53 protein-coding genes, 1 tRNA gene, 1 pseudogene and 1 riboswitch (2 of these 56 running past the window's edge) are annotated in these 53,850 nt (G+C 70.8%); of the genes and pseudogenes, 32 read left to right on the forward strand and 23 right to left on the reverse strand.

Annotated features, from left to right (window positions below):
* The 7 genes from ACZ6ZP_RS25835 to ACZ6ZP_RS25865 form a co-directional block, all read left to right on the forward strand.
* Positions 1-71, forward strand: partial view of a VOC family protein gene (locus tag ACZ6ZP_RS25835; protein WP_469408678.1) — the end only. 319 nt of this gene lie to the left of the window's left edge; 71 of the gene's 390 nt are visible here — the last part of the coding sequence; its start codon lies beyond the left edge, outside the window; its stop codon occupies positions 69-71.
* An 81-nt stretch (positions 72-152) separates the two neighbouring features.
* Entirely contained in the window at positions 153-722 is a 570-nt protein-coding gene (locus ACZ6ZP_RS25840) for a DinB family protein (RefSeq protein WP_351165954.1), read from the forward strand.
* Between the two features lie 376 nt (positions 723-1,098).
* Entirely contained in the window at positions 1,099-2,382 is a 1,284-nt protein-coding gene (locus ACZ6ZP_RS25845; RefSeq protein ID WP_351165956.1) for a PP2C family protein-serine/threonine phosphatase, read from the forward strand.
* Between the two features lie 70 nt (positions 2,383-2,452).
* Complete coding sequence (locus ACZ6ZP_RS25850) at positions 2,453-4,009, forward strand: sensor histidine kinase (protein WP_351166266.1); 1,557 nt, start codon at positions 2,453-2,455, stop codon at positions 4,007-4,009.
* Positions 4,006-4,455 (forward strand): response regulator, encoded by a 450-nt coding sequence (locus ACZ6ZP_RS25855; RefSeq protein ID WP_351165958.1) that lies wholly within the window; start codon positions 4,006-4,008, stop codon positions 4,453-4,455. The genes ACZ6ZP_RS25850 and ACZ6ZP_RS25855 overlap by 4 nt, the downstream gene beginning before the upstream one ends.
* Positions 4,456-4,569: 114 nt before the next feature.
* On the forward strand, positions 4,570-5,121 hold the full coding sequence (locus ACZ6ZP_RS25860) for a SigE family RNA polymerase sigma factor (protein WP_469408563.1): 552 nt from the start codon (positions 4,570-4,572) through the stop codon (positions 5,119-5,121).
* Positions 5,118-6,470, forward strand: a complete 1,353-nt coding sequence (locus ACZ6ZP_RS25865) for a PQQ-binding-like beta-propeller repeat protein (protein ID WP_469408564.1) — start codon at positions 5,118-5,120, stop codon at positions 6,468-6,470. Before ACZ6ZP_RS25860 ends, ACZ6ZP_RS25865 begins: the two co-directional genes overlap by 4 nt.
* 69 nt (positions 6,471-6,539) lie before the next feature.
* On the opposite strand, the gene ACZ6ZP_RS25870 is transcribed toward ACZ6ZP_RS25865, so the two are convergent.
* Positions 6,540-7,157, reverse strand: coding sequence for a GNAT family N-acetyltransferase (locus tag ACZ6ZP_RS25870; RefSeq protein WP_351165964.1), 618 nt, complete (start codon positions 7,155-7,157; stop codon positions 6,540-6,542).
* Positions 7,158-7,262: 105 nt separating this feature from the next.
* Positions 7,263-7,898 carry a TetR/AcrR family transcriptional regulator gene (locus ACZ6ZP_RS25875; RefSeq protein WP_399978839.1) on the reverse strand — a complete coding sequence of 212 codons (636 nt, stop codon included), beginning with the start codon at positions 7,896-7,898 and terminating at the stop codon, positions 7,263-7,265.
* Positions 7,899-7,966: 68 nt separating this feature from the next.
* Here ACZ6ZP_RS25875 and ACZ6ZP_RS25880 point away from each other — a divergent pair, with 68 nt between their 5' ends.
* From ACZ6ZP_RS25880 to ACZ6ZP_RS25890, 3 genes are all read left to right on the forward strand, one after another.
* Complete coding sequence (locus tag ACZ6ZP_RS25880) at positions 7,967-8,731, forward strand: SDR family oxidoreductase (RefSeq protein WP_351165968.1); 765 nt, start codon at positions 7,967-7,969, stop codon at positions 8,729-8,731.
* 118 nt (positions 8,732-8,849) lie between these two features.
* Positions 8,850-8,969 (forward strand) — tRNA-OTHER (locus ACZ6ZP_RS25885).
* Between the two features lie 65 nt (positions 8,970-9,034).
* Positions 9,035-9,520, forward strand: coding sequence for a cupin domain-containing protein (locus ACZ6ZP_RS25890; RefSeq protein WP_351165970.1), 486 nt, complete (start codon positions 9,035-9,037; stop codon positions 9,518-9,520).
* Between the two features lie 22 nt (positions 9,521-9,542).
* Here ACZ6ZP_RS25890 and ACZ6ZP_RS25895 read toward each other — a convergent pair whose 3' ends face one another.
* Positions 9,543-10,253 carry a hypothetical protein gene (locus tag ACZ6ZP_RS25895; protein WP_366461793.1) on the reverse strand — a complete coding sequence of 237 codons (711 nt, stop codon included), beginning with the start codon at positions 10,251-10,253 and terminating at the stop codon, positions 9,543-9,545.
* Positions 10,254-10,559: 306 nt separating this feature from the next.
* Here ACZ6ZP_RS25895 and ACZ6ZP_RS25900 point away from each other — a divergent pair, with 306 nt between their 5' ends.
* Positions 10,560-13,052: an alpha-L-fucosidase gene (locus ACZ6ZP_RS25900; protein ID WP_469408566.1), complete on the forward strand. Its 2,493-nt coding sequence runs from the start codon at positions 10,560-10,562 to the stop codon at positions 13,050-13,052.
* 21 nt (positions 13,053-13,073) lie between these two features.
* Here the strand turns inward: ACZ6ZP_RS25900 and ACZ6ZP_RS25905 are convergent, their stop codons facing one another.
* The 4 genes from ACZ6ZP_RS25905 to tsaD all read right to left on the reverse strand — a co-directional run bounded on the left by ACZ6ZP_RS25905 (position 13,074) and on the right by tsaD (position 15,971).
* Positions 13,074-13,730, reverse strand: a complete 657-nt coding sequence (locus ACZ6ZP_RS25905) for a maleylpyruvate isomerase N-terminal domain-containing protein (RefSeq protein WP_361465919.1) — start codon at positions 13,728-13,730, stop codon at positions 13,074-13,076.
* An 86-nt stretch (positions 13,731-13,816) separates the two neighbouring features.
* Positions 13,817-14,197: a hypothetical protein gene (locus tag ACZ6ZP_RS25910; protein WP_361465916.1), complete on the reverse strand. Its 381-nt coding sequence runs from the start codon at positions 14,195-14,197 to the stop codon at positions 13,817-13,819.
* Positions 14,194-14,781, reverse strand: coding sequence for a TetR/AcrR family transcriptional regulator (locus ACZ6ZP_RS25915; protein WP_351165980.1), 588 nt, complete (start codon positions 14,779-14,781; stop codon positions 14,194-14,196). The genes ACZ6ZP_RS25910 and ACZ6ZP_RS25915 overlap by 4 nt, the downstream gene beginning before the upstream one ends.
* A gap of 134 nt (positions 14,782-14,915) precedes the next feature.
* Positions 14,916-15,971: a tRNA (adenosine(37)-N6)-threonylcarbamoyltransferase complex transferase subunit TsaD gene (gene tsaD, locus ACZ6ZP_RS25920; protein WP_361466067.1), complete on the reverse strand. Its 1,056-nt coding sequence runs from the start codon at positions 15,969-15,971 to the stop codon at positions 14,916-14,918.
* A 152-nt stretch (positions 15,972-16,123) separates the two neighbouring features.
* Between tsaD and cbiE the strand changes: the two genes are divergently transcribed.
* Both cbiE and cobM read left to right on the forward strand, forming a co-directional pair.
* Positions 16,124-17,425 carry a precorrin-6y C5,15-methyltransferase (decarboxylating) subunit CbiE gene (gene cbiE, locus ACZ6ZP_RS25925; protein WP_469408568.1) on the forward strand — a complete coding sequence of 434 codons (1,302 nt, stop codon included), beginning with the start codon at positions 16,124-16,126 and terminating at the stop codon, positions 17,423-17,425.
* Positions 17,422-18,171 carry a precorrin-4 C(11)-methyltransferase gene (gene cobM, locus ACZ6ZP_RS25930; protein WP_351165984.1) on the forward strand — a complete coding sequence of 250 codons (750 nt, stop codon included), beginning with the start codon at positions 17,422-17,424 and terminating at the stop codon, positions 18,169-18,171. Before cbiE ends, cobM begins: the two co-directional genes overlap by 4 nt.
* Before the next feature lie 21 nt (positions 18,172-18,192).
* On the opposite strand, the gene ACZ6ZP_RS25935 is transcribed toward cobM, so the two are convergent.
* The gene (locus ACZ6ZP_RS25935; RefSeq protein WP_351165986.1) at positions 18,193-19,308 is read right to left on the reverse strand and encodes a cobalt-precorrin-5B (C(1))-methyltransferase; all 1,116 of its coding nucleotides are present in this window, start codon (positions 19,306-19,308) and stop codon (positions 18,193-18,195) included.
* 11 nt (positions 19,309-19,319) lie between these two features.
* Between ACZ6ZP_RS25935 and ACZ6ZP_RS25940 the strand changes: the two genes are divergently transcribed.
* On the forward strand, positions 19,320-20,075 hold the full coding sequence (locus tag ACZ6ZP_RS25940; protein ID WP_383821834.1) for a cobalt-precorrin-6A reductase: 756 nt from the start codon (positions 19,320-19,322) through the stop codon (positions 20,073-20,075).
* A 13-nt stretch (positions 20,076-20,088) separates the two neighbouring features.
* Here the strand turns inward: ACZ6ZP_RS25940 and ACZ6ZP_RS25945 are convergent, their stop codons facing one another.
* The 3 genes from ACZ6ZP_RS25945 to cobG form a co-directional block, all read right to left on the reverse strand.
* Entirely contained in the window at positions 20,089-21,624 is a 1,536-nt protein-coding gene (locus tag ACZ6ZP_RS25945) for a precorrin-2 C(20)-methyltransferase (protein WP_383821837.1), read from the reverse strand.
* Positions 21,621-22,247, reverse strand: coding sequence for a precorrin-8X methylmutase (locus ACZ6ZP_RS25950; protein WP_351166272.1), 627 nt, complete (start codon positions 22,245-22,247; stop codon positions 21,621-21,623). The genes ACZ6ZP_RS25945 and ACZ6ZP_RS25950 overlap by 4 nt, the downstream gene beginning before the upstream one ends.
* A 73-nt stretch (positions 22,248-22,320) precedes the next feature.
* Positions 22,321-23,628 (reverse strand): precorrin-3B synthase, encoded by a 1,308-nt coding sequence (gene cobG, locus ACZ6ZP_RS25955; RefSeq protein WP_383821840.1) that lies wholly within the window; start codon positions 23,626-23,628, stop codon positions 22,321-22,323.
* A gap of 83 nt (positions 23,629-23,711) precedes the next feature.
* Positions 23,712-23,809, forward strand: a riboswitch (cobalamin riboswitch).
* 88 nt (positions 23,810-23,897) lie between these two features.
* Here cobG and cobN point away from each other — a divergent pair.
* Positions 23,898-27,494 carry a cobaltochelatase subunit CobN gene (gene cobN, locus ACZ6ZP_RS25960; protein ID WP_351166274.1) on the forward strand — a complete coding sequence of 1,199 codons (3,597 nt, stop codon included), beginning with the start codon at positions 23,898-23,900 and terminating at the stop codon, positions 27,492-27,494.
* 89 nt (positions 27,495-27,583) lie between these two features.
* Here cobN and ACZ6ZP_RS25965 read toward each other — a convergent pair whose 3' ends face one another.
* Entirely contained in the window at positions 27,584-28,234 is a 651-nt protein-coding gene (locus ACZ6ZP_RS25965; protein WP_383821843.1) for a YceI family protein, read from the reverse strand.
* A 292-nt stretch (positions 28,235-28,526) separates the two neighbouring features.
* On the opposite strand from ACZ6ZP_RS25965, the gene ACZ6ZP_RS25970 reads away from it, so the two are divergent.
* Together ACZ6ZP_RS25970 and ACZ6ZP_RS25975 are read left to right on the forward strand one after the other, a co-directional pair.
* Positions 28,527-28,682, forward strand: coding sequence for a DUF6131 family protein (locus tag ACZ6ZP_RS25970; protein WP_351165994.1), 156 nt, complete (start codon positions 28,527-28,529; stop codon positions 28,680-28,682).
* A 176-nt stretch (positions 28,683-28,858) separates the two neighbouring features.
* Positions 28,859-30,070 (forward strand): FUSC family protein, encoded by a 1,212-nt coding sequence (locus tag ACZ6ZP_RS25975; RefSeq protein ID WP_383821846.1) that lies wholly within the window; start codon positions 28,859-28,861, stop codon positions 30,068-30,070.
* A gap of 44 nt (positions 30,071-30,114) precedes the next feature.
* Here ACZ6ZP_RS25975 and ACZ6ZP_RS25980 read toward each other — a convergent pair whose 3' ends face one another.
* Positions 30,115-30,243 carry an LPFR motif small protein gene (locus tag ACZ6ZP_RS25980; RefSeq protein ID WP_351165998.1) on the reverse strand — a complete coding sequence of 43 codons (129 nt, stop codon included), beginning with the start codon at positions 30,241-30,243 and terminating at the stop codon, positions 30,115-30,117.
* A 225-nt stretch (positions 30,244-30,468) separates the two neighbouring features.
* Between ACZ6ZP_RS25980 and ACZ6ZP_RS25985 the strand changes: the two genes are divergently transcribed.
* Positions 30,469-31,080, forward strand: coding sequence for a flavodoxin family protein (locus ACZ6ZP_RS25985; RefSeq protein ID WP_351166000.1), 612 nt, complete (start codon positions 30,469-30,471; stop codon positions 31,078-31,080).
* 37 nt (positions 31,081-31,117) lie between these two features.
* Positions 31,118-32,371 (forward strand): cation:proton antiporter, encoded by a 1,254-nt coding sequence (locus ACZ6ZP_RS25990; RefSeq protein ID WP_351166002.1) that lies wholly within the window; start codon positions 31,118-31,120, stop codon positions 32,369-32,371.
* 48 nt (positions 32,372-32,419) lie between these two features.
* On the opposite strand, the gene ACZ6ZP_RS25995 is transcribed toward ACZ6ZP_RS25990, so the two are convergent.
* Both ACZ6ZP_RS25995 and ACZ6ZP_RS26000 read right to left on the reverse strand, forming a co-directional pair.
* A complete protein-coding gene (locus ACZ6ZP_RS25995) occupies positions 32,420-33,250 on the reverse strand; it encodes a restriction endonuclease (protein ID WP_351166004.1) in 831 nt (276 codons plus the stop codon).
* 109 nt (positions 33,251-33,359) lie between these two features.
* Complete coding sequence (locus tag ACZ6ZP_RS26000) at positions 33,360-33,854, reverse strand: hypothetical protein (RefSeq protein WP_383821851.1); 495 nt, start codon at positions 33,852-33,854, stop codon at positions 33,360-33,362.
* Between the two features lie 261 nt (positions 33,855-34,115).
* On the opposite strand from ACZ6ZP_RS26000, the gene ku reads away from it, so the two are divergent.
* Positions 34,116-35,066, forward strand: a complete 951-nt coding sequence (gene ku / locus ACZ6ZP_RS26005) for a non-homologous end joining protein Ku (RefSeq protein ID WP_383821854.1) — start codon at positions 34,116-34,118, stop codon at positions 35,064-35,066.
* Positions 35,067-35,171: 105 nt separating this feature from the next.
* Here ku and ACZ6ZP_RS26010 read toward each other — a convergent pair whose 3' ends face one another.
* Positions 35,172-36,488 carry a phosphatase PAP2 family protein gene (locus ACZ6ZP_RS26010; protein ID WP_469408681.1) on the reverse strand — a complete coding sequence of 439 codons (1,317 nt, stop codon included), beginning with the start codon at positions 36,486-36,488 and terminating at the stop codon, positions 35,172-35,174.
* Between the two features lie 357 nt (positions 36,489-36,845).
* On the opposite strand from ACZ6ZP_RS26010, the gene ACZ6ZP_RS26015 reads away from it, so the two are divergent.
* Positions 36,846-37,367: a DUF3592 domain-containing protein gene (locus ACZ6ZP_RS26015; protein WP_383821857.1), complete on the forward strand. Its 522-nt coding sequence runs from the start codon at positions 36,846-36,848 to the stop codon at positions 37,365-37,367.
* Between the two features lie 72 nt (positions 37,368-37,439).
* Here ACZ6ZP_RS26015 and ACZ6ZP_RS26020 read toward each other — a convergent pair whose 3' ends face one another.
* The gene (locus tag ACZ6ZP_RS26020) at positions 37,440-38,117 is read right to left on the reverse strand and encodes a GntR family transcriptional regulator (protein ID WP_383821860.1); all 678 of its coding nucleotides are present in this window, start codon (positions 38,115-38,117) and stop codon (positions 37,440-37,442) included.
* 99 nt (positions 38,118-38,216) lie between these two features.
* On the opposite strand from ACZ6ZP_RS26020, the gene ACZ6ZP_RS26025 reads away from it, so the two are divergent.
* From ACZ6ZP_RS26025 to ACZ6ZP_RS26035, 3 genes are all read left to right on the forward strand, one after another.
* Complete coding sequence (locus tag ACZ6ZP_RS26025; protein ID WP_351166014.1) at positions 38,217-38,648, forward strand: VOC family protein; 432 nt, start codon at positions 38,217-38,219, stop codon at positions 38,646-38,648.
* Between the two features lie 146 nt (positions 38,649-38,794).
* Positions 38,795-39,808, forward strand: coding sequence for an NADPH:quinone reductase (locus tag ACZ6ZP_RS26030; protein WP_383821863.1), 1,014 nt, complete (start codon positions 38,795-38,797; stop codon positions 39,806-39,808).
* A 124-nt stretch (positions 39,809-39,932) separates the two neighbouring features.
* Positions 39,933-40,601, forward strand: coding sequence for a histidine phosphatase family protein (locus tag ACZ6ZP_RS26035; protein ID WP_361465873.1), 669 nt, complete (start codon positions 39,933-39,935; stop codon positions 40,599-40,601).
* Positions 40,602-40,712: 111 nt separating this feature from the next.
* On the opposite strand, the gene ACZ6ZP_RS26040 is transcribed toward ACZ6ZP_RS26035, so the two are convergent.
* The gene (locus ACZ6ZP_RS26040) at positions 40,713-41,327 is read right to left on the reverse strand and encodes a TetR/AcrR family transcriptional regulator (protein WP_383821866.1); all 615 of its coding nucleotides are present in this window, start codon (positions 41,325-41,327) and stop codon (positions 40,713-40,715) included.
* Between the two features lie 207 nt (positions 41,328-41,534).
* On the opposite strand from ACZ6ZP_RS26040, the gene ACZ6ZP_RS26045 reads away from it, so the two are divergent.
* From ACZ6ZP_RS26045 to ACZ6ZP_RS26055, 3 genes are all read left to right on the forward strand, one after another.
* On the forward strand, positions 41,535-42,722 hold the full coding sequence (locus tag ACZ6ZP_RS26045) for an FAD-dependent oxidoreductase (RefSeq protein ID WP_383821869.1): 1,188 nt from the start codon (positions 41,535-41,537) through the stop codon (positions 42,720-42,722).
* Positions 42,723-42,963: 241 nt separating this feature from the next.
* Positions 42,964-44,235 (forward strand): lipase family protein, encoded by a 1,272-nt coding sequence (locus tag ACZ6ZP_RS26050; protein ID WP_469408574.1) that lies wholly within the window; start codon positions 42,964-42,966, stop codon positions 44,233-44,235.
* 174 nt (positions 44,236-44,409) lie between these two features.
* Positions 44,410-45,030, forward strand: coding sequence for a DJ-1/PfpI family protein (locus ACZ6ZP_RS26055; RefSeq protein WP_469408576.1), 621 nt, complete (start codon positions 44,410-44,412; stop codon positions 45,028-45,030).
* 42 nt (positions 45,031-45,072) lie between these two features.
* Here ACZ6ZP_RS26055 and ACZ6ZP_RS26060 read toward each other — a convergent pair whose 3' ends face one another.
* Positions 45,073-45,567, reverse strand: a complete 495-nt coding sequence (locus ACZ6ZP_RS26060) for a hypothetical protein (protein WP_469408578.1) — start codon at positions 45,565-45,567, stop codon at positions 45,073-45,075.
* Between the two features lie 205 nt (positions 45,568-45,772).
* Complete coding sequence (locus ACZ6ZP_RS26065) at positions 45,773-46,105, reverse strand: hypothetical protein (protein ID WP_383821875.1); 333 nt, start codon at positions 46,103-46,105, stop codon at positions 45,773-45,775.
* 533 nt (positions 46,106-46,638) lie between these two features.
* Here ACZ6ZP_RS26065 and ACZ6ZP_RS26070 point away from each other — a divergent pair.
* Entirely contained in the window at positions 46,639-47,373 is a 735-nt protein-coding gene (locus tag ACZ6ZP_RS26070; protein WP_469408579.1) for a hypothetical protein, read from the forward strand.
* A gap of 212 nt (positions 47,374-47,585) precedes the next feature.
* Here ACZ6ZP_RS26070 and ACZ6ZP_RS26075 read toward each other — a convergent pair whose 3' ends face one another.
* Positions 47,586-48,770 (reverse strand): serine hydrolase domain-containing protein, encoded by a 1,185-nt coding sequence (locus tag ACZ6ZP_RS26075; RefSeq protein ID WP_469408580.1) that lies wholly within the window; start codon positions 48,768-48,770, stop codon positions 47,586-47,588.
* A gap of 306 nt (positions 48,771-49,076) precedes the next feature.
* Between ACZ6ZP_RS26075 and ACZ6ZP_RS26080 the strand changes: the two are divergent.
* The 3 genes and pseudogenes from ACZ6ZP_RS26080 to ACZ6ZP_RS26090 all read left to right on the forward strand — a co-directional run.
* A pseudogene (locus ACZ6ZP_RS26080) lies at positions 49,077-49,955 on the forward strand (ThuA domain-containing protein); the annotation flags it as partial.
* A 118-nt stretch (positions 49,956-50,073) separates the two neighbouring features.
* Positions 50,074-50,739 carry an alpha/beta hydrolase gene (locus tag ACZ6ZP_RS26085; RefSeq protein WP_468615636.1) on the forward strand — a complete coding sequence of 222 codons (666 nt, stop codon included), beginning with the start codon at positions 50,074-50,076 and terminating at the stop codon, positions 50,737-50,739.
* A 145-nt stretch (positions 50,740-50,884) separates the two neighbouring features.
* Positions 50,885-51,280, forward strand: a complete 396-nt coding sequence (locus tag ACZ6ZP_RS26090; protein WP_469408581.1) for a hypothetical protein — start codon at positions 50,885-50,887, stop codon at positions 51,278-51,280.
* Positions 51,281-51,396: 116 nt separating this feature from the next.
* Here the strand turns inward: ACZ6ZP_RS26090 and ACZ6ZP_RS26095 are convergent, their stop codons facing one another.
* Positions 51,397-52,569: an epoxide hydrolase family protein gene (locus ACZ6ZP_RS26095; RefSeq protein WP_469408583.1), complete on the reverse strand. Its 1,173-nt coding sequence runs from the start codon at positions 52,567-52,569 to the stop codon at positions 51,397-51,399.
* A gap of 103 nt (positions 52,570-52,672) precedes the next feature.
* On the opposite strand from ACZ6ZP_RS26095, the gene ACZ6ZP_RS26100 reads away from it, so the two are divergent.
* Positions 52,673-53,248: a CGNR zinc finger domain-containing protein gene (locus ACZ6ZP_RS26100; RefSeq protein WP_469408584.1), complete on the forward strand. Its 576-nt coding sequence runs from the start codon at positions 52,673-52,675 to the stop codon at positions 53,246-53,248.
* 154 nt (positions 53,249-53,402) lie between these two features.
* On the opposite strand, the gene ligA is transcribed toward ACZ6ZP_RS26100, so the two are convergent.
* Positions 53,403-53,850: the 3' end of an NAD-dependent DNA ligase LigA gene (gene ligA / locus ACZ6ZP_RS26105; RefSeq protein ID WP_469408586.1), read on the reverse strand. The gene runs 1,655 nt beyond the window's last position; the window shows 448 of its 2,103 coding nt (coding positions 1,656-2,103); the start codon falls outside the window, past its right edge; its stop codon occupies positions 53,403-53,405.

Here is a 53,850-nt window from a genome sequence, read left to right on the forward strand (position 1 = left end):
TGGGCCCGGTCACCACCGCGGTGCTGGACGACACCTGCGGCAACCTGATCCAGATCGTGCACAGCGAGTAACGACCCGGCGCGAGTACGCAGCGGTCTTCGGCGGGGCCCGATCGCATAAGTCAGTGGCGGACCGGGCCCGCACGGACGACTATGACCGGCATGAGCGAGCACCCCGAACGCTGGAGCGAGGCAACCACCTACCCCGACATGTGGGCGGACCCGGACGACGACCCCCGCAACAGCGACGGAGTCAGTCCGGACGGCGAACTGGCGACGCTGCTGGACTTCCTGACCAGCTACCGCATGACCCTGCGGATGAAGTGTGAGGGCCTGAACCCGGAGCAACTGGCCCGCCGGTCGGTCCCGCCGTCGACGCTGTCCCTGCTCGGCCTGGTGCGGCACCTCGCCGAGGTGGAGCGGGACTGGCGCAACTGGCTCCGCGAGGACGACCCGCTGCCCAAGCTGTACGGCGAGCGCGACGCGGACTTCGACGAAGCGGTCGGCGAACAGTCCCAGGTCGATGCCGCCTACGCCGACCTGGCACGCGAACAGGCCGCGACGGACGCCGTACTGGCCGAACACCCGGACCTGGGCGAACGCCTCGGCAAGGACGGTTTCGCGGTCCGCGAACTGATGGTGCACCGGATCGAGGAGTACGCCCGCCACTGCGGACAGGCCGACCTGCTGCGCGAGTGCGTCGACGGCAGGGTGGGCCAGTAAAGAAGCCTTCTCCGCTGGATCCCCCCCCGCCGCGATCGGTGATCGAAGCGAACGCGCTTGCGGGCCGTGCCGTGATGTGATCCACATCTCGACGCCGATGGTTTGGAGACGCTCCACCCGGAGCACAAGGATGGCCGGCTCAGGGCGGCATGATTCCTGCCGGCGGCCCGGTGGCGGCAGGGGCCTGTTGGCCTCAACCGTCCGCTACCGGGCGCTGTGCGCGTTGTGCGAAGATCCGGAGACCATTCGATGGTTGCGGCGGGCGGGCCCGTCGCGGTAGGGGCCGTCGGCAACGGCTGTTCGGTCAGGCGGACTTACTGGGTGGGGAAGGCGGAGCATAGCGGTGGCTTCACAGCCATGGACTTCCGGTGTGCGTATGGCAGCCGAGAGTGATACCGCAGCGGCCCGGCAGGTGTCGCAGCCCTCGGTGCTGCTGATCGAGGACGACGCCGGTGACGCGCTCCTGGTCGAGGAACTCGTCGCCGACAGCGCCTTGAAGATGCGTCTGCAGTGGGTGCGTTCCATGTCCGAGGCGCGGGTGGCGCTGGCCTTCGAGGTGCCGGACTGCGTGCTGCTCGACCTCCATCTGCCGGACGCCCAGGGGCTGGAGGCCGTGTCCATGGTCCAGTCCCATGCCGAGCAGGTCGCGGTCGTCGTGCTCACGGGCCTGGCCGAGGAGGAGACCGGGCTCGCCGCCGTGGCCGCGGGGGCCCAGGACTACCTCGTCAAGGGCCGCGTCGAACCGGAGCTGTTCGGCCGGGCCGTGCGCTACGCGATCCAGCGCAAGCAGGCCGAACAGTCGGCCGTCGCCCTGCAGGCCAGCCAGATGCAGGCACAGGAGAACGCCCGCCTCGAGCGGGGACTGCTGCCCAGGCCGCTCCTGAACAGCGCGGGCGTGGACGTCGTGGCCCGCTACCGGCCCGGCCGCGCCCAGGCCCTGCTGGGCGGCGACTTCTACGACATCGTCCAGAGCGCGGACGGCACCGTGCACGCGCTCATAGGAGACGTCTCCGGGCACGGCCCCGACGAGGCGGCCCTCGGCGTGGCCCTGCGCATCGCCTGGCGCACGCTGGTGCTCAGCGGCGTCACCGGCCCCGAACAGGTGGGCCGACTCGAGGAGATCATGCTGGCGGAGCGGGTGAAGCCGTACGTCTTCGCCACGTTGACCAGTCTCTCCGTCTCCGCGGAGGCGCGGCACGTGCGGCTGACGCGCGCCGGACACCCCGGGATGCTGCTGCGCACCGCGGAGGGCGGTGTCGAGTGGGTGGAGGTGGCCGGCGGTCCTGCCCTGGGCGTCGCGCCCGGCGTTCGGCTCTGGCCGGTCGAGGAGGTGCCCCTCCCCGAGGGCGCGGCACTGGTGCTGTTCACCGACGGCCTGTTCGAGGGACATATCGGCAACGGCCGCGAGCGTCTTGGCGAAGAGGGACTGCTGGGCCTCGCGCGGGAGTTGGCCGCGCTGGCGCCGGAGGCATTCGTCGACACGCTGATCCAGCGGGCCGAGGGCCTCGCCGAGGAGCAGGGCGGCCTGGCCGACGACGTGGCCGTGGTGCACCTGCACTGGCGGGGGGACGACGAGCGTGACAGAGACGGCGACGGGCCGGCGAGAGCGGTGGCCGAGGGTCGCTACCGGAGCAGCATCGGAGAGCAGCGCCGTGGTTGAGACGACGAACAGAGCGTGGATCGGCCGTCGATTGACGGTCCAGGGCTGGTTCCAGCTGGTGCTGGCGCTGATGGTGCTCCTGGTGGTGATCGGCACCGTGGTCGGCGCCCGGCTGCTGGGGCAGACCGCGGACGTGACCGACCGGTTGACCGATCGCCTCCAGCCGGCCCGGACGCAGGCCTACCGTCTGCAGGCCGCTCTGGTGAACCAGGAGACCGGCGTCCGGGGCTATGCCATCACCGCCGACGGCCAGTTCCTGGACCCCTATACCCAGGGCAAGCGCGACGAGGTCCGCGCCGCCGCTCAGCTGCGCGACCTCATCGGTGACGAGCCCCGGCTCGTCGCCGACCTCAAGGCCGTCCAGCGGGAGTCGGCGGACTGGCGGCGCGTGTACGCCGACCCGCTGGTGGCCGAGGTCACGCCCGGTGAGCCGAGCTCCGTCGCCGAGACGAACGCCGGGCGCGGCAAGGACGCCTTCGACCAGGTCCGCAAGACCTGGGCAGCGCAGAACGCCGACCTCACCCGGGCCGTCGAAGACGGCAAGGACGAGCTGGACAGCGCCCGCACGGTGCGCACCGTGATCCTCGGCGCCATGGTGGCGGTGTTCCTGCTGGCCGGGATCGCCCTCGCGTTCCTGGTGCGCATGCTGGTGGCCCGCCCCCTGGAGGCGCTGCGGGTCTCCTCCCGGCAGGTGGCACGCGGCGATTTCGACCACGTCATCACGGTCGACGGCCCTGCGGACCTCCGGGCGGTGGCAGTGGACGTAGAGGGCATGCGGCAGCAGATAGTGGAGGAACTGGGCGCCTCGCGCCGCCAGCGGGACGCGCTGACCCAGCAGGCCGCCGAACTGGACGTCCAGGCCGTGGAACTGCGGCGCTCCAACACCGAACTGGAGCAGTTCGCCTACGTCGCCTCCCACGATCTCCAGGAGCCCCTGCGCAAGGTCGCCTCCTTCTGCCAGCTCCTGGAGAAGCGGTACGGGGACACGCTCGACGACCGCGCCAAGCAGTACATCGACTTCGCGGTCGACGGCGCCAAGCGCATGCAGGTCCTCATCAACGACCTGCTCACCTTCTCCCGTGTCGGGCGCCTGAACGACGCCCGCGTCCCCGTCGACCTGGACCAGGCCCTGACCAAGGCGCTGGGCAACCTGGACACCTCCGTGCGGGACACCGGCGCGCTCGTCGAACATCCGCAGAAGCTGCCCGAGATCGTCGGCGACCCGACGCTGCTGACGATGCTCTGGCAGAACCTCGTCGGCAACGCCGTCAAGTTCCACCACCCCGAACGCACCCCGCGGATCCAGATCACCTGCGAGGAGGACGAGGGTGGCGGCGTCTGGAACTTCAGCGTCACCGACAACGGCATCGGCATCCCCGAGGAGTTCGCGGAGAAGGTCTTCGTGATCTTCCAGCGGCTGCACGGCCGCGATGCCTACGGGGGCACCGGCATCGGCCTGGCCCTGTGCAAGAAGATCGTCGAGCATCACGGCGGCCACATCTGGCTCGACAGCGGCCACACCGGCGGAACCCGCATCTGCTTCACCCTGCCGTCCGACACGGACACAGACACCACCGACACCGCGCAGGACACCGCAGCCCGCGCCGAGGAAGAGGCCCTGACATGACCACCCCATCTGCCGCGCCGGTCGACGTGCTCCTCGTGGAGGACGACCCGGGCGACGAGCTGATGACGCGCGAGGCGTTCGAGGACAGCAAGATCCGCAACAAGCTGCACGTGGTCCGGGACGGCGAGGAAGCGCTCGACTTCCTCTACCAGCGCGGTGAGCACACGGGGGTGCCGCGTCCCGGTCTCATCCTGCTGGACCTCAACCTGCCCAAGTACGACGGGCGCCAGGTCCTGGAGAGGATCAAGTCGGACCCGGACCTGAAGGACATCCCGGTGGTGGTCCTCACCACGTCGGCAGCGGAGGAGGACATCCTGCGCAGCTACAAACTGCACGCGAACGCCTACGTCACCAAACCGGTCGACCTGGACCAGTTCATCGCCGCCGTACGCCAGATCGACGACTTCTTCGTCCAGGTGGTACGCCTGCCGCGACGCCACGGCTGAGGCGGCGCGAGACCGCGGACACCGCCCCTTGGTGTGATCAAACAATCTCGTGCGTGGAGGGATAGCCGCGGGCGTCCCATCGCGTCGTGATGGTTGCCAAGAAGGGGAGGGTCGATGGAGGCCTCAAGTCACGACGAGTTCCGGGAGTTCGTAGCGATGCGCTCCACCGCGCTGCTGCGGCTCGCGGTGCTGCTCACCGGCGGGGACCGGCACGCAGCGGAGGACCTGCTGCAGATTGCGCTGATGAAGGCGTACGGACGCTGGGCGCGCATCGAGCAGCCCGAGGCGTACGTCCGCCAGATCCTGTACCGCCAGCAGGTCAACCGCTGGCGGCTGCGCAGACACCGTGCCGAGACCACGGTGTCCGTCCTGCCCGATTCGGGCACGGAGGCCGGCACCGAGTCGGACTCCGAGCTGCGGATCGCGCTGTGGGCGGCGCTCGGTCGTCTGTCGAAGCGGCAGCGGGCCGTGGTCGTCCTGCGCTACTTCGAGGATCTGCCGGAGGCCGAGGTCGCGGCACTGCTGCGGTGCCCGGTCGGCACGGTGCGCAGTACGGCGCACCGGTCGCTCGCCAAGCTCCGGGAGCTGGTGCCGGAGCTGGGGCCCGAAAGGTCCGCGGAACAGGTGCAGCCGCTCAGCTACAGGCCGAAGGAGATGCAGGGATGACGACGGAGCAGGTGGAGGAGAAGGTCCGGGAGACTCTGCACGCCATCACCCTGGACCGGGTGCGGGCATCCGGAGACCTGGCCGAGCAGGTGGTGCGGCGGCGCGGCAGGCGCCGCTTCTCGCAGGCCGCGGGCGCGGCGGTGGCCGTAGCGGCGATCACCGTGGGGGCGGTGTTCGGCTTCGGGGGCGGTGCCGGGGCCGAGCAGGACCGGCCCGTGCGGCCGGCGGCTTCGCCGGAGGGCTGGAAGCCGTGGCAGAAGGACAACCCGGGCGCCGCCGAGCGGGGCTGCCTGGTGGACGGCTCCGCGCTGTACTGCGGCGGGTCCAAGTACGACACCGCCAAGTTCGACGCCAACACCGGCGAGCGGCTGTGGACCGTCAAGGTCAATCGCGAGGGCGACGGGATGGACCACCCCTTCGCCGTGCGTGACGGCGTGGTCTACGCCTACCGCAATCACACCGCGAAGAACGAGCCGGGCGGCGACTACGCGGGCGGCACCGAACTGATGGCGGTGGACACCGACAACGGCGACGTGCTGTGGAAGAAGAAGATGCCGCAGGACGACCGCACCGACCAGGCCGCCATGCTCATCGACGGCGCGATGCTGGCGAACACTCCGTCGCTGCGCACGATGTCGGCCCTCGACCCGCGGACCGGGGACGAGAAGTGGCACTACACATGGGACAAGGGCAACGCGTGCCAGCGGACGGTGCTGAGCGGCGTTCCGCATCTTCTGTGCGCGCGGGACACCGAGAAGCCGGACGACACGGACGTCATCCGTCTTGATCCCGCCACCGGAGAGCCCAAGAAGGTCACGAGCGTCCCCGGCGGGCAGCAGCTCCTGGGGATGACGGGGGACCGGATGGTCCTGAAGGGAGTGACGAAGCCGGGCGCCAAGACCTGGCAGTTGACGACCGTCAACACTTCCGGGGAGCAGGTCTCCCACTCCTACCGGCTCCAGGGGACGACGGCCAACGCCGATGTCGTCGGTGATCGTCTGTTCACCGTCTCCTGGCAGGGCAAGGCATCGGCCTACTCACTGACCACGGGAAAGACCCTGTGGACCCAGCCAGTGGGCGTCAAGATGCCCGACCGGGAACAAATGAGGGCGGGCCTCGCGTCTCCCGCGGTGTCGACGGGGCAGGGAGTCGTGTACTTCTTCAGCCCGACCGGAGATCTGTCCGGCCTCGATCTGCGCACCGGGGAGCGGGTCTGGCGCAGCCACGTGGACATCGAGGAGCAGGGCCTCGTCTCCCTGCTCCCGCCCCAACTCCTGCTCTACAAGGACGTGCTGGTGGTCCGGAAGGGCAGCGAGATCGTCACCCTTCTGCCGCGGACCGGCGGCTGACCCCGAGGGCCGGTGGCCGGGGTGACGATGCCGCCCCGGCCACCGGCCCTCATGAGTATCCGCGGTCCTTCAGGCGCCGGCCGGGCGGCGCGGCTCGCGGCGCATCGACCACAAGGTCGGTCCGCCGCCGGGGAGCTGGACCTCGCCGAGCACCGTGAAGCCGAAGTGCTCGTACACGGGCAGGTTGGCCGGCTTGGAGGATTCCAGGTAGGCGGGCAGGCCGTCCGCGTCGGCCTTGGCGAGGCCCGAGCGCAGGAGGGCGGCTCCGTGGCCCTGGCCCTGGGCGGCCGGGTCCGCGCCGACCACGGCCAGGTACCAGTGCGGCTCCTGGGGGCCGTGCTCGGCGGCCTCCGCCGTGGCCTGCTGGAACAGCGGGGCCCGGTCGCCCAGGATCGCCACGAGTTCCTGGATGGTCTCCGCGTCGGGAACGGCCTTGTCCTGCGCGCCCGGCGGCACCCAGTAGGCGGCAGCCGCCGGGGTGTACTCGCAGACGCCGTGGTGGACGTACTGCCGGGTGAAGAGCGTGGTGAAGTAGCGGCCGAGGCCCTCCTCGCGCGTGGTGTCGTCGGGGAAGAACCAGCGCATCATCGGGTCGTCGTCGAAAGCGCGAGCCAGGGTGCGGCCGATCAGCGGGGCATCGTCGATCGTTGCCGTCTTCGGAGTGTTCGATATCGACATAGAGGTCATTCTGCACACGATGATCTTCGATGGTCGGGCCGGGGTGCCCTCGCGAGCGAGGGCCGATGCGGAGCTGCCGTCCGCCTCACGCCTCCGGTCCGTCTCATCTCCGCCTCACGCCTCCGGTCCGGTGCCGATCACGTCATCGCCGAACGCGGCGGCCAGCGCCTTCGCGATCAGGTCGGGCAGGTCGGTCCGTCCCTCGTCCTCGGCCCAGCGCACCAACGCCGTGTGCATCGCGCCCAGGCAGGCGCCGGCCGCCGCCCGGGCACGGAACGCCGTCTCGCCCTGGGCGGCATCGCTCCCGAGGGCGTCGACGATCGCCTGCTGCAGGGCGTACTGGCTGTCCAGGTGCTTGGCCCGCAGGGCCGGCGTCGAGATCATGAGCCGGAGTTGGGCCAGCAGGAACCGCTCGTTCGGGGTCAGGCCCTTTCCGCGGCCGCCGCCGGTCATGGTCGCGGCCGAGTCGACGAGCGCCCGGCCGATGCGGCGGACCAGGGGCTGCGCGGCCGGCGATGCGGCGATCCGCTCGGCGACCAGCCGGCTGTGCTGTTCCAGGAGTACGAGGTCTTCCTTGGTGGGGAAGTGCCGGTAGACGGTCATGGGTGATACGCCCGCGGCCTCGGCGACGTCGGTCACGGTCGTGGCGTCGTATCCCCGCTCGGTGAACAGCCGTACCGCATGCGCCTGAATCGTGCGCTGGGTCTCAAGTCGCCGTTGTGCGCGCAGTGTTGAGTGGTGGTCGGGCATGTGGTAGACCCTACCGGAGTGGTAGTGACTACCAGATAGGGAGTCACTCGCATCACGGGATGGTGGACATGAGTGATCTGACCGGCAGGACGGCTCTCGTGACGGGGGCATCGCGGGGCATCGGGCAGGCGATCGCCGCCCGGTTGGCGGCCAAGGGGGCTCTGGTCGTCGTGCACTTCGGCACGGACGAGGACGGGGCGGCGGCCACGGTCAAGGAGATCGAGCGGGCCGGGGGGACCGCGTTCGCCGTCGGGGCGGAACTGGGCACGGACGACGACGTCGAGATCCTCTTCGCGGGAGTCGAGGCGGGCCTGGCCGGGCGGCCGCTCGACATCCTCGTCAACAACGCCGCGGCCGCGCCCGCCGGTCCGCTCGGAGCCACGACGCGGGCGGAGTTCGACCGCCTCTTCGCGGTGAACGTACGAGCGCCGTACTTCATCATCCAGCGGGCGCTGCCCTTGTTCCGCGACGGCGGCCGCATCGTCACCATGTCGTCCGTGTCGGCCCGCAGTGCCATTCCCACCCAGACGTCCTTCGCGATGACGAAGGGCGCGGTCGAGACGATGAGCATGACGCTGGCCAACGAACTCGGCCCCCGCGGCATCACGGTGAACGCGGTCGCTCCCGGCACCACGCGGACGGCCACCAACGGAGCGTCCTTCGAAGCACCGGGCCTGGCCGAGTTCATCGCGGGAGCGACGGCACTGGGGAGACTGGGCGGCCCCGACGACGTCGCCGACGTGGTCGCGTTCCTGGCTTCCGACGAGGCGCGCTGGATCACCGGCCAGGTCATCGACGCGAGTGGCGGGCTGTTCCTCGGTCCGCGCCCCTGATCCCACGCGCGGGGTGTCGACTCCCGCGCGTCCGGTCCCGCGCCGACCATCAACTCGCCGCCGGCCCGGAGCAGTCCCTATCCTCACCGGAGCGGGACCGCGCGGTCCCGCAGGTTGCGGAGCCGTGGCAGAGCGGCCCATTGCGATCGGCGTGAGGGAAGCCCCTCTCACGCCGACTGACGGGAGCCGGGCGGGCCTTGCCCTTCCTCGTCCGCGGGTTCGAATCCCGCCGGCGCCGCAGCCGACCCGCACGAGCGCTGCACCTGTACGTCCGGCCGCCCGCCTCCGCCGACTGGAGTCCTTATGAGCACCCCCGCCCCCGCCGCTCCGGTGTTCGTCGGACCGGAGCAGACCGCGGCCGCCGGGCGAGGGCAGGTCAGCGTCTTGTGGTCGCTCGGCGCCCCGGCGAGGGAGCTGGACGCCGACGTCGTGCGGCTGGCCCCCGGCGCGAGCGTCGGCGAGCACGTGGAGGAGGAGTTCGGTGTCCTGTTCACCGTGCTGGCCGGCACCGGTGAACTCCGCACTCCCGATGCGGCCTGGCAGCTCGCGCCGGGTGCGCTCGCCTGGCTTCCCGCGGGCATCACCCGCTGTGTGGACGCGGGCCAGGACGGGCTCGTCTACACGAGCGCCCGACGTCGCGACCCGGCCCTCGGCACGGGACGCGGCGGCGGCTTTGACGCGGGCGAGCCGGTCTGCCTGCTGGAGCGAGTCTGCCCCGAGTGCGGTCGTCTCGCCGGTGAACGCGACGCCCGCTACTGCGCCCGCTGCGCAACGCCGTTGGCGGACTGAGGCAACCGAGTGGGACTGAGGCCTATCCGTCCACGTCTCCGTACGTCGTGCCGACCTTCAGTCCGTCGATCCAGTTGATGACGCGCTTGTCCTTGACCTCGGAGCCGTAGGAGCCGAAGCGGGTGTCGTTGCCCAGGTCGTCCCAGGTGCGTCCGGAGAACTCGGCGACCTTGGTGCCGTTGTAGAAGGCCGCCACCCACCCGGCGGAGGCGTCGGAGGAGGTGTGGATGCCGAGCACGACGCGCTTGTACGTACTGGTGGTGACGGGTGTCGACCACTTCAGGGTCCACTTCTCGCCGACCTCTATGTGGAACAGCTTGAGGACACCGCCCTCGACCTTCATCAACACCGGGTAGTTCTGCTGGTGTTGGTCGTTGGTGCCGTACGACTTCCACTGGAAGATCGTGCCCGCGTCCGGGGTGTTGGTGGAGGTGTCCCAGCCGATCCAGTACGTGGAGTTGTTCTCGAAGGTGTGGCGCGAGCCGCCGACGTTGATGCCGTGGGCCTCGCAACGCTCAAGGCCCAGCGGCTTGTTGAACTTGAAGACCTGGCCGCGGCCGTCGCCGTTGTCCTGCGCGGTGACGCTGCCGGGGGAGTCGCAGAGAGTCGAGGAGAACACGCCGGTCCCCGCGGAGGCGTCGCCGTCCCAGATGACGGAGGCGTCGGCGGGGGCCGCGGTGAGCAGGGCCAGGGAGGCGGCAGCGGCCGTGAGGGTGCCGGTTCGCTTGCGCATGAGGGGGCTCCTTGCGAGTGGGGGGAGGGGCTCGCTTGGCTGTGTGCCATCGTTGCGAAGGGGGGAGAGTAAGCGGTTTCTAGCATGGTCGCGGCTGAACGCTCAAGAGGGAAGGGCGAGTTGAGCGCAGCCGCGTAGAAACCGGTCTCTGCCGCAAGCCGCTCTGTCGGGGGTGGTGACGCCACGCCCTCGCGCCTCTAACATCCGATGTACCCGCCCCCATACCTCCCTCGTGACCCGTAGAGCGCCTGAATGGGCTCATAACGTCGGATGAATCGGCAGGGGCAGTTGGAGAGGAGATTCGTGATGCGCAAGGTGATCGGCGTCATGCTCGCGCTGCTGCTCGCGCTTGGAGCGGCCGTGGTCGGCCCTCCCGCAGCGATCGCCACCCCGGCGGATCCGGTCAACGGCCCACGCGTACAAGGCATCCCGGGGGAGATCGAGCCCAGCGACGACAAGGACCTCGCGGCCTGGCAGGAGCTCCAGTACGGGATGTTCATCCACTGGGGTCTGTTCTCCGAACTCGGAGGCGTATGGAAGGGCGAGCCGGTCACCAAGGGCTACAGCGAACAGATCCAGATGTGGGCCGACATCTCCGAGCGGGAGTACCTCGAAGTGGCCCGGCGCTTCCGGCCCGACCGGTTCGACCCCGCGGAGATCTGCTCCCTCGCGAAGCGGGCCGGCATGCGCTACGTGGTCATCACCAGCAAGCACCACGACGGCTTCTCCATGTTCGACACCGACACCACCGGCTACGACGTGGTCGACGCGACCCCCTACGACAAGGACCCGCTGAAGGCACTCGCGGACGAATGCCGCGGCCAGGGGCTGAAGTTCGGCTTCTACTTCTCGCTGGTCGACTGGCACCAGGGCCACGACTTCGACGGCAACAACAACAATCCGATCCCCGCGTCGATGGAACCCGTCATCGAAGGGCAGCTGCGTGAGCTGATGACCGGGTACGGGGACATCGCCGAGGTGTGGTTCGACATGTCCTCGCCCACCGCGGCCCAGAGCCGGAAATTCGCCGGGATCGTCCGCGAACTCCAGCCGAAGGCGGCGATCAACAGCCGGGTGTGGAACAACCAGGGCGACTTCCGCACCCTGGGCGACAACGAGATCCCCGCGGTGGCCCTCGACGGTGCCTGGCAGACACCCGCGTCGATCTACCACGAGACCTGGGGCTACCGCAGCTGGCAGAAACGTGAGGACCTGCCCGGCAAGATCAGGGACCTGGTCGGCGGACTGACCGGCGTACGTGCCCGCGGCGGCAACTATCTGCTCAACATCGGCCCGCGCGGCGACGGTTCGGTCGTGGAGTTCGAGGCCGACGTCCTGCGCGGCATGGGCGACTGGCTGGACCGCCACCCCGGCGCCGTACTGGGGGCTTCGGCCACCCGCTTCGGCGGCCGGCCGTGGGGCGAGGTCACGGTCAACGACCGCGACCTGTTCCTGCACGTGAGCGACTGGCCCGCATCCGGCGAACTCCGCCTGCCCGGCCTGGCCGCCTCCGTACGCACGGTCCACGAGGACGGCTCGACGGACCGGCTCACGTGGCGCCGGGACGGGAACGACCTCGTCGTGACCCTGCCCGAACGGCCGCGCGACGAGGTGCTGCCCGTCGTGAAGGTCGAACTCGGCGGCGAGCTGCGAATCATCCCGGAGCGCACGGTCGCCCTCGGTGCGGACCGGACCGCCGCCCTGGAAGCCGCCGACATCGAGCAGGGCTACAGCTACGCCGACGACGGCAGCTACTCAAGCACCCACCGGACCACGGTGCGGCACACCGCCCACATCACCGCCGACCGCGCCGAGAGGCTGTCGGTGGCGGTCGGCGGCGAGGCGCGCCCTCAAGCGCTCTATCGGGTCCAGGTCGGCAAGCACGCCCGGCTGGTGAAGGGCGTGGACCTGACCCGACGCGCCCTCGGCCCCTTCCCCGTACGCGGCGGACAGGTCACCCCGGTGACCATCACCCTCGCCGAGCCGGGGCACGCGGGGGAGGAACTCGGCCTGCGCCTGGACTCGTTGCTGGTCGCCCCCGCCGGCAGCCTCGTGGCCTGGACCCGGACGCCGCCGCGGCTCGAAGCCGGCTCGCGGAGGAACGTGCCGGTGCACGTGACCAACCTGGGGCGCGGCACGGCACAGGGCACCTTGGCGCTGCGCGCACCTGAGGGGTGGTCCACCGGCGCGGGCGAGAAGTTCACCGGCCTGGCACCGGGCCGCACCCACACCGCGTCGTTCCCCCTCGCCGTGCCCGCCGACAGCGCCACCGGGCCGCAGACCCTCAAGACCACGGTCTCCGGCGGCGGCCGAGATGTCGTCGAACTGAGCAGCCGGGTCGAGGTGGTGCTGCCCAACATCGCGCGCGGCAAGACGGCCACCCAGGTGAGCACGGCGTGGGAGGGCGCCGCCGGCCGCGCGGTGGACGGCGACACCGCGGGCGACTACTTGCGCGACAACACAACGACCCACACCGCGGAGCCCTCCCGCCAGGCGTGGTGGCAGGTCGATCTGGGGCAGTCGTACGAGATCGCGTCCACGGAGATCTGGAACCGCACCGACTGCTGCACCGAACGGCTCTCGGACTACTGGGTGCTGGTCTCGGACACTCCGTTCACCGGCGACTCCCTGGAGGAGGCGCGTGCCGTGCCGGGAGTGGTGGCCGTACACCAGGACGGCCGGGCGCAGCGCCCCACCCAGGTCGATCTCGAAGGAGCGAAGGGGCGCTACGTGCGTATCCAACTGGCGTCGTGGACCGACCCGTTGTCGCTGACGGAGGTGGTGGTCAGAGGGCGGTAGCGGGGCCGCTCGGCGGGCCGATCACCCGAGGACGAAGGGGAGTTTCGCGGCCAGCTCGCCCAGTTCGGCCTTCTCCGCGTCGGTCGGGGCGCGTCGTCCGGTACCGACGAGGAGCGCGTCCGTGTCGGAGAACGACGCGGGGAACGCGGCACCGGCGATCTTCTCCAGCATCTCGCGGCTGGAGGCGAGGCCTTCCGCGGGTGGCCCGGCCACCTGAGGGAGGTGCGCGATCAGGTCGAGGTGGTGCAGGGTCCACTCCATGACGTACGTCATGAGGTAGTCGCCCGCGGTGAGGACCTCGTCGCGGGTGCTCACCCGGGCGTCAGGGTCGGCGAGTTCGGCGGCGCGGCCGGCGGCCGAGCCGATGTCGTCGAGGTGGAACTTGAGCAGCCAGGGCTCCTGGTAGGCGGCGGCGAGCCGCACGGTCAGCGCGTCGAGTGGGTCGTCGCCGGTCGGCGGGGTCTCGGTGACGTCCCAGTAGGTCAACGAGTCGTGCGTCGGTTCGGTGTCGGCGGGGGTCACGAGGGTGATCAGGACGTCCTGGGCGTCGACGATGAGATGGCACACCAGGTCCTGCACGAGCCAGCCGGTACAACCGGACGGCCGCGCGAAGTCCTCGTCCGGGAGTTCGGCGACGGCCGCGCGCAATGCCGTCCAAGAGCGCGAGAAGAGATCCACGTCGCCAACGTAGTGGGGTGCCGCAGCCCGGACAAGCGCCGCCCGCCTCGGCGACGGGACGGCGCCGCCCCGCCCGGCACGGGCCACTACGCGGCACCCGCCGCTGTCAGGACCGCGACCGGCAGGAGGAGCATCCACTGCGGCAGCCGGAGCAGTGGCTTCGGCCCGCCGATGGACAGCGTGATGGCCAGGAAAGCGGCTGCGTACGCCACGAAGTGCGCAGCCACGAACCACGCCATCAGGCCGGTCGCCGAGGTGTCGCCCGCCGGCGCGAGGCAGATCAAGGCGGCCGCGGAGAGCACCAGGTCGACGCTCACCATGTGCCACACGGCGTGCAGGACGCGCTTGGGTTCGTCGGCGAGGCCGCAGGACAGCAGCGGGCGCACCACGTCCCGGTGCCCGCCGACGATGTGCGCCACGGCCACCCCGAACGCGGTGATGCCCGCTGCGAGAAGCCAGCCGTTCATCGGATCTCGATTCCTCTGGCCACGACAGAAGCCAGCCGGTCGGCCAGCTGACGGTCCGGGTGTTCCCCGACCAGGCCGACGTGGAAGAACACGGCTCCTGCCAGCGTGTCCAGGACCAGATCCACGGGTGTGTCGGCCGCGATCTCCCCGCGCGCCACGGCGCGTTCGAAGACGATCAGCAGCCGCTCCTTCGCAGGGGCCAGGAAGTCGCCGCGGATGCGCGCCTTCAGTTCCGGATCGGCGGCGAAGTCGGCGAGCAGACCCGGGAGCGCCGCTGCGGCGGCCGGTGCCCGGAACTCGTCGACCAGACCCCGCAGCAGTGCGGTCAGGTCCCCGGCCAGCGTTCCGGTGTCCGGGGCCGGAACATGGTCGGTGGTCGTGAAGACGGCCTCGAAGACCAGCTCCGGCTTGCCCCGCCATCGCCGGTAGATCGTGTCCTTGCCGACACCGGCACGGGCGGCCACCGCCCCGATCGATGTCGCGGCGTAGCCGACCTCGGTCATCAGCTCCGTGGTCGCGCCGACGATCGCCTCGTGCGAACGGGGATCTCTGGGACGTCCCCTGGAGGACGGAGAGGAGCTCATACTCATTTACGATACGGGTCGCCCCGTTTGATAAACAACCCGGTGTGCGTCACCTTGGGGAGTCATGGCAAGCAGGTTCACCGAGTTGGCCGTTGAGTGCCACGCCCCGGAGTTGCTTCCGGCCTGCGGCGCCGTCACGCGGCCCGGGCGGCTCGGGCCACAGGGTGCAGGGCGGCGTACTCCAAAGGGGCGGACGGGTCGATGGACACGTCCAGCGGGGCCGGTTCGGCTCCTGCGCGGAGCAGTAGGTCACCTACGGCCGCGATCATCGCGCCGTTGTCGGTGCACAGGTTCAGCGGCGGCACGCGAAGCGCGATCCCGGCGGTCCGGCAGCGTTCCTCCGCCAGGGCCCGTACGCGGGAGTTGGCGGCCACGCCGCCCACCACGACCAGTGTTCCCACGCCGTGCTCGCGGCAGGCAGCCACCGCCTTGCGTGTGAGCACATCGGCCACGGCCTCCTGGAGCGAGGCCGCCCCGTCCGCGAGCGGCAACTCCGCGCCGCGCAGCCGGTGTTGCTCGGCCCAGCGCGCGGCGGCCGTCTTGAGCCCGGAGAAGGAGAAGTCGTAGGGGGCGTCACGTGGCCCGGTCAGTGGCCGGGGAAACGCCACCGCGGCCGGATCGCCCTGCCGCGCGGTGCGGTCGATGGCCGGGCCGCCGGGATAGGGGAGGCCGAAGACGCGGGCCGCCTTGTCGAAGCACTCGCCCGCCGCGTCGTCGATGGTGTCGCCCAGGTGCAGGATCGGGTCGCGCGCCAGATCCCGTACGAGCAGCAGCGAGGTGTGCCCGCCGGAGACGATCAGGACCATGCAGGGGTCGGGCAGCGGGCCGTGCTCCAGGGTGTCGGCGGCGACGTGACCTGCCAGGTGGTGCACGCCGTACAGCGGCACCCCGAGCGAGAACGCCAGGGTCTTGGCCCCGGCCAGGCCCACCTGGAGCGCGCCCGAGAGGCCGGGGCCCGTGGTGACGGCCACCGCCCCGATGTCCGCCATGTGCAGTCCGGCCCGGTCCAGGGCCTCGCGCACGACGGGCGTGAAGGAGTGCACGTGCGCCCGCGCGGCGATCTCCGGCACCACTCCGCCGAACCGGGCGTGCTCGTCCATGCTGGACGCCACCGCATGTCCGAGCAGGCGGCCCCCGCGCACGAGACCCGCTCCGGTCTCGTCGCACGACGACTCGATGCCCAGCACCACTGGAGACTCCTCCACGTCCCGCCTCCTGATCTTTCTAAGTAGTTGCAAGTGATGTGCAATAAGGGTACGGCGAAGACCACCTGGCCGGTGCCCGGCCAAGGCCGGACAGTAGAGTTCGGGTGCGTCAGCCCCCGAACACCGAGGTACCGTCCGTGACCCCCGCACCCGCCGCACCCCCCGTCCCACCTGCCGTGAGCGTGGTGGGCATCGGAGCCGACGGGTGGGCCGGACTGCCCGACGCGGCACGCACCGAACTCGTCGAGGCACAGGTCCTGATCGGCGCCCGGCGCCAACTGGGCCTGCTCCCGCCGGAATGCGCGGGCGAGCGGGTGCCGTGGCCCTCGCCGCTGCGGCCTGCCGTCCCCGGTCTGCTGGCCGCGCACGCGGGCAGCAGGGTCGCCGTCCTGGCCAGCGGCGACCCGATGTTCTACGGCATCGGCCGGGCCCTGACCGAAGTCCTCGGCGCCGACGGGCTGCGCATCCTGCCGCACCCCTCGTCCGTGTCGTACGCCTGCGCGCGCATCGGCTGGCCGGTGGAGGACACCGAAGTCGTCACCCTGGTCGGGCGGCCCGCGGCCCGTCTCGCAGCGGCCCTGTACGACGGCCGCCGGCTGCTGGTGCTCAGCGCGGACGCGACCACGCCCGCCGTGGTCGCCGCACTGCTGCGCGAACACGGCTTCGGGCCGAGCTCGGTCCGCGTGCTGGAACAGCTCGGCGGCGAGAGCGAGGCGTACGTCGAAGGAACGGCGGACACCTGGGCGCACCCGCCGGGCGACCCGCTGAACGTCATCGCGGTCGAATGCCGACGCGCCCCCGACGCCCTGCGCCTCGGCGCGGCTCCCGGCCTGCCCGACGAGGCGTACGAACACGACGGACAGCTCACCAAGCGCCACGTGCGGGCCGCCACCCTCGGGGTGCTCGCGCCCGCCCCCGGCGAGCTGCTGTGGGACATCGGCGGCGGCTCGGGGTCCGTGGCCATCGAGTGGATGCGCACCCACCCCTCCTGCCGGGCCATCAGCGTGGAGCGCGATCCGGTGCGGGCGCGGCGCATCGAGCGCAACGCCGCCCGCCTCGGGGTGCCCGCCCTGCGCGTGATCTCGGGCCGGGCGCCCGAGAGCCTGGCCGAACTGCCCACGCCCGACGCCGTGTTCATCGGTGGCGGGCTGACCGTGCCCGGCCTGCTCGACGCCTGCTGGGACGCGCTGCCCGAAGGCGGGCGCCTGGTCGCCAACACCGTCACGCTGGAGTCCGAGGCGCTGCTCGCCGAGCGGTACCGCCGCCACGGCGGTGACCTGGTCCGCCTCGCCGTCGCGCACGCCGTTCCCGTCGGCGGTTTCACCGGCTGGCGCCAGGCGATGCCGGTCACCCAGTGGTCCGTACGCAAACCTTCGACCGCCCCCACCGCGGAACGCTCAGCAGAAGCCCCCGCAGAACCCTCAGGAGACAAGACATGACCGTGTACTTCATCGGCGCGGGGCCCGGTGCGGCCGACCTGATCACGGTGCGCGGGGCGCGCACGCTCGCCGCCTGCGGGGTGTGTCTGTACGCGGGCAGCCTGGTGCCCCGTGAACTGCTGGACGAGTGTCCCGAGGACGCCCGCCTGGTCGACACGGCGCAGCTGGACATCGACCAGATCACCGCCGAGCTCGTCGCCGCGCACGCGGCGGGCCAGGACGTGGCCCGCCTGCACTCGGGCGACCCGTCCGTCTTCAGCGCGGTCAACGAGCAGATGCGGCGCCTGGACGAGGCGGGCGTGCCCTACGAAGTGGTGCCGGGTGTGCCCGCGTTCGCGGCCGCCGCGGCGGCGCTCAAGCGGGAGCTGACCGTGCCGACCGTCGGCCAGACCGTCATCCTCACCCGCATCGCCCACCGGGCCACCGCGATGCCCGAGGGCGAGGACCTGGCCACACTGGGCCGCAGCGGCGCCCTGATCGTGCTGCACCTGGCCGCCAAGTACGTGGACCGCGTCGTCGAGGAACTCCTGCCGCACTATGGGGCCGACTGCCCCACGGCCGTGGTGGCGCTGGCCTCGCGCCCCGACGAGCTCATCCTGCGCGGGCCCCTCGACGAGATCGCCGAGCAGGTGAAGGCGGCGGGTGTGATCCGTACCGCCGTCATCATGGTGGGCCGGACGTTGGGCGCGGAGCAGTTCCGCGACAGCCACCTCTACTCGCCCGAACGCGACCGCCACGTCTGCTGAGCGCTCGGCTGGAAGCGTGGCTCAGCGCACGCTGCTGCGCCCCACGACCGTGCCCGCCCGGTCGATGCAGATGACGTCCACGGCGACCGGCGCGCCCCGCAGGACCGACAGGGCCTCGTCGCGGGCGGCCACGGCCACCAGGTCCCCGAGAGGGATGCCGCGGGCCTGGCACAACTGGAGTGCGGCCAGGCCCGTGTTGGCTCCTGCCACCTCGGCCGCCAGGGCCTCGTCCGCGCCGCCCCGGCGGGCCAGCTCGGCCAGGAAGGGCTTGTCGACCTGGGAGCGGGCCGAGTGCAGGTCGAGGTGCCCGGCGGCGAGTTTCGACAGCTTGGCGAAGCCGCCGCACACCGTGAGGCGGTCCACCGGGTGCCGGCGCACGTACTTGAGGACCGCGCCCGCGAAGTCGCCCATGTCCAGCAGGGCGATCTCCGGGAGCCCGTACTCGGCCACCACCGTCTTCTCCGAGGTCGAGCCGGTGCAGCCCGCCACGTGTGTGTGGCCCGCGGCGCGTGCCACGTCCACGCCGCGGCGGATCGAGTCGATCCACGCCGAGCAGGAGTAGGGCACCACGATGCCGGTGGTGCCCAGGATCGACAGACCGCCCAGGATGCCCAGGCGCGGGTTCCAGGTGGAGCGGGCGATCTCCTCGCCGTGGTCCACGGAGACGGTGACCTCGACGTCGCCCGAGCCCCCGTGCTCGGCGGCGACCCGTGCGATGTGGTCGCGGATCATCTGGCGCGGCACGGGGTTGACCGCGGGTTCGCCGACCTCGAGCGGCAGGCCGGGCAGGGTGACCGTGCCCACGCCGGGCCCCGCCTTGAAGACCACGCCCGAACCGGGCGCCAGCCGCCGCACACCGGCCCGCACCAGGGCGCCGTGCGTCACGTCGGGATCGTCGCCCGCGTCCTTGACCACGCCCGCTGTCGCCCGCCCCTCGGTCAGTTCCTCGACGGCCAGGGCGAAGGCCGGTGTCTGTCCCCTGGGCAGGGTGATGGTCACCGGGTCGGGGAAGTCGCCGCTGAGCAGGGCGGTGTAGGCGGCGGTGGCCGCGGCGGTGGCGCAGGCACCGGTCGTCCAGCCGGGCCGCAGCCCGGTGTGCTTGAGTTGGGCGCTGCGCCCGCCTTTCGCCTCACTCATGGATGGATCCGATGCACGTTCTGGTACTGGGCGGGACGACGGAGGCCCGCCGCCTCGCCGAGGCCTTGGTGGACACGCTGCCCGCCGCCGCGAAGGTGACCAGCTCCCTGGCCGGACGGGTGGCGAGCCCGAAGCTGCCGCCGGGCGAGGTGCGCGTGGGCGGCTTCGGCGGAGCCGACGGCCTTGCCGCGTGGCTGCGTACGCACCGGGTGAGCGCGCTCATCGATGCCACCCATCCTTTCGCCGAGACGATCAGTTTCAATGCGGCCGCTGCCGCCGCCGCTGCCCATGTTCCCCTGCTGGCGCTGCGACGGCCCGGCTGGGTGCCGGGCGAGGGCGATGCCTGGCACCCGGTCGGTTCCCTGGCCGAGGCGGCACGGGCGCTGCCCGCGCTGGGCGAGCGGGTCTTCCTGACCACGGGGCGCATGGGCCTTGCCGCCTTCGCCGATCTGGACCGGCTGTGGTTCTTGATGCGTTCGGTGGACGCCCCCGACGCGCCGCACCCCGCGCGCATGGAGGTGCTGCTCGACCGCGGCCCGTTCACCTTGGAGGGGGAGTGCGAGCTGATCCGCCGCCATCGCATCGACGTCGTCGTCACGAAGGACAGCGGCGGGGCCGCGACCGCGCCCAAGCTGGCCGCGGCTCGCGAGGCGGGGATCCCGGTGGTCGTGGTGCGCCGGCCGCCGGTGCCTCAAGGCGTGGCGGTGGCCGGAACCCCGCAGGAGGCGCTGGCCTGGCTGCGCGCACGCGGCGGCAGCCAGACCTAGCGCGACCGGAGGCTCAGTCCTCGGGGTAGCGGCGGGGCGTCCACACGATCTGCCGGCCGTCGCCGCGCTGCTCCCAGCGGGTCTGCGAGGACCCCACCAGCAGGATCGTGCGCATGTCGACCTCGGCCGGATCGAGGTCGGCGAGGCGCACGGTGCGCACGCTCTCGGCCGGTCCGCCGACGTCGCGGCCCAACACCACGGGAGTGTCCGGCGAGCGGTGTTCGAGCAGCAGGTCGCGGGCCTTGCCGACCTGCCAGGTGCGGCTGCGGGAGCCGGGGTTGTACAGCGCGAGCACCAGGTCGGCGGCGGCCGCCGACCGCAGCCGCTCCGCGATGACCTCCCAGGGCTTGAGCCGGTCGGAGAGCGATATCGTCGCGTAGTCGTGGCCCAGCGGGGCGCCCGCGCGGGCGGCGGCCGCGTTGGCCGCCGTCACTCCCGGAAGCACCCGGACCGGCAGGTCCGCGTACTGCTTCTGCGAGGCGACCTCCAGGACGGCCGTCGCCATGGCGAAGACGCCCGGGTCGCCGCCGGAGACCACGGCCACGCGTCGGCCGCGCCGGGCGAGATCCAGGGCGAACTCGGCGCGCTCCGACTCGACCTTGTTGTCGGAGCCGTGGCGCACCTGCCCCGGGCGGACCGGCACCCGGTCGAGGTAGGTGGTGTAGCCGACCAGGTCGTCGGCCGCGGCCAGCACGCCGCGGGTCTCGGGCGTGAGCCACAGCGGCCCGGCGGGACCGGTGCCGACCACGGCCACCTCGCCGGCGTCCGGGGCGCGCTCGGGCCGGGGGGCGTCGATGCGGCTGGGCAGGACGGCTACCGCGAAGTACGGCACGGACTCCGGGTCGACCGCGGCGAGCTCGTCGATGCGCTCACCGGCCATGGTGGCGCGCTCGACGTAGTGGGCCTCGGGCAGGCGTCCGGAGTTCTCGAAGGCGCGGCGCACCGCGGGGAAGGTGCGGCCCAGCTTCATCACGACCGCGGCGTCGGTGGCGGCCAGCCGGGCGGTCAGCTCGTCCTCCGGCAGGGTGCCGGGCAGGATGGTCAGCACTTCCTCGCCCTCGGCGAGCGGGGTGCCGAGGCGGGCGGCCGCGGCGCTGACGGAGGTGACGCCGGGGATCACCTCGGTGGGGTAGCGGTCGGCGAGCCGCTTGTGCATGTGCATGTACGAGCCGTAGAAGAGCGGGTCGCCCTCGGCCAGTACGGCGACGGTGCGGCCGGCGTCCAGGTGCACCGCGAGGCGGGCCGCCGCCTCGGTGTAGAAGTCCTCCATCGCGCCCCGGTAGCCACCGGGGTGGTCGGTGGTCTCCGTGGTGAGGGGGTAGACGAGGGCTTCTTCGATGTGGTCGGCGCGCAGGTGCTTGGCCGCGATGGACCGCGCGATGGAGCGTCCGTGCCGGGCGCTGTGGTAGGCGACGACATCGGCCTGGGCGATGGTTTCCACCGCTCGCAGGGTCATGAGGGACGGGTCGCCGGGGCCGAGCCCGACGCCGTAGAGCCGACCCGTGGCGTGCTCGCTCAGCCGGTCCGTGGTGTGCTCGCTCACGCTCATTCTTCCTCGCTGGCGATCGCGTTGAGTGCGGCGGCCGCGATGGCGCTGCCGCCCCGGCGGCCCCGCACGATCATGTGTTCCAGGCCGGAGGGGTGCGCGGCCAGGGCGTCCTTGGACTCCATGGCGCCGACGAAGCCGACGGGCACCCCGATGACGGCGGCGGGGCGCGGTGCGCCCTCCTCGATCATTTCGAGGAGGCGGAAGAGGGCGGTGGGCGCGTTGCCGACGGCTATGACCGCACCTTCCATCCGATCGCGCCACAGTTCCAGGGCGGCGGCGCTGCGGGTGGTGCCGAGCTCGGCCGCGAGGCCGGGCACCGCCGGGTCGGACAGCGTGCACACCACGTCGTTGTCGGCGGGCAGCCGCTTGCGGGTGACACCGCTGGCGACCATGGCCACGTCGCACAGGATGGGGGCGCCCGCGCGCAGCGCCTCGCGGGCCCGCGCCACCACCTGCGGGGTGAAAGCGAGGTCGCGTACGAGGTCGACCATGCCGCAGGCGTGGATCATGCGGACCGCGACCTGGCTCACGTCGGCGGGCAGGCCCGACAGATCCGCCTCCGCGCGGATCGTGGCGAAGGACTGGCGGTAGATCGCCGGTCCGTCCTTCTCGTACTGATGCACAGTGCGTTCGCTCTCTTGATAGGGCATGGAACAGTCAAGTGTTGCAGGGTTGTTCATGTGTTCATGCGGCGCGTCAGCCGCGGGCCGCTGCCACGGCGGCGGCGAGTGCGCCCGGACTGCCCGGGATGCTCGCCGGAGTGTCGCGTTTCTCGCCGTGTACGTGAGAGATCTGATGCCCGTCGGGGGTGGCGACGACGTCGATCCACTCCCCATGGGGGTGACCGCACCGGCGTTCGCACCCGGACCAGTACACGGGCAGCGCCCCCACGGGGCCCGACGCGGCCGTCGCCGTGGCGCGTACGTCGTCCAGCGCCTTGGCGCAGCCGGGCCGGCCGATGCAGGCGCCCACGCCGGTCCAGGGGGAGTCGGGGCCGGTGATCAGGCCCGCGGCCCCCAGGTCCGCCAGGAGTCGCGCGGCCTCGCGCCGTGCGACGCCCGGCAGGACGACGCCGCGCCAGGGGGTCAGCCGCAGCTCGCCGACGCCGTGATGGCGGGCGGTGTCCGTCAGGGTCTGCCACTGGGGGGAGCTGATGGAGCCCAGCGGCAGGCCGATGGAGAGCGCGGCCGTGCCGAGGGGGCCGGGCACGATGCCGAGCGCGGGCTCGTCCGCTTCCTGGGGGAGCGGTTCGGTGATGGGCGCGGGGCTGAACCCGGCCTGCCGCAGGCGACGTACGACCGCCTCCAGCAGGGGTCCGGTGCCGTCGGGCAGGTCCGTCACCCGCCAGGCACTCCCGTCGGGTGCCTGCTCCAGGAAGGTCTCGGCCGCGATGAGGGCGGCCTGCGGCGCCTGCGCGGCCTGGATCAGGAGGGCGTCGTGGGCCGGGCCGATCCGTAGCAGCGCGTGCTCCGTGCCCCGCGCCGTCAGCGTCACGTCGCCGCCGAGGGCCCCGACGTCGCCGCGGCCGTCGTCGAGGGCGAACAAGAACCGGCCGGACAGGGCGGCGGTCCGGGCGCCGGCGCACAGCAGCTCGTCGAGGGCGGACAGCCAGGGGCGGATGTCCTGCTCACCGCGGCCGTCGAGTCCCGAGAGGGGGGAGGCCACCACGTTGCGTACCCGCTCGTGGCGCTCGGAGGGCAAAAGCCCCGATTCGCCCAGCAGGGAAGCCAGTTCGCCGCCGCCGTCCGCGGGCAGTCCGCGCAGCTGCACATTGCCGCGCGATGTGAGATGCAACTCGCCGTCTCCCAGCCGCTGTGCCACCTCGCGCAGCACGTCGGCCTGTCCCGCGGTCAGCAGGCCACCGGGGATGCGCACGCGGGCCAGCGCCCCGTCGTCCGCCCGGTGCAGCCGCAGCGTGCCGGGGCAGGCGTCACCGCGGCCGCGGGCAGACGCGTCTCCCGAGAGTGCGGGCGGGGGGACCGATGGGGGCATGGCGGCGAGCATACCGACCCATTGCAGCAGGTCCGCCTGCCCCCCAGTAGTTGATCGGCCCTTAGTATTCCTAGCGACGGGCCAGCCGGCCCGTCGTCGCCACAGACGGCGACAAGGGGAGGAAGCCCGGTGCGATTCCGGCGCGGTCCCGCCACTGTGAGCCCGGTGCAGCCGCCGGGCGAGCCAGGAACTCCCTTCCCCGAGCTCTCGTCCGCTCGAGCAGGGGAGACGCCATCGACACCACCCGGGGCGTGGACACCCCGAGGAAGGCCCGACGCCGCATGATCCTGCTCCTGTCGACGTCCGACACCGACCTGCTCAGCGCCCGCGCCGCCGGCGGCCCGGTCGCCTACCGCCACGCGAACCCCTCCCGGCTCCCGCTCGAGGACCTTCCGCAGCTCCTGGACGGCGCCGACCTGGTCGTCGTACGCCTCCTGGGCGGCGTACGCGCCTGGCAGGAAGGCCTGGACCAAGTCGTGGCCGCCGGACGCCCCGTGGTCGTCCTCACCGGCGAACAGGCCCCCGACGCCCAGCTGATGGCCGCATCGACCGTGCCCATCGGCATCGCCGCCGAGGCCCACGCCTACCTGGCCCACGGCGGACCGGACAACCTGGAGCAGCTGGCCCGGTTCCTCTCCGACACCGTCCTGCTCACCGGTCACGGCTTCGAACCGCCCGCCCCGGCGCCCTCCTGGGGCCCGCTGGAGCGCACCGCCCGCCAGGCCGAGGGACCGACCATCGCGGTGCTGTACTACCGCGCCCACCACATGAGCGGCAACACCGCCTTCATCGAGGGCCTGTGCAGTGCCATCGAGGACGCAGGTGCGCGCCCGCTGCCGCTGTACGTCGCCTCGCTGCGCGCCCCCGAACCCGAACTCATCGACGAACTGCGCGCCGCCGACGCGATCGTGACCACGGTCCTGGCGGCGGGCGGCACGCGTCCCGCCGAGGCATCGGCGGGCGGCGACGACGAGTCCTGGGACGCCGGCGCCCTCAGCGGCCTGGACGTGCCCATCCTCCAGGCGCTGTGCCTGACCAGCTCCCGCAGCGACTGGGAGGACAACGACGAGGGCGTGTCCCCGCTGGACGCCGCGAGCCAGATCGCGGTCCCCGAGTTCGACGGCCGGCTGATCACGGTGCCGTTCTCGTTCAAGGAGATCGACGAGGACGGACTTCCCGCGTACGTCGCCGACGCCGAGCGCGCCGCCCGCGTGGCCGGCATCGCCGTGCGCCACGCGCGCCTTCGCCACATCCCGGCCGCCGACAAGCGCATCGCGCTCGTCCTGTCCGCCTACCCGACCAAGCACTCGCGCATCGGCAACGCGGTGGGTCTGGACACCCCCGCCAGCGCCGTGTCCCTGCTGCGCCGACTGCGGGACGAGGGCTACGACTTCGGCACGGAGGAGGTGCCCGGCCTGGCCTCCGGCGACGGCGACGAGCTGATCTACGCGCTGATCGAGGCGGGCGGCCACGACCAGGAGTGGCTCACCGAGGAGCAGCTGGCCCGCAACCCCGTGCGCATCCCGGCGGCCGACTACCGCCGCTGGTACGCCACGCTCCCCGCCGAGCTGCGCGAGTCGGTGGAGCAGCACTGGGGCCCCGCCCCCGGCGAGATGTTCGTGGACCGCTCGCGCAACCCGGAGGGCGACATCGTCCTGGCCGCCCTGCGCCGCGGCAACCTGCTCATCCTCATCCAGCCGCCGCGCGGCTTCGGCGAGAACCCGATCGCGATCTACCACGACCCCGATCTGCCGCCCTCGCACCACTACTTGGCCGCCTACCGCTGGATCGCCGCCTCCGCCGACGACAACGGCTTCGGCGCCGACGCGATGATCCACCTGGGCAAGCACGGCAACCTGGAATGGCTGCCGGGCAAGAACGCGGGCCTGTCCGCCGCCTGCGGCCCCGACGCCGCGCTCGGCGACCTGCCGCTGATCTACCCGTTCCTGGTCAACGACCCGGGGGAGGGCACGCAGGCCAAGCGGCGCGTGCACGCCACCCTCGTGGACCACCTCGTACCGCCGATGGCCCGCGCGGACAGCTACGGCGACATCGCGCGCCTCGAACAACTCCTGGACGAGCACGCCCAGATCGCCTCCATGGACCCGGCGAAGCTGCCGGCGATCCGCGCGCAGATCTGGACCCTGATCCAGGCCGCCAAGCTCGACCACGACCTGGGGCTCGAAGGCCGCCCCGAGGACGAGGGCTTCGACGAGTTCATCATGCATCTCGACGGCTGGCTCTGTGAGATCAAGGACGCGCAGATCCGCGACGGTCTGCACGTCCTGGGCGGCGCCCCGGCCGGCGCCGACCGCGTCAACCTGGTCCTGGCGATCCTGCGCGCCCGGCAGATCTGGGGTGGCACGGCATCGCTTCCCGGCCTGCGCGAGGCGCTGGGCCTGGACGAGTCGGCCGCCACCCGCACCAGCGCCGACGCGGTCGAGGAGCAGGCCCGCGCCCTGGTCCAGGCGATGGAGGACGCCGACTGGGCCCCGGACGCCGTGGCGGGCGTGGCCCAGGGGCACCCGCAGTCGGTCGCCGACATCCTCGACTTCGCTGCCCGCGAGGTCGTCCCGCGCCTGGCGGCCACGACCGACGAACTGGACCACGCCGTCCACGCGTTGGAGGGCGGCTTCGTTCCCGCGGGCCCCTCCGGCTCCCCGCTGCGCGGCCTGGTCAACGTCCTGCCGACCGGCCGCAACTTCTACTCCGTCGACCCCAAGGCGGTGCCCTCGCGCCTGGCGTGGGAGACCGGCCAGGCGCTTGCCGACTCGCTCCTCGAGCGCTACCGCACCGACAACGGCGACTGGCCGACCTCGGTGGGCCTGTCCCTGTGGGGCACGAGCGCGATGCGCACCGCCGGTGACGACATCGCCGAAGCCCTCGCCCTCCTTGGCATCCGCCCGGTCTGGGACGACGCCTCGCGCCGTGTCACCGGCCTGGAGGTCATCCCCGCCGAGGAGTTGGGCCGCCCGCGCATCGACGTCACCTTGCGCATCAGTGGCTTCTTCCGCGACGCCTTCCCGCACACCATCGGCCTCCTGGACGACGCGGTGCGCCTGGCCGCCTCGCTGGAGGAGCCCGACGAGGCGAACTACGTCCGCGCCCACGCCCAGGCCGACCTGGCGGCCCACGGCGACGAACGCCGCGCCACCACCCGCATCTTCGGATCGCGCCCCGGCACTTACGGCGCGGGCCTGCTCCAGCTGATCGACTCCCGCGACTGGCGCACCGACGCCGACCTCGCCGAGGTCTACACGGTGTGGGGCGGTTACGCGTACGGCCGTGAGCTCGACGGGCGTCCGGCGCGCGAGGAGATGGAAACGGCCTACAAGCGCATCGAGGTCGCGGCGAAGAACACCGACACCCGCGAACACGACATCGCCGACTCGGACGACTACTTCCAGTACCACGGCGGCATGGTGGCCACCGTCCGGGCGCTCAAGGGCAGCGCCCCGGAGGCGTACATCGGCGACTCCACGCGCCCCGAGACGGTGCGCACCCGCACCCTGGTCGAGGAGACCTCCCGCGTCTTCCGGGCCCGGGTGGTCAACCCCAAGTGGATCGAGGCGATGCGCCGCCACGGCTACAAGGGGGCCTTCGAGCTCGCCGCCACGGTCGACTACCTCTTCGGTTACGACGCGACGACGGGCGTGGTCGCCGACTGGATGTACGACAAGCTCACCGAGACGTACGTCCTGGACCCGACCAACCGCGAGTTCCTCCAGCAGGCCAACCCCTGGGCCCTGCACGGCATCGCCGAGCGTCTCCTGGAGGCCGAGTCCCGCGGCATGTGGGCCAAGCCCGATCCGGCGGTGCTCGAGGCGCTGCGGCAGGCGTACTTGGAGACGGAAGGCAATCTGGAGGGCGAGGACTGAGCACCGGCCCGGCCTGAGGGCCGGCGCACGAGAGGGCCCCATCCCGGTGTCGTCGGGATGGGGCCCTCCCCGTTCCCTGCGGTGGGCGGCTACGCCTGGGGGGTGGCGCGGATCGCGGAGATGTCGAACTGGAGGCGGACCTTCTCGCTCACCATGGCGCCGCCCGTCTCCAGGCGCTGGTTGTAGACCAGGCCCCAGTCGGTGCGGTCGATGGTGGTGGTGCCGTCGAAGCCGGCTCTCTCGAAGCCGAACGGGTCCACGACCGAGCCGAGGTAGTCGAGCTGCAGCTCGACGGGCCTGGACACACCGCGGATGGTCAGGTCCCCCGCCATGCGGAAGGTCTCGCCGCCCTCATGGACGGTGGAGGTGCTGCGGAACGACATCTCCGGGTGGCGGCGCGCGTCGAAGAAGTCGGCGCCTATCAGGTGCGCGTCGCGCTGCTCCACACCCGTGTCGACGCTGGCGATCCGGATGACGATCTCGGCCCGCGACTCGGAGGGCCGGGCGCCGTCGAAGTACAGCGTGCTGTCGTAGTCGGCGAAGGCACCTCGCACCGTCGTGACCATCGCGTGCCGCACGGAGAACCCGATGCGGCTGTGCGGTCGGTCGATGGTCCACTGCCCGGTCAGCGCACGCAGCGCCGGGTCGAGCGCGGCTCCGTCGGCCGTGGAAAAGGGCGAACCGGCGCCCGACGGCGTCGGCTCGAGGGTCGCGGTCTGGCGACGGCTGAAGATACCCATGATGTCGTCGTCTCCTTGGATTTGATCACTCCGTGTTATCACGCCGTCGACCGGTGCTGCTCAGCAAGATGGGAGGTCTCGTCCGGGTTCCATGCTGCTGACTGCAAAGATGCACAAGATCGGCACGGATGTGGATGCACGGTTGGGTGGCCTGGCGTCACGCACGGTCACAACGGCGTCGATGGTGCGTCGACGGACGCCAGGAGGGCACTCGGTAGGGGCCCGGCGCCGGGGCTGTCATCGGCGCCCAAAAGGTGCATACTTGAAATAATTCTGAGGGTCGGAGGGCTCAATGATCGCACTCGGAATCATCCTGCTCATCATCGGTCTCCTGGCCGGAATCTCCATCCTGTGGACCATCGGCGTCATCCTCGTCGTCATTGGTGCCATCCTGTGGATTCTGGGCTCCGTGGGCCACGCAGTGGGCGGGCGAAAGCATTATTGGTAGGCGCACCGGTATTGAAACCGGACGGCTTTCATAAGCGCCAACGCCCTGGTATTCGCAGCGGCAAGAATTTCTCCGGTGTGCCCCGGTTCTCCTTCGCGGCCCGACGTCCGCATGCGGACGGCTTCTCCGGGTAGCAGGCTGTGCTCATGACCTGCTGAACGGAACGGAGTCGGTGCATGGCCGGCGAGGGCGGAGGGCCGCGAGCGGAAGCCGCGGCCCCGGGGTGGTTCGAGCGTGTGCGGCGATGGTGGCAGCGGGCCCGGGGGGTGCCGGGCTACGAACGCCACACGCTGCTCCTGGTTCTCAAGAGCACATTGGCCGCGACCCTGTCCTGGGTGGTGTCCTACTACCTGCTCGACGCGCCCTCCCCGGCGTTCGCCCCGTTCTCCGCGGTGCTGATCATGCAGGTGACCGTGTATCAGTCCCTGCTGCAGTCGATGCGCTACCTGGCGGCAGTGGCGGCCGGCGTGGCCATGGTGGCCGCCCTGGGGTTCCTGGGCGGCCCCGACCTGCTGACCTTCGTGCTGGTCGCGCTGGTGGGCCTGTCCATCGGGCGCTGGCCCGCGCTGGGTGCGCAGGGGTCGCAGGTCGCCACGGCGGCGTTCTTCGCCTTCTCCACCTATGCCTCGGCCACATCGGCGACCGAAAAGCTCTCCCAGCTCGGGCAGATCATCCTGCTGGTCCTGATCGGCTGCGCCATCGGCGTGACCGTGAACATCACGGTGGCCCCGCCGATGCGCTACCGCAGCGCCGAGTACGGGATTCGCTCGCTGTCCATCGCCCTGGGCGAGCTGGTGGGCGACATGTATCCGGTGCTGCGCGAGGGCGAATTGGACGAGGAACGCTGCCGGCAGTGGCGCTGGCGGGCCGAGCAGACCGGTGGACTGATCACGCAGGCGAAGGACGGCTTCCGTACCGCGCAGGAAAGCCTGTACTTCAACCCCCGTCGACTGCTGCGCCGACACCGCGGCCGGACCTCCTTCGAGGGGTACGGAGCGGTGCTGGGAGCCCTCGAACGATCCCTGTACCAGGTGGCATCGCTGACGCGCAGCCTGCACCAGTGGCACGAAGAGGAGGGGGGCCGGCACGACGACCGGGCCTTCCTCCTCGGCTACGCGGACTTCCTCGAGGCCCTGGAACGGATCGCCCAGGTCCTCGGGGAACTGGACGAGGACTCCCTGACCGAGCAGGCCCGACAGCTGTGCCAGTTGGCCGACGAGGCCCGGCGGTGCTGCCACGACGTGACCGACGGAGCGAACCGGGCCGGCCTTCCCCTGGCCGACCCGGCTCGCCCCTACGGAGTCCTTGTCGTCGAATCCACCCGCCTCATGGAGGAGTTCCAGCACGCCTGCGACGTGCTGCAACGGCACGTGGGGCAGGAGGCGTGACCTCCTCGACGGGGTCATGGGCTCCCAGGTTCTCGGCCCGGCTCTCAGTGGTGGCCGTGGGCGCTGGACGAAGCTCCGCCGAAGAGCCGCGCGACGGCGCGGAAGGGGAGCGTGACCACCGTGGCGATGGCTCCACCGATGGCTCGGAGAACATCTGCAATGGCCTTCAGCATGTCGGGACCTCCATAGAACGTCTTTATGTGCGCGTCGTCAGTTCAATAACTCCTGCACGGCTTGTCTTCTGCCGGTTTCCCTGCGATCGGCGACGGAAACGTAATGGCTCGGCCCTCGGAGGTTTTTCACAATGGAGTCCGTCATACGGATCTGTCCCGTACGTGCTTGATTAGGGTCGATCCGAACGGGAACGCCTCACAGGGCAACGACCCCGTCACCGACGAATGGAGCGCTCCGTGCGTGCACTGTCCTTGGTCTGCACCCTGAATTCATCGCCCACTTCATCCAGCAGCCACGCGTTGTCCGACCAGGTCATGGCCGAATTCGAAAAGCTGGGCGTCGAGGTCGAGACGGTCCGGGTCGCCGACCACGACGTACACGCCGGGGTCGCCGTGGACCTGGGCAACGGGGACGCCTGGCCGGCCCTGCGCGAGAAGGTGCTGGGGGCCGACATCCTGCTCCTGGCCACGCCGATCTGGCTGGGGCACCCGTCGAGCATCTGTCAGCGGGTCCTGGAGCGTCTGAACGCCGACATGTCGGAGACCGACGACGAGGGCCTGCCCCTGATGTACGGGAAGGTCGCGGCGGTGGCCGTGGTCGGCAACGAGGACGGCGCCCACAAGGTCAGCGCGGACGTCTTCCAGGCCTGCAACGACCTCGGCTTCTCGCTGGCTCCCGGAGCGGTCACCTACTGGGTCGGCGAGGCCAAGCAGGGCACCGACTACCAGGACCTCGAGAAGACACCCGACGCCGTCGCCTCCGCCACGCACACGCTCGCGGTCAACGCCTTCCACCTGGCCGAGCTGCTCGACCGCAAGCCCTACCCGGCGTCCTGACATCGCCTCGGACGACCACAGGGACAGGTGCCGGTAGATGGACGTGACCGCCACGGACGTCGGGTACGCCTGCGTGGGGATCGGCGCGCTGCTCGCCGCGGTCCTGCCCAGACTGGTGGCGCGGCAGCCCATGTCCATGCCGATGGTCTTTCTGGCCGTGGGCTTCCTCGTCTACGTACTGCCCACCGGGCTTCCCGACCTGGACCCCTACCAGCACCGGGCATGGGTGGAGCACCTCACCGAGGTGATCGTGATCGTGGCCCTGATGGGCGCGGGCCTGGCCATCAACAGACCCTTCGGCCGCCACTCCTGGTCCACCGCCTGGCGCCTGCTGGGCATCACCATGCCCCTGACCGTCCTGGTCACCGCCCTGGTCGCCTGGGGTCTGGTGGGCTGGCCGCCGGCCGTCGCGCTGCTCCTGGGCGCCGTGCTCGCCCCGACCGACCCCGTGCTCGCGGCGGAGGTACGGGTGGGGGAGCCGACCGACGGCGAGCACGACGAGGACGAGGTGCGCTTCGCCCTCACCGGCGAAGCGGGCCTCAACGACGGTCTGGCCTTCCCGATGGTCCTGGCGGCCCTTGCGATGTTCGCCGCCTCGGAGACGGGCTGGTCGGGCGCGTGGCTGGGCCACTGGCTGTGGAGCGACGTGGCGGTACGCGTCACGGTCGGCGTGGCGGTCGGCCTGCTGGTCGGGCGGCTGCTCGGCTGGATGTTCTTCCGGGCGGGCTGGCAGGCGCTGCGGCTGTCCGACCACCGGGAAGGGTTCGTCGCACTGGCGGCGACCTTCCTTTCGTACGGCCTCACGGAGGTGCTGCACGGCTACGGATTCCTCGCCGTGTTCACGACGGCCTGCGCGATCCGGTCCGCCGAGCGCGCCCACGGCTACCAGGTGGTGATGCACACCTTCATGGAGCAGATCGAGCGGCTGCTCACGGCCGGTGTGCTGTTCCTCATCGGGGGGTTCATCGCCTGCGGCGGCCTGTCCGCCCTCACCTGGGGCAGCGCGGTGACGGCCGTCCTGGTGCTGCTGGTGATCCGTCCGCTCACGGGCTGGATCGCCCAGCTGCGGGGCCGGACGACGCCAGGGGAACGCGCGGTGACCTCCTTCTTCGGCATCCGGGGGATCGGGTCCGTCTTCTATCTGGCGTACGCCCTGGGTGTGGGGGACCTCGAGGCGTTCCAGGAGGAGTTGTGGGCGGTGGTGACGTTCATCGTCCTGCTGTCGGTGATGCTGCACGGGGCCGCGGCCTCACCCGTGCTCAAGCGTTTGGACAGATCCGGCTCCCGCTGACGGCACGGCGGCAGCCGGACCGGCGCAGGCGGGTGCGGGTCCGGCCGGTCAGGCGTCGACGCCCGCTCCCTGCCAGGGGGTGGGCCCGGTGCCGTCGAGCCAGGCGTCCAGTTCCGTGCCGTTGACGCACACGATGCCGATCTGCTGCGCGTACTCCAGGGCGGGAGCGGTGAAGTCGCTCGTCGTGACGAGTATCGCGACGTCGGCCTCGTGGACGGTGAAGCACGTCCCGCCGAAGCGCTGCAGGTCCTGCGAGCCGACCTTGTTGGCGTCGCCGTAACGCTTGCACTGGATGACGAGGCGGAGACCCTCGGCGGTGACCGCCGTGACGTCCGCGCCCAAGTCGCACGCGCCGCCCACCACTTCCACCTCCCGGCAGTCGTCACGGGCGCACAGGTCGGCTATGGCGTGCTCGAAACCGTCGGGATCGAGCTCGGCGTACTCGTGCTCATCCTCGTACTCGTCCCCGTACTCATCCTCGTACTCGACGGGCGCGCCGAGGACGACGGTCGGCTCCTCGCCGTCCGGCACCAGCGCTCCGGGGTCGGCCTGCTTCGCGTCCGGGAGGTGAGGCTCCGGGCCCAGGCTGTCGGACGCCTTCTCGGCTGCTTCCTCCAGCGCCGCGGCGGCACGGCGCGCGTATCTCGCGGCGGAGAAGCGACGCCACCTGGACCGGCACAACTGCGCGACCGCCAGGCCCACCACGACGACCGCCCCGGCCCACAGCGGGCGGCTCTCGACGACGTCGGCCGCGGTGCGCACCAGGAACACCAGGACGCACAGGATGATCGCGAGCAGTACGAAGTACACGGCGGTCGCCCGCAGATCGAAGCGCCGTTCGCGGTCCATACGTCGAACCGGGCGCGAGGGTACGGTCATTGCACATCCTTACGGAGGACGAAAACGAAGATCACTTATCTCCGTCGTTCTCCGTGTGCCCAAGATCAACACGCTCAAGATCTCTTGGTGCGCGGAACCACGGCACAGGTCAGCGCGGGTAGGACTGGCGGCACAGCGCGGTCAGGGCAGGGTTGACGTCGATCTCCTCGGCCGTGCCGCACAGGGCGGCCATGTCGGCCGCACCGGGTGTGCCCGCTGAGGGGTTTCGGCCGGGGTCGGGCCGCTGCGCGGCAGGGGCTCGTCGGCGCGGGGGTGGCGCGGTGGGGGCCTGCGCGGGGCGGCGGGTGCTGGGCTGCGCGGGCGCGAGGGATGGTGACTGCGGGCGGCTGCTGGTAGGGGGACGGGCCGCCGCTGCGGGGGCCGGGTCTACGGCGCGGGGCGCGGGCTCGCGGCCGTCGACGAGGGCGTCGCGGGCGGGTGGTTGTACGGGGCGTACGGGGGAGGGCCGCGCAGGCGGACCCGGCGGCGCGGCGCTCGCGCGAGCGGGGGACGGGTGGTGTGCGGGAGACGGTGGCGGGACGGCCGTGCATCCGCAGGTGGTGAGGGCGGCGCCCAGGGCGAGGACGAGCAGACAGCGGCGCATCCCCACACCGTGGCGCACGGGTGGGCCCCGGGGCGGGCATACGGGGAGGAGGCCCACCGGGTCGAGTGATGTCGGGGCGCACAGAGGTGATCGCCGGGCGCGAGGCGGCCCGAGTGCGCGCAGACGCCGTCTGCGAGCACCTTCCCGGCAGCGGTGACCTCTCCAGGGTGTGGACCGGCAGGCTGCGCACGCCGCCTCGACATGCCTTCGGCGCAGCTGCGCCATAGCCTGGCCACCTCGGGGCTGTACTGGAGGTACGTCATGCCCCGCCCTGTCTGGTCCGGTGCGATCTCGTTCGGCCTGGTCACGATCCCGATCAAGGTGCTGCCTGCCACCGAGAACCACTCGATCTCGTTCCACCAGTACCACCTCGAGGACATGAGCCGGGTCCGCACGCGGAAGATCTGCGACATCGACGGCAAGCAGCTCACGAACGCAGAGATCGGCAAAGGGTTCGAGGTCAGCAAGGACACGATCGTCGCGGTGACCGACGCCGAGCTCGGTGAGATGCCGCTTCCGACAGCGAAGGCGATCGAGATCGCCGGCTTCGTGCCCTACGAGTCGATCGATCCGATCCGGATCGGCGAGGGCTACTACCTTCAAGCCGACGGACAGGTCGCGGACAAGCCCTACACACTCCTGCGCAAGGCCCTGGAGCGGAACAGCAAGGCCGCCGTCGCGAAGTTCGCCTGGCACGGGCGCGAGAGGCTGGGCCTGTTGCGCGTGCAGGACGACGTGATCCTGCTGCACGCCATGAAGTGGGACGACGAGGTGAGGGACCCGAAGGAACTGGCACCCAAGGCGATGGAGCTGGACGACGAGGAGATCGACCGGGCGGTCATGCTCATCGACTCCATGACCGCCGACGGCATCGCCGGCCAGGACTGGGCCACCGACCGCTACACCGAAGCCCTAGAGCAGGTCATCCAGGCGAAGGCGGAGGGGAAGAAGCCGCCCAAGCCGGACGAGGGGGAGGCGCCGGCCGGGCAGGTACTCGACCTCATGGCCGCGCTCCAAGAGTCCGTACAGAAGGCTCAGTCGGCCCGCGAGGAGACCGGCAAGGACGCGACGGTCCACGAGATGCCGAAGAAGCGGGCCGCCAAGAAGACAACCGCGAAGAAGTCCACGGCGAAGAAGACTGCCGCCAAGAAGTCCACGGCGAAGAAGACGACGGCCGGGAAGAAGACAACGCCGAAGAAGCGAGGGGCCTGAGGCCGCGAGGCCGCGTTCCGGTCCGGCGTGGGCCGGACCGGAACGTCTGGTTGCCGCCCCGGTCCGCCCGGTGAGCATTCAGCGCGCGAGCTTTCGCAGCATGCCTCAAACGAGTTCGGGCTGCGGTTCCGGCTGCTGTGCCGGGGCGACCTTCGGTTCCCACAGCTTGGTGGTCCGCATGTAGCCGTAGACCACGGAGGCCATCGCCAGAATGAGAAGTGGACCGAACACCCCCGGGTGCTTGGCCATTTCCATCGGCAGATAGCGATAGGACACCAGGAGCAGGGTGAATACGGTCGTGCCGTAGACGACCAGCTGAATTCCCGCGCGGTCCCAGCCGCGGTCGAGCGCGCGCAGCGCCGCGTCGATGGTGAACGCGAACACCACGCCGGCGATGATGTCCACGCCGTAGTGGTAGCCGAATCCCAGCGTCGCACCAAGCGTGGCTATCAACCAGAACACGCCCGCGTAGCGCAGCGCCCGTGGGCCCTTGCGGGAGTGAATGAAGATCGTCGTGGCCCAGGCGGTGTGCAGGCTGGGCATGCAGTTGCGCGGGGTGAGCTCGTCGAACGGCATCGACTGCGGGGTGCTGAGCGGTGGCGGCGTGTGCGGCCACAGGTTGGCCAGGGCCAGGTGCTCGCCGCCGGTGCCGAAGGCGCCGGTGCCGTACGTGAAGATCGGTCCGACCACCGGGAAGATCATGTAGATGGCCGGCCCGAGCAGGCCGATGACCAAGAAGGTGCGCACCAGATGATGGCCCGGGAAGCGGCGCTCGGCCGCCACGTTGCGCAGCTGGTACAGCGCGACGACGACCGCGGCCACCGCGAGCTGGATGTAGACGTAGTCGAGAACATGGGCCCCGATCGAGCCGGTGGCGGAGACCATCCGCCCCACCACCCACGAGGGGTTGCCCAGCGCGTGATCGGCGGTGGCCACGTACTGGTCGAGCACCGCGGGGCGGGTCTTCGATGTGATGAGCAGCCAGATGTCGCCCGTCTTACGGCCGGCCACCAGGAGCAGACCAAGCCCTACGCCCTTCAGGAGCAGGACGCGTTCGGAGCCGGTGCGGCGCGTGACAGCGATGACCGCGTAGCCCAGCAACACCCACAACGCCCCGTTGCCGAACATCATTTTGGCGTCGAGAGCCCACCGCACCAGGAAGAAGACGACATCGATGCCGACCGCGACACCGACCGCGATGAACCGTTGCCGCCAGGTGAGCACCACCATCATCAACGCCATGGAGGCGTACAGCAGCGGCCCCGACTTGGGGGCGACCACCACCTCGCGCACCTGGTTGGCGATCGGCCCCCGTACGCCGTAATGGCGCGCGGCGATCTCCAGCGCGACGAGGAACCCGAGGCCCACCACAGCTGCCGCGGTCCACAGCAGTGCCCGCGGCTGACGCCACGCGGCGAACATCGTGCTGAAGTTTTTTCGCGAAAACACTTGAGATGCTATAGATATCAATGGTTTGGCCGATTTGTTAGATGTTAGTTAATAGCTCACTCTTCGTGCGAGATAGCGTGTTTTCTTGTGAAGTACGGGCGATCAGGGCACTCGTTGTGAGTTCGATCATGTTAGCGGAGCGGTGCGGGTGGGTTTAGCGGGTCATGAGATGACGCTAACGGTCCAGTGAGCCTGGCGGCCGCGGCGGCAGCCGGGCCGCTCCTGTACGGCGGCGCGGGGCGGGAGCCCAGGAGGGAGCCCGGGGCGGGAGCAGACCGGCAAAATGCCTGGGATAGCGTCCACCTCACTTTGGGCAAGCGAGGGGGCGTCGTGGAGGTTCGGCTGCGTGGGCGGGGTGCTGCCCGGTGGGTCACGATCGGTTTTATCGCCTTCGGGGCGCTGTTCCTGGTCGTCGGGCTGGTCCTGGCGGGGGAGTCGGTCGCGTTCCAGTCGGATGCCGAGCGGGCCCCGGGGACGGTGGTGGCGCTGGAGTGGCGCAACGACTCCAGCGGCGCATCCCGCAAGCAGCGGGAGAACGACGAGCCCGCGGCGTACCCGGTCGTCGAGTTCACCTCGGCGGACGGCATGCCGAGGACGTTCCGCAGCTCGACGGGCACCAATCCGCCGGCGTACGAAGAGGGGGAGAAGGTCGAGGTGCTCTACCGTGCCGATTCCCCCGAGGACGCGCGGATCAAGGGGTTCGCCTCGCTGTGGCTGCTGCCGCTGATCTTCGGAGGGATCGGGCTGGTGATGGCGGGGGTCGGGACGGCTCTCGCGATGGTGGGGCGCAGGCGAGGGCGCGCCCCGGCGGTGCGTTCCGCGCCGACGGCGTCCACCGCATCGGCGTCGTGAGCGCGACCTTCCCTGCCGGAGCCGGACCGTGACCCAGGGATCGGCAGGTGTGACCACCGCCGGCCCGCTCCGTCAGCTGGCGTCGGTGGCGTCGGGGGCGCCGGTGACCACGTCGACGGCGTGGCGGCGATGCGTCGCGAAGAGGTCGAGGGCGGCAGAGGTGTCGCGGGCGCGCAGCGCGGCGACGAGCCCGCGGTGCTCACGCGGGATGCGGTCGAGGTAGTCCTTGGTGCTGCGGCCGATCCGGGTCAGCAGGAACAGGTGGACCTGACAACGGATGCCGTCCCAGGCGTCGGCGAGGCGCCGGTGTCCTGCGGCGGCGAACACCGCGTCGTGGAAGGCGATGTCCCAGCGCACCATCTCGTGCGCGTCCGCGGCCCGCTCCATCATGTCGGCCGTCTTCGCGACGGACGCGAGGTCCTCCTCCGAGGCACGGGCGATCACCTGTCGTACGGCGAGGTCCTCCAGGGCGCCGCGCAGGCTGTCGAGTTCGGCGACGTCCTCGGTGGACAGGGTCGTCACCGTCGTACCCCGGTGCCACGCGCAGTGGACCAGGCCCTCGCGCTCCAACAGCCGCAGGGCTTCGCGCACCGGCCCGCGGCTGACGTCCAGCTCGCCGGACAGCTCCACCTCGCGCAGCTGCGCGCCGGGGGCGTAGGCGCCGCTGAAGATAGCCTCGCGGATACGGTCCGCGACCTCGTCGGCCAGGCCCCGACGGCGAGCCGGGGCCACCTTGCCCTGATCACTCATGTCGGAATGTTAACAAGAGCTGTTGTCGTGATGTAAACATTAGGACATGGGTTGGTGGCCGACCCTGACCCGCCCGTTCCCCGGCAGGAAGGCAGTGCCATGACCGTCCTCGACTCCCCGATACCGCGATTCCACCTGGCCATGCCTGTCGACGACCTGGCCGCCGCCCGGCGCTTCTACGGCGAGGTGCTGGGCCTGGAGCAGGGCCGCAGTGCGGACACCTGGGTGGACTGGAACCTGCACGGCCACCAGTTCGTCACCCACCTCGCACCGGAGCGCGCCCCGCGCATACACAACCCGGTCGACGGCCACGACGTGCCGGTGCCGCACTTCGGGCTGATCCTGACGATCCCCGCCTTCCAGGAGCTCGCCGAGCGACTGCGCACGGCAGGCACCGAGTTCGTCATCGAGCCCTACGTCCGCTTCGTCGGCCAGAAGGGCGAGCAGTGGACGATGTTCCTCCTCGACCCGGCCGGAAACGCCCTGGAGTTCAAGGCGTTCGCCGACGACTCCCAGGTCTTCGCCGCCTGACCGGCAGTTTCCCCCTCCCTGAAACTCCCGGAATAGTCCGCTCCGCGCGGGAGTTCAGGGAGGCGCCCCGTGCGTGGCGGCGTCCTCCCGGGCGTCGGCGGACCGTTCCCCACGTTCCCCAGGGGCCAGCGAAGGACAGGTGAGAGATGAAGTCCGTCATCCGAACGGCTGCCGGTGGTCCTGAGGTCCTCCAGCTCGTCGAGCGTCCGGTTCCCGAGCCCGGTCCCGGTGAGGTACGGGTTCGTGTGCACATCTCGGGTGTCAACCCGACGGACTGGCGCAGCCGCAGGCGCGCGCTGCCGCCGGGCATGAACGAGCAGGTGCCCCACCAGGACGGCGCCGGGGTGATCGACGCCGTCGGTCCGCAGGTCGACCCGGCGCGGATCGGGCAGCGGGTGTGGATCTGGGAGGCCGCGTGGGGGCGGCCCTGGGGAACGGCTCAGCAGTACACGCTCGTCCCGGACCGGAACGCCGTCGCCCTGCCCGACCAGGCCCCGTTCGAACTCGGCGCCGCCCTGGGCATCCCGGCCCTGACCGCCCACCGTGCACTGACCGTTCACGACGGCGGACCGGGGCGGATCGCGCCCGGCGCCCTGCAAGGCACCACCGTCCTTGTGGCGGGCGGCGCCGGTGCGGTCGGCAACGCGGCCATCCAGCTCGCCCGCTACGCCGGAGCCCGTGTGATCACCACGGTCAGCAGCCCCGCCAAGGCTGCCCTTGCGCGCGCGGCCGGTGCCCACCGGACGGTCGACTACCGCACCCAGGACGCGGTAGCGGAGATCCTGGACTTCGCCCCCAAGGGCGTGGACATCGTCGTGGAGGTCGCACCGGGCGCCAACGCCGCTCTCGACATTGAGGTCGCCGCTCAAGGGGCCGTGGTGGCGTACTACTCGGGTGGCGAGGGCGAGCAGCTGTCCGTCCCGGTGCTCACCTCCCTGTCGGCGAATCTGCGCTGGCAGAGCGTCTTCGTCTACACCGTGCCGGATGCGGCGAAGCAGCAGGCGCTCACCGACGTGTCGGCAGCCGTGAGCGCGGGCGCGCTGCGCGTGGGCGAGGAGGCCGGACTGCCCTTGCACCGCTACGTGTTGGAGCGCACGGCCGACGCCCACACCGCGCTCGAACAGGGCTTGGTCGGGAAGGTCCTGCTCGACATCCCCTGACCGACCTTGGCGGTGCGCGGTGAAGTCTCCTGGCTGGCGGCCGGCTGTCTGCCCGCACTCCGCGGGGCAGGGCTCTGGTGGCAGAGTGGAAGAGATTGTTCCGTCCAGTGGAGGTAGTCCCCGCATGCGCTTGCTGCTCATACGTCATGGCCAGACCCCGTCCAACGTCAAGCACCTCTTGGACACGGGGGCGCCGGGCCCGGGCCTGACGCCGCTGGGGCAGGACCAGGCGGCGGCGCTCCCGCAGGCCTTGGCGGGGGAGAAGATCGACGCCTTGTACGCCTCCACGCTGGTACGCACGCAGCTGACCGTCGCGCCCCTGGCCGACGCGACCGGCCTCGAGGTGCAGGTCCGGGACGGGATTCGGGAGCTGATCGCCGGGGACCTGGAGATGCGCGGTGACGACGAGGCCGCCGCCGCTTACCTTGACACCGCCTTCGCCTGGTCCGGGGGCGACACCGAGCGCCGGATGCCGGGTGGCGAGACGGGCGCGGAGGCCCTGGGGCGGTTCGACACCGTCGTCGCCGAGGCCGCAGCGACGGGGGCGGAGACGGTGGCGATGGTCAGCCACGGTGCGGCGATCCGGATGTGGGTGGCTGCCCGCGCGGCCAATGTCGACGTGGCGTTCGGGGCCAGTCACCCGCTGGGCAACACGGGCGTGGTCATCCTCACGGGCTCGCCTGACGAGGGCTGGCAGGCATTGGTGTGGGAGGGGAGCCCGCTGGGCCCGGAGGGAAGCTCGCCCGAGGAGGACGGCGGCCCGGCAGGAGAGGCCACCACTCCGGCGGCCTGACCCACGGCCTGGGGTCCAGCGGCGCCATGACCCGCTCGCCGCTCGCCGCTCGCACTCGCCGCTCGGGTCGCGCGGATGTCTCCTGAGCCCGCGCCGAACCGGCGGCTGCCCTCAGGCAGGCGCGCGCCACCCGTTCTCCAGCAGGTCGAAGGCGCGGGTGATGGCCTGGCGAGGGTCGTCGTGGCCGCGAGCGGCGCGGGGCGCTTCGAGGGCGAAGTGGGCCAGCGCGGTGCAGGCGGGATCGTCCGCGGGCAGGCCGCTTTCGTCGGCGATGGCCCGTGCCAGGGCGGAGGTGTGGCGCAGCCACATGTTCTGGCCGTAGTCGCGCAGGGCCGGGGTGCTGTTGACCAGGTCGAAGAAGGCGGTGAAGCGGGGGTCGCCGTCCGCGGCCGCCGTGCGGTGGCGCAGCGCGTGCTCGCGCAGCGCCGCGGGGATGGACTGGCCCGGGGGCCGTTCGCGGACGGCGGCGAGCAGGCGGGCTTCCTGGGCGGCGTCCTCATCGAGGACGAGGGCTTCTTTGACCGGGAAGTGCTTGAACAGCGTGGTGGTGGACACGTCTGCGGCGTCGGCGATTTCCCGGATGCCGACATCGTCGTATCCGCGCTCCAAGAACAGACGCAGTGCCGCATCCGCGATGGCCTGGCGGGTGGCGGCCTTCTTGCGCTCGCGGCGCCCCATCGGCGGGGGCGGGGTGTCGGCCTCGGTGTCGGCCTCGGTATCGGTCATGCCTGGACTCTACTTCTTCGGTTGCCCAACTTCAAAAGTTGAGTCGTTGCACGTATTGGGTTGGTGTGCTTTTCTGTAGTGGCGGCCGGGCGTCCCAGAGGACGCTGCCGCCATCGCTGACGGCTGAGCCCCCGCCACCGCGCACACCTCGTCGGACGACACCACGCCTCAGCGCAGCACTGCTGTGCTGCGCGAACGGAGGTCACCTTGAACACCACACCCACAGGCACACCCGCACCCCGCATCGCGATCATCGGAGCCGGCCCCGGCGGCCTGACCTGTGCCCGCGTCCTGCAGGAGCACGGCATCACCGCGACCGTCTACGACGCCGACGCCTCCCGCACCGCCCGTGACCAGGGCGGCAGTCTCGACATGCACCCTGAATCCGGCCAACACGCCCTCCGTGCAGCCGGATTGCTGGACGACTTCCTGGCCGTGGCCCGCCCCGAGGGCCAGCAGATGCGACTGGTCGGCCGCGACGGTCAGATCCTGTTCGACGCGGCGCCGCCCACGGCCGATCCCACAGACGGCACCACCGCCGACGCCACCGAGGGCAACCCCGAGATAGACCGCGGCCAACTGCGCGACCTCCTCCTCGACTCCCTCAAGCCGGACACCGTGCACTGGGAGCACAAGCTCACCCGCGTCGCCCCGCTCGGCGACGGGGCGCACCGCCTGCACTTCGCCGACGGCACGACCGCCGATGCCGACCTCGTCGTCGGGGCCGACGGTGCCTGGTCCCAGGTCCGCCGCCTCCTGTCCGACGCGACGCCGCTCTACACCGGCGTCACCTTCGTCGAGACCGGCCTCAGCGATGCCGACCGCAGCCACCCCGCTCTCGCCGAACTCACCGGCGCGGGCACGATGATGGCCCTCGACAACAACCAGGGTTTCGTCGCCCAGCGCAACAGCAGCGCGCACATCCGCATCTACGTCGGCATGCGCACCGACGAGAACTGGCACGAGCGGGCCGGTGTCGACCTCACCGACACCAACGCCGTACGCGAGGCACTCCTCGCGGAGTTCACCGGCTGGAGCCCCGCCCTGCTCGGCTTCATCACCGGCACCGACACGGGCTACACCAACCGCCCCCTGTACGCCCTGCCCGTCCCGCACACCTGGCCCCACACGCCCGGCCTCACCCTCCTCGGCGATGCCGCCCACCTCATGTCCCCCTTCTCCGGCATGGGCGCCAACCTCGCCATGCTCGACGGCGCCGACCTCGCCCAGGCCCTCATCGCCCACCCCACCCCCGACCAGGCCGTCACCGCGTACGAGAAGATCCTCGTCCCGCGCTCCATCGAAGCCGCCGAAGGAGCGGCCGAGGGCATCAGCGGCGCCTTCGCCCCCGACAGTGCCGCCCAGACCCTCGCCCACATGGCGCAGCACCACTGAGACCCGGCCGTCGCCGACGCCGGGAGCCTCGCCTCCACCGATATCCTTTGGCTCGTCGGTCAGTTGGGCGTAACCGACCCGACGATCCCCCCCCGCGCACGTGTATACCCCGAGCTCGTCTTCCACCGGGCCTGAGCGACCGGCGTCGCCTCGGCCCCCTGCACATCTATAGCCGTATTACTGACGGGTCAGTACGGTGCTCCACAACCCCCCTTGCCCACAGGAGAGTTGGGAGAGCCGCATGATGTCAGCCTTACGTAGACGACCCGTGGCCGCAGGTGCCGTGCTCGCGGTGGCGGTGCTCGGGCTCCCCGGGTCCGCGGCCGCGGAGAGCCCGAACGCGCCGGCCGGTCCCCCAGGCGCGGCGGACGCCACCCCCTCGGCCCATGCCGCGGCCGAGACCGCAGGGAAGAAGCCGGGTAAGAAGCCCGGCAAGAAGACCGGCCCCGGCAAGATCCTCAGCTCGGCGCCGTCCTCGTTCCAGTACACGCCGGGCGTGCCGACCCCCACCAAGGCCTGGAAGATCACCTACCGGTCGACCTCCGCCAACGGCCGCCCCAACGCGGTCTCCGGAACCGTGATCGTCCCCGACGACGGCAAAATCACCCCCCGTCCACTGATCACATACGCCGTCGGCACGGTCGGTATCGGCGACAAGTGCGCGCCGTCCGCCGGTTTCCCGGGCGGCACGACGGCCGAGGCTCCGCTCGTCAACGCGGCGCTGGTACGGGGCTATGCCGTCGTCGTCACCGATTACGAAGGTCTCGGTACCCCGGGCGACCACACGTACATGGTGGCCAAGCCGCAGGGCAGCGCCGTCCTCGACGCGGCGCGCGCGGCCCAGCGGCACCCGGAGGCGGCGAAGTACGGCGTTTCCTCGGCCGCGCCCGTAGGGATCATGGGCTACTCGCAGGGCGGCGGCGCCAGCGCGAAGGCCGCCGAGATGGCGGCGAGCTACGCTCCCGAACTCAAGCTCAAGGGAACGGCGAGCGGCGGCGTCCCCGCCGATCTCACCAAGGTCGCCGAATCCCTGGAGGGCGGGGACAGCGCGGGCTATCTGCTGATGTCCGCCGTCGGCCAGAACGCCGCGTATCCGAAGCTGGGGCTCGACAAGTACCTCAACAAGGAGGGCCGCAAGCTCGTCAAAGTGGTGCGCAACGAGTGTGGCGGGACGGTCCTGGAAGCAGGGCGCGGCAAGAAGATCGAAGACGTCACCAAGTCCAACCCGCTGGACCGGCCGGTGTGGCAGCGGGCGATTGCCAAGCAGCTGATCGGCACCACGCGGCCGTCGGCGCCCACGTTCGTGTACCACGGGGACGCGGACGAGACGATCCCCTACGCCGTCGGCCAGAAGCTGCGGGCCGACTGGTGCGCGAAGGGCAACGCCGTGGAGTGGAAGACCTTCCCCGGCCAGTCCCACGTGGGCACGGCGATTCAGGGCAACGGACCGGCACTTGAGTGGCTCGGCCGACGCTTCGCCGGTGAGCCGACGTCGGGCAACTGCGGTACCTGAAGCCCAGGGGTCGCACGCACACCCGCCCCCTCTCCTGCCGTCCACGGGCGGCGGGGGAGGGGGCGGGCTGATGCCCGCCGAGTTCGCCCGTCCCGGTCACGCCTCCGTGGCCGTACCCCCTCGGATTGCGAGGCCCCGGCGATAGCGGACCGGACGGCGGCTAGGCTGCGGCGCATGGACATAGTGATCCCGATCTTCGACCGCTTCGAGCCGCTCGACGCGATCGGGCCCTACGAGATCCTCGCGTACGTGCCCGGCGCCACCGTACGGTTCGTCACGGCCGAACCGGGCCTGGTGCAGGACGTGTTGGGGTCACTGCCGGTGCACGTGCCGACCCGGTACTCCGAGGTGGAAGCGTGTGATGTCCTGCTGATCCCGGGCGGGGGCAGCTTCCTCGCGATGGTGGACGACCCCGATTTCCTCGACTGGGTGCGCCGCATCCACGCCGGAACCCGTTTCACCACCTCGGTCTGCACCGGTGCCCTGGTGCTCGGCGCGGCCGGTCTGCTGGACGGCTTGACCGCCACCACCCATTGGGACGCGGCCGCCCAACTGAAGTCGTACGGGGCCGACTACACCTCCGAGCGTGTGGTCCGGCACGATCGAGTGATCACCTCGGCCGGAGTCTCCTCCGGCATCGACATGGCGGTCCAGCTCGCCGCCCTCCTCACCGACGACGTGACCGCCCAGGCCATCCAGCTCTACACCGAGTACGACCCACAACCTCCTTTCGACACCGGCTCGGTGGCCAAGGCCCCCGCCGAAGTGCTCGCACGGGCCCGCACCTTGGGCTAGCGGCAGGGCGGGAGTGGGCGGTTCGAGGTGCGGGGCCCTGGCTCAGGCGGTGGGGTCCTTCAGGTCATCGATGACCATGTCGGAGAGGCGGACCTGGTACCAGACGTCCTGGCTGGTGCCGTCCTCCCACCTCTCAGTGATGATGATCTTGGTGTGGGCCGTGGTGCTGTCGCTTTCCGTCGTCGACCAGCTCTTGATCACCTCGTCACGGCGGAAGATCGGATTCGCCTGGTGTTCGGAGCCCCAGACGGTGAGCGCGTCGTCGAGTTCCGAGGTGAGGTACTCCCGGCGGATCTCGGCAGGGCTTTTGCCGTCGATCTGGTGACCGTTCGAGGCGTCCAGGTAGTTCTGGAAGAAGCTCGCGACCTGTTGCTCCGCGGGCGATGACATGACCGCGGTGGCCGTGGCCGCCTGCTCGCTCGGCGCCTGCGCCTGCGCCTGCGCGGGAAGAGTGGTCAGGCCGGAGCCGACCACCAGAACCGCGGTGCAGGCGCCGATCACCGCGCCACGCAGCTTCGTACGGTGGACTTGGAACATGGACGACTCCCTGGAGACGGTTGGCCTGAGCGGTTTCGCACTGAAGCAGCCATCCGCAGCCCTGCGGTAATGGCATTGCGGGGCATCCGGTCCATCGACCGCCCCTGCCCGGTAGGAGCCTCCTTCCGCCTCAAGGGAAGAACGCTTTCTGCGCGCACCAGGACGAGCCGTGGAGAATCCGCCCGCACGGCCGATGGCACAGGGCTCACCCCGCGCGCCCCTCCGACGGAGAAGCGGTCGGCCGGTTCGGACCGTCCGTGTGCCGTGACCGGGCCAGGAGGAAGCTTGCGGATGCGCTCACGATGACCGGCGGGTACAGCGGCCACAGGCTCCAGTCCGCCTCCGGGAAGAGCGAATCCGGTGCGCCTGACAGCGCCGGCGAGGACGTCAGCACGATGATCGGCGTCAGGGTGCCGTAGACACACCGCTGCGGCGCCGCAGCGGTGATCGGCCGCCGCCCCAGGCCCGCCATCGCGAGGCGCGGCCCTGCCGTGCTGATCTCCCGCCGTGCGTCCGGCTCCTCGCCGGTAGTCGCCACGGCCCAGATCGTGCACCATCGCGTCCGCCCCGGAGAGCAACAGGACGGACGCGGCTGCGAGCACGGTCAGGAAGGTCACGCACAGCACGAAGAGCAGCATCTCGCCCAGCCCTGTGCCGAGATCGCCCGTCACGCACACAACTCCCCGCAACAGACGTGCATATGTGAACGGGGCTCGGGTCGGCGGGTGCGGGCGCATCGGTGGAACACGGCTGCTCCAGTCGTCGGCTTCATCGCCTTGCGCGGCCCCGATAGACCCCTTTGGGAATGCAGTCCCGGCGAGGGAAGGCGCGTTGCGCGTAAGAAGGTGAAGTTCCAGCCCCGCCCACTCGTTTCGTGACAACTACCGCCGCGGTGGCACCCTGCGCCGGGCCCCCTGACGTCCGTGTCGGCCGCGTCCGTGCAGACGTGACGCGTGGTCAGGGGGCCGAGTTCGCCGTCTACGCGTGGCCGTAGGAGGGATGTCTGGAGGAGCCCCGTACGGGGTGCCCCGCGTACTTCGTCCTCTGATCGCGACGCTAGCCTTCGTGCGCATGACCGATATACAAATGGACGACCGGCTCGCCGGTGAGACCGCGAGACCGGCGCCCCACCGCGTCCTGGGCTTCGCCGCGGGCGCCACCGTGGCCTTACTCGTCGCCGACCTCGCCACACGCGCCTACAACCACTATGACCCCATCCCGAGCGTCCGCAGGTTGGTGAACGTCGACGTCGAGGCCAACCTGGCCACCTGGTGGAACAGCACGCTGCTGCTGGCCGTGGCGGGCATGGCGCTGATCGCCGCGCTGCTCACCGGGCGCGGTGCGCGCCCCGGGCGGCTGTCCTGGTTGGGTCTTGCCGCCGCGACAGCGCTGCTCAGCATCGACGAGACGATCTCGTTGCACGAGCGCCTCGGCGAGGTCGGCCGGTCGTGGAAGGAGTGGGCCGGGGGCTCGCTCCCCACGCACGCCTGGGTGTTGCCCGGCGCGGTCCTCGCGGCAGCGGGCACCCTGTGCGCCGTGCTGTGGGCACGGAAGCTCCCGCGTGACCTGCGCTACGGACTGCTGGGCGCGCTGGCGGTGTATCTGGGCGGGGCGCTGCTGACCGAAGGGTTCAACGGCTGGGCGCACGCGCACGACCACAGCACGGTGCTCATGCTGGGAACGATCGTGGAGGAGGGCCTGGAGATGAGCGGCTGCCTCGTCGCCCTCGCCGTCCTCAGCCGGTATGTGCTGTTGGAGCGCGACCCGACGTCCAAGCGCGCGGTGATCCGGCTGCGGGACAGCTAGGCCCTTCTGCAGCCGGGCACGCGGTCTTCTGATGGGCGGCAGGATCGGCGGGACGGGGACGCCCGGGGGCTGGTCGGCGATGAGGGTGTTCACCGACTCGCCCTGATCGGGCGCGAGCGCGGCGATGCCTTTTACCGCTGCGTACTTACTTCCCGCGTACTTCGGCGTATCGGGCTCTTGCAGACGCCGCTGGGTCGTTGGGGGCGGTTCGGCTACGCGCCGCGATGGTGCCCGGCCTTGAACACCGCCTCGATCAACGCCATCTTCCGCGGGTCATCGGCGATGTTCCCACCCATGCGGTTCATGACATAGCCCATGCTGATGCCGGACTCGGGGTCGGACAGGCCGAAGGAGCCCCCGAAGCCGTCGTGGCCGAAGGCCCGCGGGTTGGGCCCGTACGAGCCGTTCCGACCGCTGAGCCAGAGGCCGAGGCCGATCTCGGTGTCGTGCGCGAAACCGGCGCCGAGGACCAGGTCGCGGCAGGCGCCCTGCCCTTCGCGGATGCGTTCAGCGGCCCCGGCCGACAGGACGCGCCGGCCCGCGTACTGTCCCCTGCCGGTCAAGATGTCGTACAGCGCGGCGACACCCCGGGCCGTGCCGTGGCCACCCGCGGCGGGGATCTCGGCGGCGCGCCACTCGGGAGTGTTGGCGTCGGCGGCGCCGGTGGCGGGATTGGCCAGGGCGGCGAGCGCGACCGGCTCCAACTGGCTGAAGGCGGCGCGCTGTTCGCTGCTCACGGCAACCCGAGGGTGCACCAGCTCGGCCGCTCGCCGGGCCTCCTCCGCCGGTAGCCCGATCGTGAAGTCGATGTCCAGCGGGCCGGTGACTTCGTGGTGCAGGAATGCGGAGGGCAGCTGCCCCGTGACGCGTCGGACGACCTCGCCGACCAGGTGGCCATAGGTCAGCGCGTGATAGCCGGACTGAGTGCCCGGCTCCCACCACGGCGCCGTGGCGGCCAGACGCGCCGTCGTGAGCTCCCAGTCGTAGAGCTCGGCCAGCGCGTGCGGTTCACGCAGCCCGGCCAGGCCCGCCCGGTGCGAGAGCAGATGCCGTACGAGGATGCGCTCCTTGCCGGCCGCGGCGAATTCCGGCCAGTACGCGGCGACGGGTGCATCGAGATCCAACAGGCCCCGGTCGGACAGGAGATGGGCGCACAACGCGGTGGCGCCTTTGGTCGTGGACCACACGTTCACGAGGGTCTCGCGCTGCCACGGGCGGGTCCGCGCGGCATCGGCCCAGCCGCCCCACAGGTCGACGACCGGGGCTCCGTCGAGCAGGACGGTCACGGCCGCGCCGAGTTCGCCGCGCTCGCGGAAGTTCTCCTCGAACGCGGCGCGGACGCCTTCGAACCGTTGGTCGAGGTGGCCCTCGATCTGAGGTGTCGCCTGCTCCGCCATCGAGCCTCCGTCTTCTCGGGTTGACCATACCGACCGGTCGGACCGGTCAGGTCGGAAGGGAACATACCGACTGATCCATCCGTCGTGAAGAGGTCCGGCGCGTTCCGACGGGTCCGCGTTCAACTCCTGCCGAGGGAAGCTCCGTTCGCGCCCTTCATGGTTTCACCTCTTGACGTCTTTGGTACGGACCTCTAGGTTCCCGATCGCCACAGCTCCATGAATGCACTCGCTGTTCATCAACGTGAACATGGTGAACGGGGAGCCACCCCCCACGCCAGCCTCCCCATGAAGGGCTGTGATCCCCTGATGCGTACTCTCAGATCCGGTTCGGCGCGCATATCCCTGCGTATTCTCCTCCTGCTGGCGACCCTGCTCGCCCTCGCTGCGCCGCCCGCCGCCCGGGCGAGTGCGGATGCCGATGAAGCGGCGCCGTTCAAGGTGCTCGCGCTCTACAGCGGCACCTGGGACGCGGCGCACATCGACTTCGTCAAGGAGGCGAACGACTGGTTCCCCCGGCAGGCCGCAGCGAACGGCTTCACCTACACGGCCAGCAAGAACTGGGACCTGCTCAGCAACGGCGGTGTCAACGCCTATCAAGTCGTGCTGTTCCTGGACGACTTGCCGCAGAGCGCCGCTCAACGGTCCGGATTCGAGCGGTACATGCGCGGCGGCGGCGCCTGGCTGGGCTTCCACGTCTCGGCCTTCACCACCGAGGCGGCGGGCTGGCCCTGGTACCACCATCAGTTCCTGGGCGGCGGGAACTTCAAGTCGAACACCTGGGGCCCGACGACAGCGGTCCTGAAGGTCGAGGACCGGACGCACCCGACCACCAAGAACCTGCCGGCCACATTCACCTCGTCGGTCAGTGAGTGGTACAGCTGGTCCAAGGATCTGCGGCAGAACCCCGACATCAAGATCCTGGCCTCTGTAGACCCCAGGAGTTTCCCGCTGGGCACGGATCCCCATCAGTCGTGGTACAGCGGCTATTACCCGATTCTGTGGACCCACGCGAAGTACAAGATGCTGTACGCCAACTTCGGTCACAACGCCATGGACTACGCGACCAACACGCGGCTTTCGTCGTCGTTCGCGAGCCAGACCCAGAACCGTTTCCTGCTGGACGGGCTGAAGTGGCTGGGCGGATCCGGCACCGCCGCCCGGCCGGAGGACTCGATCGCCACGACCTGCTGCTGAGCCGACGGCCCGTGCTCGGCTCCTGATGGCAGCGCGAACAGGAGCCGGGCCCGCCGAAACTCCGTAGAACCTTCGGGGAGGAGGGCAACTCCCGCGATATACAGGGGGGATGGCAACCTTCGTACTCATCCACGGTGGCGGCGACAGCGCCTGGGCCTGGCATCTCCTCGAAGCCGAACTGCGCTCGCGGGGGCATGAGACCGTCGCCCCGGACCTGCCGTCGGACCAGCCTTCCGCGGGGCTCGGCGATTACACCGAGGCCGTGATCGAGGCCGTCGGCGAGCGGCGGAATCTCGTGGTCGTCGGCCACTCCTATGGTGCGTTCACCGCGCCGTTGGTGGCCGACCGGCTCCGGGCCGACGTGCTGGTCCTGCTGGCCGGAATGATCCCTGCTCCGGGCGAGCGGCCGAACGACTGGTGGGAGGCCACCGGATGCAACCAGGCCAGGGAAGCCGCCGGCCTGGCCGCCATCGAAGATCCCTTCGAGAGCTTCTGTCACGATGTTCCGCGCGAGCTGGCCGAGGAGGCCATGCGCAGAGAGCGGGCGGAATGCTCACGGGCGGGCGAGGCGCCCTGGCCGCTGACGGCCTGGCCCGACGTCCCCACCCGATTCATCGTGTGCAAGGACGACCGCTTCTTCCCGCCCGAGTTCTTCCGCGACCTGGCACGAAAGCGCCTCGGTCTCGTGCCCGACGAGATCGGTGGCGGCCACTGCGTGGCGCTCAGCAGGCCGCGAGAGCTGGCGGAGCTGTTGGTGGGGTACCTCCCGGGTTGATCGCCACACGACACGAGGGGTCGCCGAGACCGCAGAGGGCCCGGCCGCGGACCTGTCGGTGCTCTGCCGCCCCGCGGTGACTCTCTGCGGTGCAGGCTTGGCCCCTGTGCCCTGTGGCTTCCCTGCCGAGTGCGATCCTGCAGACATGAACCATCTCGGCGACGCACACCTGCGTGCCTGGACGCTGCGATGGACGACCCTCCTCGCGGCCGGCCCCCGGGACCAGCTTGCCTGGTTGGGGGAGCGTGAGCTGGATACGGAGTCCGTCGTCGAAGAGCTGGAGCTCCTCTGCCGCGTCGCCGAAGGACTCGCGGAGCGCGGAGCCTTCGAGCCCGAGAACCTGCACGGTCTTCGGGCCATCGGCCGCCGCCTCGGCGAGATCGATGCCGCGTGCCGCGTCGGCCTCTGGGCCAACGCACTGGCCACCGATCCGACGTGGGACGAGATACGGCCTCTGGCCCGCCAGTTTCTCCGCACGACGCTGGGCGACTGGCGGCAGCCACTGCCACGCCCCGTGCGCCCGCACACGGGCGACCACTGAGCAACACGGAAGCGATGGACGCCTGTCTGGCGGGTGCCGGCCCTGCCCTGTCGGCGTGGTGGCCGAGGTCGCCCAACGCTTGATGGACGCGACCCAGGGCCGGCGCCCAGCCGCGTTCACCGCTGAGCGGCCAGTACTGCCGCGAGGCCCTCTTGCAGATCCTTGACGAAGTACTGGGGAACCTCCAGCGACGGGAAATGTCCGCCGTTCTCGGGCGAGCTCCACCGGACGATCTGTCGGTACCGCTCCTGTGCCCAGGGACGCGGACACTTCTCGACGTCGCGCGGATACATGGTGAGTGCCGACGGGACGTCGACCCGGAGTTCGGGATCGAGCGAGTTGTGGCTTTCGTAGTAGATGCGGGCCGCCGACGCGCCGGTCCGCGTCAGCCAATACAGGGTGACGTCGTCGAGGACCCTGTCCATGGAAATCGTCTCGAAGGGGCTGTCCTGGGTGTCCGACCACTCGGCGAACTTGTCGAGGATCCAGGCAAGAAGCCCGACCGGTGAATCGACGAGCGCGTAGCCGATGGTCTGCGGCCGTGTCGCCTGCTGCTTCGCGTACGCCGCGCGGTGACGCCAGAAATCACGGGCTTCCTCGGCCCACTTGCGCTCGACCGCCGTCAGCCCGTCCGTCGTCAAACCGGGCGGTCCCTCCGCGAACGTCGTGTGGATGCCGAGAACGTGCGCCGGGAACCTGCCGCCGAGGACCGTGGTGATGTTTCCGCCCCAGTCGCCGCCGTGGGCCACGAACTTGCCGTAGCCGAGCCTTCCCATCAGTTCCACCCATGCGGCCGCGATCTTTTCGGTTCCCCACCCGGTGGTGGCCGGCTTGTCGCTGTAGCCAAAGCCCGGCAGCGACGGGACCACGACATGGAACGCCGGGGCGTTCGCGTCTTTCGGATCTGCCAGCTCGTCCACTACATCGATGAACCGAGCAATGCTGTCCGGCCAGCCGTGCGTCATGAGCAGAGGCGTGGCATCCGCGCGCGCGGATCGGCGGTGCAGAAAGTGGATTCCCAAGCCATCGATGGTCGTGCGGAACTGGCCGATCTGGTTGAGACGCTCTTCGAACGACCGCCAGTTGTAGCCGGTGCGCCAGTAGTTCACGACATCGACGAGATCGGCGAGAGGTACGCCCTGCTCCCATCGGCCCGGGCCCGGCGCGGCCCCATGGACCGTCTCGGCCTCCGGTAGCCGCGCCGCGGCCAGCCGCGCGCGCAGATCGTCGAGGTCGGCGTCGGTTGCGTGGGCTTCAAATGCTTGCACGTCGTTCGTCGGACGGGGCATGAGACCTCCTGGCCATCGTGGAACCGGCTACGACCTGTCGCGAACCGTCTAAGGCGGTTCTAGCAAATCTCTGGGTCACGCGGCAACCCGCTAAGGTGGTTCCATGCGTGCTGCGTTCCCTGACTTCCGCCTCGGCGCTGTGCTGGCGACCAGCTTCACGGGGACTCTGTCGGAGCGTCATGGCGACGCCGTGGAGCGCATTCCCACGCCGCACCGACTCGTCGACTGGCTTGCGGTGAGCGGCCTCGCCGTGGACTCCTGCACCCCTGCCCAGCTCGGCCTCGCTCGGGAGCTGAGGGAGTCGATCCACGCCGCCGCGACAGCGGCCGCGGTCCAGGACGTTCTCCCTGTGTCCGCCGTCCAAGTCATCAATGACCGCAGCGCTCAGGGCCGGGCCGCGGCGATCCTGACGCCCGAGGGCAAGCGGCGATGGCGGCTCAGCTCGGCTTCCTGCGTGGAAGATGCCCTCAGCGTGATCGCGGCCGACGCCATCAGCATCATCGCCGGTGAACGAGACGGGAGACTGGCCTTGTGCGCATCCCCGACCTGCCGAGCCGCCTTCTTCGACACCAGCCAGAGCCGCACCCGCAAGTGGTGTGACATGAACACGTGCGGGAATCGTCAGAAGAAGGCGCGCTTCAACGCCAACCAGCGCAAAAATTCCAGATCAGCGGAGTGATCGTCACCTCGGCGCAGCGGCTGGTGGCGGCCTGCTCGGCGTGCGGGTGGGCGCGGGTGATCGTACGGTGGCCGCATGCGTTCCCGAGGACGCTGTGGGTGGGCCCGTTTCCGTTCGCACGTGGCGGGCCCACCCTTCTTGTGCGCGGGGGTGGTCAGGTGAGCAGCGCGGCCACGAGGTCGGCGAACTCGTCCGGGGTGGCCAGGCGTACGCCGAGTGTCTCGGCCTTGGTGCGCTTGGATCCGGCGCCTTCTCCCGCGACGACCAGGCTGGTGCGCTTGGAGACGCTGGAGGACGACTTGCCGCCGGCGCGTTCGATCAGTTCGTTCATCTCGTTGCGGCTGAGCTGTTCCAGCGGGCCGGTCATGGCGCCCGTGACGACCACTGTCATGCCGTTCAGCGGGCCTGCCTGCGTGTCGGTCGCGTCCTGATCCGCGGGAGAGCCTTCGGGCGAGTCCTCGGGAGCGGGCGGAGTGGCGCCGGGCTCGGTCATGTTCACCCCGGTCGCGGCGAGTTTGTCGATGACCGGGGCCAGTTCGGTCAGCTCGGCGACGATGACGGGGGCCTTCTCGCCGCCGATGCCGTCGACCCGCTGCATCGCC

The sequence above is a fragment of the Streptomyces sp. NPDC054047 genome (assembly GCF_055585065.1).

What these genes read in the sequence shown, in the direction of transcription:
- ACZ6ZP_RS25840 (WP_351165954.1), top strand. Translation starts at nt 153, where the DNA reads ATGACCGGCATGAGCGAGCACCCCGAACGCTGGAGCGAGGCAACCACC.
- ACZ6ZP_RS25845 (WP_351165956.1), top strand. Translation starts at nt 1,099, where the DNA reads ATGGCAGCCGAGAGTGATACCGCAGCGGCCCGGCAGGTGTCGCAGCCC.
- ACZ6ZP_RS25850 (WP_351166266.1), top strand. Translation starts at nt 2,453, where the DNA reads ATGGTGCTCCTGGTGGTGATCGGCACCGTGGTCGGCGCCCGGCTGCTG.
- ACZ6ZP_RS25855 (WP_351165958.1), top strand. Translation starts at nt 4,006, where the DNA reads ATGACCACCCCATCTGCCGCGCCGGTCGACGTGCTCCTCGTGGAGGAC.
- ACZ6ZP_RS25860 (WP_469408563.1), top strand. Translation starts at nt 4,570, where the DNA reads ATGGAGGCCTCAAGTCACGACGAGTTCCGGGAGTTCGTAGCGATGCGC.
- ACZ6ZP_RS25865 (WP_469408564.1), top strand. Translation starts at nt 5,118, where the DNA reads ATGACGACGGAGCAGGTGGAGGAGAAGGTCCGGGAGACTCTGCACGCC.
- ACZ6ZP_RS25870 (WP_351165964.1), bottom strand. Translation starts at nt 7,157, where the DNA reads ATGACCTCTATGTCGATATCGAACACTCCGAAGACGGCAACGATCGAC.
- ACZ6ZP_RS25875 (WP_399978839.1), bottom strand. Translation starts at nt 7,898, where the DNA reads ATGCCCGACCACCACTCAACACTGCGCGCACAACGGCGACTTGAGACC.
- ACZ6ZP_RS25880 (WP_351165968.1), top strand. Translation starts at nt 7,967, where the DNA reads ATGAGTGATCTGACCGGCAGGACGGCTCTCGTGACGGGGGCATCGCGG.
- ACZ6ZP_RS25890 (WP_351165970.1), top strand. Translation starts at nt 9,035, where the DNA reads ATGAGCACCCCCGCCCCCGCCGCTCCGGTGTTCGTCGGACCGGAGCAG.
- ACZ6ZP_RS25895 (WP_366461793.1), bottom strand. Translation starts at nt 10,253, where the DNA reads ATGCGCAAGCGAACCGGCACCCTCACGGCCGCTGCCGCCTCCCTGGCC.
- ACZ6ZP_RS25900 (WP_469408566.1), top strand. Translation starts at nt 10,560, where the DNA reads ATGCGCAAGGTGATCGGCGTCATGCTCGCGCTGCTGCTCGCGCTTGGA.
- ACZ6ZP_RS25910 (WP_361465916.1), bottom strand. Translation starts at nt 14,197, where the DNA reads ATGAACGGCTGGCTTCTCGCAGCGGGCATCACCGCGTTCGGGGTGGCC.
- ACZ6ZP_RS25915 (WP_351165980.1), bottom strand. Translation starts at nt 14,781, where the DNA reads ATGAGCTCCTCTCCGTCCTCCAGGGGACGTCCCAGAGATCCCCGTTCG.
- cobM (WP_351165984.1), top strand. Translation starts at nt 17,422, where the DNA reads ATGACCGTGTACTTCATCGGCGCGGGGCCCGGTGCGGCCGACCTGATC.
- ACZ6ZP_RS25935 (WP_351165986.1), bottom strand. Translation starts at nt 19,308, where the DNA reads ATGAGTGAGGCGAAAGGCGGGCGCAGCGCCCAACTCAAGCACACCGGG.
- ACZ6ZP_RS25940 (WP_383821834.1), top strand. Translation starts at nt 19,320, where the DNA reads ATGCACGTTCTGGTACTGGGCGGGACGACGGAGGCCCGCCGCCTCGCC.
- ACZ6ZP_RS25945 (WP_383821837.1), bottom strand. Translation starts at nt 21,624, where the DNA reads ATGAGCGTGAGCGAGCACACCACGGACCGGCTGAGCGAGCACGCCACG.
- cobG (WP_383821840.1), bottom strand. Translation starts at nt 23,628, where the DNA reads ATGCTCGCCGCCATGCCCCCATCGGTCCCCCCGCCCGCACTCTCGGGA.
- cobN (WP_351166274.1), top strand. Translation starts at nt 23,898, where the DNA reads ATGATCCTGCTCCTGTCGACGTCCGACACCGACCTGCTCAGCGCCCGC.
- ACZ6ZP_RS25965 (WP_383821843.1), bottom strand. Translation starts at nt 28,234, where the DNA reads ATGGGTATCTTCAGCCGTCGCCAGACCGCGACCCTCGAGCCGACGCCG.
- ACZ6ZP_RS25970 (WP_351165994.1), top strand. Translation starts at nt 28,527, where the DNA reads ATGATCGCACTCGGAATCATCCTGCTCATCATCGGTCTCCTGGCCGGA.
- ACZ6ZP_RS25975 (WP_383821846.1), top strand. Translation starts at nt 28,859, where the DNA reads ATGGCCGGCGAGGGCGGAGGGCCGCGAGCGGAAGCCGCGGCCCCGGGG.
- ACZ6ZP_RS25980 (WP_351165998.1), bottom strand. Translation starts at nt 30,243, where the DNA reads ATGCTGAAGGCCATTGCAGATGTTCTCCGAGCCATCGGTGGAGCCATC.
- ACZ6ZP_RS25985 (WP_351166000.1), top strand. Translation starts at nt 30,469, where the DNA reads ATGGAGCGCTCCGTGCGTGCACTGTCCTTGGTCTGCACCCTGAATTCA.
- ACZ6ZP_RS25990 (WP_351166002.1), top strand. Translation starts at nt 31,118, where the DNA reads ATGGACGTGACCGCCACGGACGTCGGGTACGCCTGCGTGGGGATCGGC.
- ACZ6ZP_RS25995 (WP_351166004.1), bottom strand. Translation starts at nt 33,250, where the DNA reads ATGACCGTACCCTCGCGCCCGGTTCGACGTATGGACCGCGAACGGCGC.
- ACZ6ZP_RS26000 (WP_383821851.1), bottom strand. Translation starts at nt 33,854, where the DNA reads ATGCGCCGCTGTCTGCTCGTCCTCGCCCTGGGCGCCGCCCTCACCACC.
- ku (WP_383821854.1), top strand. Translation starts at nt 34,116, where the DNA reads ATGCCCCGCCCTGTCTGGTCCGGTGCGATCTCGTTCGGCCTGGTCACG.
- ACZ6ZP_RS26010 (WP_469408681.1), bottom strand. Translation starts at nt 36,488, where the DNA reads ATGTTCGCCGCGTGGCGTCAGCCGCGGGCACTGCTGTGGACCGCGGCA.
- ACZ6ZP_RS26020 (WP_383821860.1), bottom strand. Translation starts at nt 38,117, where the DNA reads ATGAGTGATCAGGGCAAGGTGGCCCCGGCTCGCCGTCGGGGCCTGGCC.
- ACZ6ZP_RS26025 (WP_351166014.1), top strand. Translation starts at nt 38,217, where the DNA reads ATGACCGTCCTCGACTCCCCGATACCGCGATTCCACCTGGCCATGCCT.
- ACZ6ZP_RS26030 (WP_383821863.1), top strand. Translation starts at nt 38,795, where the DNA reads ATGAAGTCCGTCATCCGAACGGCTGCCGGTGGTCCTGAGGTCCTCCAG.
- ACZ6ZP_RS26035 (WP_361465873.1), top strand. Translation starts at nt 39,933, where the DNA reads ATGCGCTTGCTGCTCATACGTCATGGCCAGACCCCGTCCAACGTCAAG.
- ACZ6ZP_RS26040 (WP_383821866.1), bottom strand. Translation starts at nt 41,327, where the DNA reads ATGACCGATACCGAGGCCGACACCGAGGCCGACACCCCGCCCCCGCCG.
- ACZ6ZP_RS26050 (WP_469408574.1), top strand. Translation starts at nt 42,964, where the DNA reads ATGATGTCAGCCTTACGTAGACGACCCGTGGCCGCAGGTGCCGTGCTC.
- ACZ6ZP_RS26055 (WP_469408576.1), top strand. Translation starts at nt 44,410, where the DNA reads ATGGACATAGTGATCCCGATCTTCGACCGCTTCGAGCCGCTCGACGCG.
- ACZ6ZP_RS26060 (WP_469408578.1), bottom strand. Translation starts at nt 45,567, where the DNA reads ATGTTCCAAGTCCACCGTACGAAGCTGCGTGGCGCGGTGATCGGCGCC.
- ACZ6ZP_RS26070 (WP_469408579.1), top strand. Translation starts at nt 46,639, where the DNA reads ATGACCGATATACAAATGGACGACCGGCTCGCCGGTGAGACCGCGAGA.
- ACZ6ZP_RS26075 (WP_469408580.1), bottom strand. Translation starts at nt 48,770, where the DNA reads ATGGCGGAGCAGGCGACACCTCAGATCGAGGGCCACCTCGACCAACGG.
- ACZ6ZP_RS26085 (WP_468615636.1), top strand. Translation starts at nt 50,074, where the DNA reads ATGGCAACCTTCGTACTCATCCACGGTGGCGGCGACAGCGCCTGGGCC.
- ACZ6ZP_RS26090 (WP_469408581.1), top strand. Translation starts at nt 50,885, where the DNA reads ATGAACCATCTCGGCGACGCACACCTGCGTGCCTGGACGCTGCGATGG.
- ACZ6ZP_RS26095 (WP_469408583.1), bottom strand. Translation starts at nt 52,569, where the DNA reads ATGCCCCGTCCGACGAACGACGTGCAAGCATTTGAAGCCCACGCAACC.
- ACZ6ZP_RS26100 (WP_469408584.1), top strand. Translation starts at nt 52,673, where the DNA reads ATGCGTGCTGCGTTCCCTGACTTCCGCCTCGGCGCTGTGCTGGCGACC.